The sequence below is a fragment of the Colwellia sp. MB3u-45 genome (genome assembly GCF_014077005.1).
Classification (GTDB): domain Bacteria; phylum Pseudomonadota; class Gammaproteobacteria; order Enterobacterales; family Alteromonadaceae; genus Cognaticolwellia.
The window spans coordinates 115,343-173,013 of sequence record NZ_JACGVC010000050.1; the positions used below are offsets into that span (position 1 = coordinate 115,343).

The following is a 57,671-nucleotide window of genomic DNA, read 5'->3' on the forward strand; positions in this document are numbered from 1 at the left end:
CCCGCCACGGTTAGTCACAATAGCAGAAGCACGTTTCATGATAGGCTCCCAATCTGGATCCGTCATATCGGTAACTAACACATCACCCGGTAAAATTTTATCCATTTCAGCCAGTGAAGATAAAACTTTAGCTTTACCACTGCCTATTTTATGACCAATTGAGCGACCTTCACAAATAATGTTGGCGCTAGATTGTAATTGAAATTGCTCCATCACATTAGCATTTTCACGGCTTTTAACTGTCTCTGGTCGCGCTTGTACAATGTACAACTTACCGTCTAAACCGTCTTTAGCCCATTCAATATCCATAGCACGGCCATAATGTTTTTCAATCACTACCGCTTGCTTCGCTAATTCTTCAACTTCTTGGTCTGTAAGAGAGAAAGTATCTGATTGCGCTTGATCAATATCAACAATTTCAACTTGTTTACCGTGTTCTGGATTATCAGCGTAAATCATTTTAATGGCTTTACTACCAATATTGCGCCGTACAACCGCAGGCTTACCTTTGGCTAATGTTGGTTTATGAACATAAAATTCATCAGGGTTAACCGCGCCCTGCACCACCATTTCGCCTAAACCGTAGCTTGACGTAATAAATACTACATCTTCAAAGCCTGATTCAGTATCAATAGAGAACATGACACCACTAGAAGAAATATCACTGCGCACCATACGTTGAATGCCAGCAGAAAGCGCAACACCACGATGGTCATAACCTTGGTGTACACGATAAGAAATAGCACGGTCATTAAAGAGAGAAGCAAATACGTGTTTAATCGCGATCATTACCGCGTCTAAACCGCGAACATTGAGGAAAGTTTCTTGTTGGCCGGCAAAAGAAGCGTCGGGCATATCTTCAGCGGTTGCTGATGAACGTACAGCAAATGAAGCGTCATCGGCAAAGCCACCGGCAAGTTTTGCATAAGCTTTTTCAATGTCTTGCTGCATATCAGGTAAAAATGGCGTCTCAATAACCCATTGACGAATTTTACCACCACACTCAGCTAAGGCATTAATATCACCAACATCTAAATCATCTAACAGCTGATAAATTTTGTCGTTCAGGCCGCTTTGTTCTAGAAATTCATTAAAAGCAAATGAGGTCGTTGCAAAACCACCCGGCACTTGCACACCAACATTTGAAAGATTAGAAATCATTTCACCCAATGATGCATTTTTACCGCCTACGCGATCTACATCATTCATGCCTAAATTTTCATACCAAAGCACATATTCTTGCACGACAACATCTCCAACAAATTAATAAAATTTAAGAAAGCAATTTTAAAATAGTCTAGTAACCCGTAGACAAAAAATAGCCTAAAAATAGCTTTCTTAACGCTTTTATCAAAGTATGTTTCATTAAATGGTTTATTTCACGCTGCAGACATTTTACACTGCTAACCTTGAAACTAAAGCACTATTTGCAAGTTTTCACTCGGGACGATGGCATTATCCCCTATTCATCACAGCATAATATATAGGATTAACTATGCGAGCAGCTTTTTATATTTCTGACGGTACAGCGATCACATCTGAAGTTTTTGGTCATGCATTATTGTCACTTTTTCCAATGGAATTTGAACACGACACCATTCCTTTTGTAGAAACTAAAGAAAAAGCACTTGAGGCTTGCAAGCGGATAAATAAAGCGGCAAAGCGAACTGGCATACCGCCATTGGTTTTTCATACCTTCGTTAATCCAGATATTAGAGAGATTATCGACGGCTGCGACGGCATTATTTATAATTTTCTCGAACACTTTATTGCGCCACTTGAACAACAGCTTGGTCTCAAGGCTAAACCCAAAGCCCACAGAACACATAGTATTCATGAAAATAGTTATGACTATCGCATCGAGGCGGTTAACTATTCTATGGCAAATGATGACGGTTCAAATGTCACTAACTATGAGCATGCTGACGTAATACTGGTGGGTGTTTCCCGCTCAGGTAAAACACCAACAGCGCTTTACTTAGCTCTGCAATACGGTATCAAAGCAGCAAACTATCCATTTACTGACGATGATATGGACGAACTTAAAATACCCGCTTTTTTAAAAATGCATAAAAAGAAACTCTTTGGTTTAACCATAGATGCAGAACGTTTAGTCGATATTCGCGATGGTAGAATGGCCAATACTAAATACTCTTCAGCACGGCAATGTCGCATGGAAGTAAGAGAAGTTGAAAAACTATATAAACAAGAAAAAATTCCGTTCCTAAATACCACTAAGCTTTCTATTGAAGAAATAACCGCAAAAATATTGTCGGAAACAGGTCTTCAGCGCTATAAATATTAGCTTAAGAGCATTTAGTTATATAATAATCTTAGAAAGCGGTTCACTTAACCAACTATTTTCGTTATGTTAGCGCGATATTATTATTGCGCTGCATAGCTATATGCAGGCTAACAAGTATTTGATAGCCCATGACCATAAAAACTGATGAATTTAGAACCACATTAATTGACAATTTAGTTTCTCCTGCTGAACTTGCTCAACAGATCCCACTTGACGATGAAACCGCAAATTTTATTATCAATAGCCGCAAGGATATTGAAGCCATTATCAAAGGTGATGATAAACGTTTACTGGTCATTATTGGCCCTTGTTCTATTCATGATACTGATGCGGCAATAGACTACGCTAAAAAATTAAAAGTCTTGCAAGAAAAATATGCTGATGAATTATTGATTGTTATGCGGGTGTATTTTGAAAAGCCACGCACAACAGTAGGTTGGAAAGGTTTAATCAGCGATCCCGATTTAGATAAATCATTCCAGGTCGCCAAAGGACTAAACCTAGCACGTAATTTACTACTGCAAATTAATAAATTAGGCTTAGCGGCCGGCACTGAATTTTTAGATATGGTTACCGGCCAATATATTTCCGATTTGATCAGCTGGGGCGCTATTGGCGCACGTACCACAGAGAGCCAAGTACATAGAGAATTAGCCTCTGCGCTTTCTTGCCCCGTTGGCTTTAAAAACGGCACCGATGGCAATATTCAAATTGCAGTTGACGCCATTAAAGCGGCCAGTGTTCCGCATGTACTTTATTCACCGAATAAAAGTGGTCAAATGTGTATTTATCAGACCCATGGCAACCCTTTTGCTCACGTTATTTTACGCGGCGGTAAAACACCTAACTATCAAGAAGAGTATATCAAGGCCACATGCGAAACATTGACTAAATCAGCATTAGCAGAAAAAGTGATGATCGATTGTAGTCATGGCAATAGCTATAAAGATCATAATAAACAAATGGATGTAGCACAGTCACTGGCTGAGCAAATACAAGCTGGCAATCAGTCAATATTTGGCGTGATGATTGAAAGCTTTTTAGTTGAAGGTAATCAAAAAGTTGTTGCCGAACAACCGCTTGTTTATGGACAAAGTATTACCGATAAGTGTATTAATCTAGATACCAGTGAAGAAATTCTCAGTGTTTTAGCAAATGCGATTAAAACAAGAATGTTATAGTGAGTATTTCACAAAATCTGTTACAGGGTCAGTTAAGTCTCTGACTTTGGCTGCTTGCTTATTCATAGTCTGCCTATCCTAAACCTTAGTTGGGTATTAATGATAGGCAGTTACGCAGATTTTTTTACAGAGTTCTTTCTAAGTGATTCAAGCCTTATATTTAAGTAAATACTACTTAAATATAAGGTAATTACATCGACAGCATGTTGTTTATTAATAACTCGCCACACTTTATGCGCTTATAAATAATTACCCTGTGCATCAAGTGCATTGATCCGCAATGTATCAGGATTTGAGTCAGTCGCATCAGGTATCCACTTACTCAAGCATTCTCTGTCTTCAACACAAGGATCTGTTAGTACTTCCAGAAAAGCCAACAATGCTTCGACCTCAACATCGGTTAAACTAATATCCTCAATACTGGTGATACCATTTTCTCTGTTGGTCACCAGCTTATCAATCGCAAATTGAGTATTAACCACCATATCAACCGCTTGAATATTCGGAGCTAATTGAGAGAAGTCATAGTTGTTCAATTCTTGTTGTGGATTTAAATGCGTGCGTATCGCTTGTTCAAGTGTTGCTGATCCTCCTGCATGTCCCCAAGGGCCTGTCGCAGTAACATTAAGTAGCGAAGGCGTTCTAAATGCATATTTGTCTTTTTCATCTCGCGTTTCACGGAATCGACCAAAGTCTTCCGTGCCAAAATCACCATCACCTTTACCTCGTCCTATCTGGGCCATACCGATGACATGAAAACTCTCATCTGTGAAAAAATCGCCTGAATGACAAGAACTACAGCTTGCACCACCATCTTGACGAGTATTAAAGAATAGCAATGCGCCACGTTTAGCGGTATCACTAATGGCAGAATCATCACCTTGCACATATTCTTTCCAGGGTGTTTCAACAAAAACCTGCGAACTTTCATACTCACCAATGGCATCAGTAATGTTATCAAACGTAATTAATTCTTCTGCTGTTCCGTCAGGAGTCGAAAAGGCTTTTTTAAATTCCGCTAACCAGTAATTAACAATTAACTTTCCACCTAAAGGATTACCATAATCTCCTAAACGTTGTTCTAAATTTTGTCTCACTTCAGTATTATTTGTCCCATCAAAAGTGGTGAAATTTTTCATTTCTTCTTTTGATGTCACCGGAAACCTAGCTTGAGCCACCACTAAATTTACACCCGCATTACTATCAACTTCACCAAAAGAAACATCTGGTGTGCGAATTCCTAAACCATCATTACCGCCCAATTTAGGCGTTTTTCCTAAGCTTTCAACTCGACCATCATGAAATAAAAAATTATCCCATAAAGCGATATTAAAGGTTGTTGGTGCGTTTCTAGGCACCGTGGGGCCGCCATCAAAATGTTCACCATTTGTACTATGAAATCGACCAGGACCTAACAAATCATCAACTTCAGCATCAACACCGATCGGTAAAACAAGATCATCACCACCGCCTAGCATAGGATGATGACAGGTAACACAGGCAGAATCGAGATCACCACCTAAACTTTTAGTAAAAAAGAGTTTCATACCTAACTGAGCTTTAGGTTCCTCGATATCAGGTAATGTTCTTCCTGTACTAGGGTCTCCTGTCAAGTTTTGTGTAACAATGATTGCTCTAATATCCGCATCTAGGGTCGATACAACTGGAACAGGAGGAGGAGGGATTAAAACCTTCTCAGGCTCTTTATCATTACAACCAGCTACAAGTATTGATAGCACAAGAAACAAGGAGTTGTTTTTTAGGCGTGTGTTTTTTGAAAAAAGATTTATTATTAAACGAAATTTATGTCTATGATTCATATTGAGTTCTCGACTTCTATTAAATATTATTATTATTTATTTAATTTAAATTGTAATTAACTAAAAATTAGTTAGTTACAAACCTATCGACGATTTTATAAACTACCACGAACATCAGGCGGTAAAATAGCCTGATGTTCGTGGGTATTGCTTTGCACATTAAAGTGACCCACCATTTGCATGGAAAAGTGATTCACCCTGGCAGTCATATTATTACCTTTTATTTCATTTTACTTCTAGTTGTTTCTAGTTATGTCTCATTGTTTTTTTGAACTGATTCTTTAAATGATTAACTATCATTAGCTGTTTCGATTATATGACAGTGTTGAGTTAGCCTATCGAGTAGTGCCCTTGTTCTTTTTACATCGCTAAACACTTTCAACCATTACGTAAAATTCAAGTTAGGTGTGGTGATAATGCTTGATTTTTCATAGAAAAAGCTCAGTAAATCGAACAATAATGCACCTTCTGCCTGACTAAAGGGTAGATAACCAAGTTCATCCAACACGATTACTCAGCATTAAAAGTGCGGCTTATAGGCATTGAATAGTTAGATAAAAGAGATGTACAAAAAACAAAAAGACAGGGCTATTTTTGATAATATGCCAGGAACCGGCCCAAAAATTGCTCCACGTTTATTAGTGGCTTCTGGTCATAATCGAGAGCGTTATAATGATGTTTCTGAGCTTCAAAAGTATACGGTTATTGCTTTTGTTATTGTTATTGAACGCAATGGCAGAGAAACGGACACATTGGCGATATACTTGCCTTACTTTTTTAAGACAAATCTTAGTTGAATGGGCCGGTGTTTCGATACGACATTCATTCTTGGCAAAGGCTTATTATGAGCAAAAAAAACTAAGGGTAAGCTGCATAATAGTATCATAAGGTCGTTGTATTTAAGTGGAGAAGGATAATCATTCGGTGCTGAAAAACCAACACGCTGTATGATGAATCAACATACTTGGCAGCACTAAAACGAAGAGGCTCACCGCCATTAACATTTGCAATAAATAATAGTTGATTTGTTACTAGCGGTCCACCTCAGGGGTGTTATGAGTAAATTACACCGTAATTTTGATCTGTTTAATTACCTTCGCAGGATTACCACCGATGACAATATTGCTACCAAAGCTCTTTGTAACTACAGCCCCTGAAGCAACAACTACGTTATCGCCTAAAGTCACTCCAGGATTAATTGTCGCTTGCCCCCCAATCCAGCAGTTATCTCCAATAGTAATTGGTTTGGCAAGCTCTAATCCGCTAATTCTCTCAATTGGGTCTAAGGGGTGGGTTGCAGTATAAATACCTACTTGTGGCGCAATCATACAATTGTCACCAATTCGAACTTCTGCTACATCCAAAATAACGCACGCAAAGTTAACGTGAAAATTTTCTCCAACGTGAATGTTAGAGCCGTAATCACAGTTAAATATTGACTCAATATGTATATTTTTACCTGTACTGCCGAATAGAGACTTTAATAATTTAGTTCTTACCTGTAAATCTGCTATGGAGGTTTGATTTAATTTTTCTGTCGTTAGGCGAGCATTTAATCTCATTTCAACAAGTTCTTTATTGCTAGGGTCATACAATTCCCCTGCTAGCATTTTTAATTTCTCTGACACTTGATCAATCTCCTTGAGTTGCATAACAGCTTATTAGTGGGCATTTCAGTTTAAAACAAAATACTCAAACAATTTTTTCCATGTGTAAGTTACTTTTTATCAATTATTTTAATACGTTACCAGTAATTATTTACCTTCTCAAACCAAAGCTCATTTGGAGAAAGTGAGCATTGGTATATGTGCGAGCTTACACAACTCGCTATGTAATATTTCTAATTGATTTATTTTTTGTAAAATAATCAATTAAGGGATCATTCTTTAATATTCGTGCCGCTTAAAAAATTACATAACGTGCCATCACCTTACGTTTTCATATAAAAATAATGGTAACTGTGTTGGATATACCGCTACCATTTTAGGTTAAATAAAATGGGAACCTTTTTTAGAACGAGTTCGAACTGAACTTCTAACCAGACGGTATAGCTTAAGAGCTGAGAAAGTTTATTTACATTGAATTAAGACTTTTATTCTTTTCAATGATAAAAAGCATTCAGAAGATATGGGGAATAATGAAATTAAAAGGTATCTGAGTAACCTTGCTGTAAATCGACAAGTCAGTGCCGCAACTCAGAACCAAGTATTATGTGCCAATATATTTTTGTATAGATATATCGTCAATCGAGATATTACTGACTTACGTTATTCTTTTACAAAGCTTGAGAAAGCCATGCCAACGTTACTAACACATGAAGAAGCAACAGCTATTATTAGCAAATCAACTTCAACACAAAAGCTAGTCGCATCTATATTATACGGGTGTGGCTTTGCTAAGAGGCAAATGATAGTTGGCTATAATGCGCGAAGAAAAGTCGACTATCATTTGTTCGTTTGAGCAAATTTATATACTTACATTTCGCGCAATCATTAAAACTTCATCATCAGAATAAAGGTTTTTAATTGTGGCCTCAATTTCAACGCCTAAAGTACTTTTATATAATTGCTGAGCGAAATTATCTGCACGTGTTGTTACTAAAATATGCTTGAGTGTTGAACCATTCAATAACAATTGCTTTTTAAGTAAAGTGAGTGATTTCATTATTAATTGACGACCATGCCCCTGACCTTGGGAAACAGGTAATATAGCTAATTGTTCAAGTTCAATAACCGCTTCAGGACGAAAACCACTTTTTTGTCCCCATGTTATATAACCAACAATTTTGCCATCCTTTTCCCCGACAAAACTTAAAACTCTAGGAAAAGCATTAAAGCTACATTGCATCCATTCAAATGAATGTTGTTGCCTGACGAAAGCTAGTTTATGAACATTAGCAACGCTTTCTAAATCATTTTTCCCCATGAATCTAATTTTCATACAAAGAGCCTAATTTGAATAAATATAGACACAATGACTTCCCACGAGGTGCTAGCCTCCAAACGTGGGTTAGTTATACAAACCAGAGCCATAATATATGTGTCAACAATATAAAACAGAGGCTAGCATGATTAAACATAGCATACTTTTTATCGGCTTAGACCCTCACAAGTCATTTACTCAGGAACAATCAGGAATGGTAGGTCTATGCCTACTGCAGGCTCAAACTTGCCGTTACTTACTCAAAAGCTTATGTCTCTTTCGAGGCAAAAGTAATCAACAGAAGATAATCTCATTGATTGGTAATATAGCATTACGGATGACGAGTAGACTTTGCATTCACTCTACTTGAAAAACCACCCATAAATGAGCATACCGAGAATATTCTCATTCACGACGAGATTAACCAACATTTTTCAACACGTTAATATGAAGTGCTATTTAGAGTAATTAATATACTTAATTAAAGGCTCTACTCAATTTTATATCTTACTGAGTAAATTAGAATTCGAAAAAATCAGACTTACTGTAAATCCTGTGCATAAAAAAGCCAGTAATCAAAATGATCACTGGCTTTTTTTATGCTGATTTTTTAAACTATTTTAAAGCTACCTTGCTTATTAATAGAAGTTAGCCTTAAATTCAACACCCCAAAAGCGAGGTTCATTAACAAAACCTGTTAAGTTGTTGAAATCGATAGCACCTGTAAGTTTCTCTTCATCAGTAATATTACGACCAAAAACAGCTACTTCGTATTCTGCGCCATCTGAGTACCATTCGTAACCAACACGAACACCACCTTCTAATAATGCATCACCGGTAAACTCTGTTGACTCGTATAAGAAGAAGTTAACTTCGCTACGGTAAGACCAATCAGTGTAAACATAAAGTTGACCTTCACCCATCTCTTTCGTCCAACGGGCCGCTAAGTTTGAAATCCACTCAGGCGATTGTGGTAATGAGTTACCATCAATCAAGGCTAAACCGTCACTATTTAATGGTGAAGTTACCGTACAACCACCGCCACAACCAGGTACAGCAACATTGCTATCTTGCAATTCTGTGTGGTTATAACTTAGGCTAGCTGTTAACGCTAGGTTGGGGGTAATAAAGTATTCTGAGTCAAGTTCAAAACCATAACCTACTGATTTATCTGCATTGAGTAAACTTGCTACGTTACCCGTACCACCAACAGCAGTTAGCTGCTGGTCGTTAACAACGTAGTAATATACTGAGCCATCAACGCGAGCGGTGTTTTCTAAAAATACTGATTTGAAACCTGTTTCTACAGAATCTACTGTTTCAGAATTTGCTGTCGTTGAATTTGCCGAGAATAATAAGCTACGACCTTGAATGCTTGGCGCACGGTAACCGCGAGCTAAACGTGCATAGACGTTAGTTTCATCATTTAGTGTGTAAGTAGCACTTAAGTCACCACTGACTTGTGAGTCTTGCACATTATTACTTTCAGAAAAACTTGGCGCACCAAATGGTGACTGAACTAGTTGACCATCCCAGTCACGTTTATCATCTGAATAGCGTAAACCACCGTTGATGTTTAACTGATCAGAAACTTCATAATCAAGTGATGCAAAAACTGCCCACGCTGAAGTTTTCATTTGTTGTGTCGCAATACCATCTTGAACACCGCCGCCTAAGGTATTAAAACTTAAATTATTAATCGTTAAGTCTTCATCAAATAAGAAATAACCGAATTGATAATCTAACTTACCTAAATCGTTACTCGCAATACGTATTTCTTGGGTCAGTTGCTTATGATCTGGCATTTTAGCGCCAGTTTCAGAAGGGAAAGGAATAAAACCAGGTCCCATATAATTATCTAAGAATGCAGCACCGTAACCACCATCAATATCGCCTACTGAAAACATTTCAGCTGACTCATAACCGGTGACAGATGTTAAGGTATGACTACCCATATTGTATTCAATTTTTAAGCTAGCGCCTTTCATATCAACCGTTTGGTTGTTACGAACAGCCGCATCTTGAAATACAGTTTCGCGGTCAAAATCATCAATTAAGTCATTAGTGCCAGGTTTAATGATATTGGCTCTGAAAACGCGTGAATCGGCTTGAGCATCACGATAATGATAGTTAAACAACGCAGAAAAGTCGTCATTTGGTTCCCATAATAGTTGCAAACGACCTGCAGTTTCAGCGTAACCGCCTAATTGATCTTCTTGCTCAAAACCGGGTGCTTTGTTGTCAATCCAATCATCACGGTCTTGTTGTAGTAATGCGATGCGTGCTGACAAAGTATCGGTTAAGCCACCACCAACAGCAACACGAAAATCAGTGCTACCAAAACTACCATATGAGCCAGAAATATTGGCATCAAAGTCTTGTGTTGGTTTTTTCGATTCTACTTTCACAATACCTGCTGGGGTATTACGACCAAATAATGTACCTTGAGGACCACGTAAAACTTCTACGCGTTCAATGTCGAACATTGGCATACCTTTAGTTAAGGCATTTTCTAATACAACGTCATCATAAATCAATGAAACGGGTTGTGATGCTAGCAAATCAAAATCTGTATTACCTAAGCCACGAATGTAAAAACGTGGGAACGTACGTCCAAAAGAAGACTCGATTAATAAGCTCGGCACTTTTGCAGACAGTGCTCTAACATCCATCCCTGAAGAACCTAATACTTCAAGTTTTTTAGCGGTAAGTGCTGATACTGAAATCGGCACATCTTTTATGTTTTCAGTACGCTTACGCGCGGTTACTTCAATAACTTCAACGCCGACAGCATCACTTTTATTAGCATTTTCTTGCGCTACAGCAGCGGTAGATGCGCCTGCACCACACGCAAAAATAGCCGCATTGACGCAAAGCGCGAGCGACGTTTTATTAAAAACATTCATTAAGTACTCTCCCAAGAACTGTTTATGTTTTGTGTAAAGATTTTATTAACCTGACATTCTATATTGAATGTCAGGTTATTAGTGTTGTTTCATAGCTCAAGATCAGACAAAAAGCTTGTACCATAAGGCATCTTATCTAATTTAAATAATTCTGCGATGGTTTGACCAATATCTGCAAAGGTACTACGTTCGCCAATATTAACAGATCGTATCTGTTTGTGGAATGCAATAACAGGTACATATTCACGTGTATGGTCATTACCATGCCAAGTTGGGTCACAACCATGATCTGCGGTTAAAAAAAGCACATCATTTTCATTCATAGCCGCAACCACTTCGGGTAAACGCTGATCAAAATTCTCTAATGCTAAAGCGTAACCTATCGGATCACGGCGATGGCCGTAGTCTTGGTCAAAATTGACTAAATTAGTAAATATCAGGCTATTGTCTTGTGCCGTATTGATATGTGAAATGGTCGCATCTAATAAAGCATCAATACCCGTGGCTTTAGTTTTTTCACTAATACCTTGGTGTGCATAAATATCGGCAATTTTACCCACACTGATGACATAGCCACCCGCTTGGGTAAAGGTGTCTAATACTGTGGGTGCTGGCGGTAAAATAGAATAGTCGCGTCGATTACCCGTTCGGGTAAAATTTTCAGGGCTGCTGCCAATAAAAGGTCTGGCGATAACACGGCCAACATTTCTATCAGCAAGTAACTCGCGCACTGTTTCACAATATTTATAGAGGTTATCCAAACCAAAGTGTTCTTCATGAGCCGCCACCTGAAACACGCTGTCAGCAGAGGTATAACAAATAGGCAAGCCAGTGTTAATGTGCGCTTGCCCAAGCTGGTTAATAATATCGGTACCTGATGCATGGCAATCGCCTAAAATACCCTTATAGCCAGTGGCTTGATTGATTTTTTCAATCAAATCTGCGGGGAAGGCGTTACCTTTTTTTGGAAAGTAGTCCCAATCAAATAATACTGGCACCCCCATCATTTCCCAATGGCCACTTGGCGTGTCTTTACCTGTACTAATCTCAGCCGCATAACCATACGCACCCTGCACAGGTGCTTGCTTTGCCACAGGGAAACTAGCTTTACCCGCTTCAAAAGCGGCTTGAACCAAGCCCATTTTTGCTAGATTAGGCAATTTAATTTCACGTTTTTCGTGCTGATAAAAATGTCGTGCTAGGTTAGCAAAAGTATTGGCACTGATATCGCCAAAGTCTGCCGCATCGGGCGCATGCCCAATACCAAAACCGTCGATTACTAAAACTATTGCTCTTGCCATTTTAATTTCCCGTTATTAGATCGTTGCATTTTAACAAATTCTTCAAATTTATCCTCGTTTATAGCGATAAATTTCATGACCAAATGGTCAGCATGTGGTACTTTACCAAGCAATAAATTATAGACAATAGATATTTTATAAATATTTAAGGCACAGAACACCCTTTTGCCTAAATTTTAATGAATTTCAATATAATTAGTTCATAATATGAATGCGTTGACTTATTCACAACAGCATCACAATAAATAATAACTTAACCCTTTTTTAATCACATTTTTAAGGCTCTCTGTTTTGCAAACCAATAAACCGACGATTATTGCGGTAACCGGTGCTTCGGCATCTGGTAAATCACTTTTTGCGCAAACTATTTACGATGAACTATTACCTGAGCTAGGGTCAAGTGGTATTGCTATTATCAAAGAAGATGCTTACTACAAGCATCAATCGCATCTCTCGATGGCTGAACGTATAAAAACAAATTATGATCACCCTAACGCTTTTGAACATAGTTTGTTGTCACAACATTTAAGTCAGTTAAGTGCCAATAAAAGCGTTGATATACCTACGTATTGTTATAAAACACATACCCGATTAGATGACACTCAACATTTAGCACCCACACCCATCATTTTAATTGAAGGTATTCTTTTATTTGCCGATCAAGAACTGAGAGACAAATTTGATATTAAAATATATATTGATACCCCGCTCGATATTTGTCTAGTGCGCAGAATAAAGCGAGATACCCTTGAACGTTCTCGCAGCATAGCGTCAATCACCGAACAATACTTAACCACAGTTCGACCTATGTACCACCAACATATACAGCCAAATAAAACCTTTGCCGATATTGTAGTGACGCGTGGTGGCAAAAATAGAATGGCAATAGAAATGCTAAAAGCAAAAATTCGTCAACTCATGCAAAGACGTCTTTAAATTTGCACGATTTGAACAAGCAATAAAATTAAAAATTGATGTCATTAAAATAAATATAATAACGATAACAAAACAATTTATGAGGTAATTATGGAATTAGGTGCACTTAGAGGCGTCATTGGCATTTTCGCGTTATTGGCAGTGGCGGTCTTTTTCTCTAAAGATCGCAGCGCAATTAATTGGCGAACCGTAGGTTTTGCCTTTGCATTACAGATATTACTCGGTGCATTTGTACTTTATGTGCCCTTTGGTAAAGATATTTTAGGCTCGATAACCAATGGCGTTCAACAGGTTATCAACAGTGCACAAGCCGGCATAAACTTCTTGTTTGGTGGTTTAGGTACCGATGCCATGTTTGATAACGGCGTTGGCTTTGTTTTTGCTATTCGTGTATTGCCGGTTATTATCTTTTTCTCATCGCTTATCGCCGTACTTTACTACCTTAATATTATGCAATGGGTAGTAAAAATTATCGGCGGTGGCTTACAAAAACTATTAAAAACCTCTAAACCTGAGTCATTATCTGCCACAGCTAATATATTTGTTGGCCAAACAGAAGCCCCCTTAGTTATCCGCCCTTATATCGCCAAAATGAGTCAATCAGAGCTTTTTGCCATTATGGTCGGTGGTTTAGCCTCGGTTGCAGGCTCTATATTGGCTGGCTATGCTGGCTTAGGCGTGAAGCTTGAATACTTAATTGCTGCCTCGTTTATGGCCGCACCTGGTGGCTTGCTAATGGCAAAACTACTCATGCCTGAAACAGAGGTCATTAACAATGATTACAGCGATGTAGAGTTGGCTGAAGCAGAAGCTAAACCAGTGAATGTTATTGATGCGGCGGCAACTGGCGCTGCTTCAGGTTTAAAGCTGGCGGTTAACGTTGGCGCCATGTTACTGGCTTTTATTGCCATTATTGCATTACTTAATGCCATGGTCTCAGGTTTTGGCAGCTTATTAGGCTTTGAAGGCGTAACAATTGAATGGCTACTGGGCTATATTTTTGCCCCTTTTGCCTACCTTATTGGCGTGCCATTCGACGAGATGTTGCAAGCAGGTAGCTTTATCGGCCAAAAAATTGTCGTTAATGAGTTCTTTGCCTACGTAAATTTTGTTGAAATTAAAGATACCCTTTCCCCAACAACTCAAGCGATTATTACCTTTGCTTTATGCGGCTTTGCTAACTTATCTTCCATTGCCATTTTATTGGGTGGTATTGGCTCAATGGCACCTAATCGTCGCCCTGACATTGCACGACTAGGTATGAAAGCCATGTTAGCAGCAACTATGGCTAACTTAATGAGCGCCGCTATTGCTGGGGTTTTTGTCAGTTTATAATCAACTAAAAGCTGTAAAGGTTTAGCTTTCAGTTTTAAGCTGTCAGCTCTCAGTTATTTGGGATTAGTTATTAGTGATTAGTGGGCAATTTGGGTTTTGAGGTGAAGATGAGTACTATTGAACAATACGCACAGTGTGCACTTAACATGATGGATTTAACCAGTTTAACTGACGTTGAAAGTGCCGATGATATTATTCAGCTTTGTCAAAAGGCTAAATCACCTTGTGGTAACACCGCCGCTATCTGTATCTTCCCGCGTTTTGTGCCCTTAGCGAAAAAAGCCTTAGCGGCACAAGGTACGCCTGAGATAAAAATTGCTACTGTGACTAACTTCCCACACGGTAACGACGATATTGATATTGCTGTCGCTGAAACTAAAGCCGCTGTTGCCTATGGCGCAGATGAAGTCGATGTTGTATTTCCTTACAAAGCCTTAATAAAGGGTAATGACAAGGTGGGCTTTGAACTCGTAAAAGCCTGCAAACAAGCTTGTGGCAATAACACAAAACTGAAAGTTATAATTGAAACCGGTGAGCTTAAAACTGACCAGCTTATTACTCAAGCCAGTGAAATTTGTATCGCTGCCGGCGCTGACTTTATTAAAACCTCAACCGGTAAAGTTGCAGTAAATGCCACACCTAGGGCAGCTGAATTGATGCTAAAGGTCATTAAAGCTAAAAATATTGAGGTAGGCTTTAAACCTGCTGGCGGCGTAAAAAACGCTGAAGATGCTGCGGTTTATCTTGATTTAGCGGCTAATATTTTAGGCGCAGACTGGGCGACTAATGCTCACTTTAGATTTGGCGCCAGTAGCCTATTAACCAACTTACTTAATACCTTAGGGTCGAGTAATAAAACGGCTGAGCCAACAAGCTATTAAGTACATTGCACCCAACAGGTTATATAGCCCCCAACAACCCTAATTAGGATATCAATATAGCGATGGCGCAATTATATTTTTATTATTCAACCATGAATGCCGGTAAGTCGACTCACTTATTACAGTCTTCGTATAATTATCGTGAACGTGGTTTAAACACATTGCTGTTCACCGCACAAATTGATGACAGATTTGCCAAAGGCAAAGTCTCATCTCGATTAGGTATCCATGCTGACGCCTTATTATTTGATGATAAATCAAACATCTTCGAGCAAGTAAAATGCCAAATAAGTAGTAGAAAAATTGCTTGTATATTAATTGATGAAGCCCAGTTTTTAACTACACAGCAAGTTAGGCAATTAACCGATATTGTCGATGAATTAAAAATTCCCGTTTTAGCTTATGGTATTCGTACCGACTTTCTCGGTGAAACCTTTGTTGGTAGTGCAGCACTGCTCGCCTGGGCTGATAAATTAGTAGAGTTAAAAACCATTTGTCATTGCGGTAAAAAAGCAAATTTTGTTATGCGCTGTGATGAACATGGCAATGCGGTTAAAGGTGGCAAACAAATAGAAGTGGGTGGTAATGAGCGTTATGAGTCTTTATGTCGCCGGCACTTTAAAGCCCTTGTTTGGCATTAACTAAGCAACTACCCTATTTACATTAAACATAACTCGTAAAAAGGAATGCCATGGCATTCCTTTTTTGTTGTGCTTATTTCAATAGCGCTAATTTATTAATACGACTCTATTCATACAAAGTTTATTAAAACTAAGCGGAAATGGTTTGATAAATAACCGGTTGTTGCTCAGCCTGCTTGCTATCAATCACTAAAGCCCCTTGATACTGTAGACTAGCTAGTAGTGCTGAGCTTTCATCTCTAGCATGCACTCGAGCCACCACATCACCACGGTTAACTAAAGTGCCAATGGGTAATACTCTGTCAAAACCAACACTATGGTCAATTTGCTGACCATTTGCTGTGCGTCCACCTTTTAAGCCCACCACAGCCAAGCCAATATCACGGGTTTGCATAGCATTAATATAACCGTGATCTAGTGCAATAACATCTTTAATACATGCGGCGCGTTGCATTGAACGCCAAGGATCTTCCAGAAAGTCACTTGGACCACCCAAGGCATGGATCATTTTACTGAATATTTCAGCTGCAGCGCCAGAGGTCAGTGCATGGTTAATTTTTACTAATGCGGCATCTTCATTATCCACAACTTTTGCGCTAACTAACATAGCTTTAGCTAATGCAACTACCACGCCATGCAAACGAGGTTCACGCAGCGAGCCAGTTAAATATTTAACCGTTTCGGCCATTTCCAAGGCATTACCCGCGGTTGCACCTAATACTTGGTTCATATCAGTGATAATAGCTTGTGTCGGTACACCGGCGCCATTAGCCACATTAACAATACTTTGTGCTAGCGCTTTGGCATCAGCAATATTTGACATCATAGCGCCGTTACCCACTTTGACGTCCATGACTAAAGTATCAAGCCCTGCTGCTAATTTTTTTGACAATATAGACGCAGTGATCAGGGGTATAGATTCCACCGTGGCAGTAATATCGCGTATGCCATATAAGCGTTTATCGGCAGGCGCTAAATTATCCGTTTGAGAGATAATCGCCATACCCAAATCTTTTACAATCGCTTTAAATTCAGCAATACTGGGTTGAACATTAAAGCCGGCAATACTTTCTAGTTTATCTGCTGTTCCGCCGGTGTGGCCCAAACCACGCCCTGCAATCATAGGAACATAAGCACCACAAGCGGCCACAATAGCCGCTAACATAAAGCTGACCTTGTCGCCAACACCACCGGTTGAATGTTTATCAACCACTGGGCCGTCTAATTCTGGCCACGACAACACATCACCTGAATTTTTCATCGCCATGGTAAAGTCGATAATTTCACGGGTTTGCATGCCCTTTTGAAAAATTGCCATGGCCATTGAACCGGCTTGAGCATCATTAAAATCTAAGGTAACTAAACCATCAACAAAGCTTTGAATTTGTGCTTGCGAGAGTGAACCACCATCACGTTTGGTACGAATTATTTCTTGCGGTAATAACATGAACTAAAATCCTTATTTTTCAAGTAAATCTTTGGGCGTAAAAGCATCAGGTAATAATTCATTAACTGTCCATTGCTTTTGATCATTGTTGTGATTAACCGCCATAACAAGTGCATCGGGCGCTAAAAATTCAACAATAACTTGTCGACAAGCACCACAAGGTGGCGTCAATTTTTCTTGATTAGTATAAATGACAATGGCTGAAAAGGCTTTTTCACCTGAAATAACCCCTTGGGCTAAACAATTACGTTCAGCACAAACGGTTAGGCCGTAAGAAGCATTCTCTACATTGCAGCCTTTAACTATTTTGCCGCTAGCGGTTAACGCTGCCGCACCAACATGAAAGTTACTATAGGGTGCATAGGCGTTTTCAAAGCCCGCTTTCGCGGCATTAACCAATCTTGATATTACATTATCTTCAATATTTGACATTATAAAAGCCTTTATCTGACCAAGTGGTCAACTTATGTTCTATCGTAGTAAATCAGTAGGAGAAATGCAACTGAAAAAAGCGTTAAATAAAATCTATTACAGCGTATTGTAATCAACTTATTTTTCGCACGTTATTTAACGGTAGATTAAAAGGTAAAAAAAAAGCCAACATTACTGCTGGCTTTGTTAGTAAGGTTTATGAATGATTAGAAGGTATATTTAACACCAATCTTCATAGACCATGTAGACTCACGATCTTGGAATCTAGCAGGTGACTCTCCTGCAGAAATATTTGCACTTTCGTACACGTATTGACCGCCATCATTAATGCTGTAATCAAGTAATTCTGTTGCAGATTGACCAAATGGTAATTGGTAAACGCGTGCAGCACCTTCATCAAAAATAGCTAATGCGTTTTTAATATCAACATAGAACAAACCTTTATGCCCAGTTAAGAAACCTGGAATTTCTTGTTCAAAGCGTAAATCCATCGTCGTTGTCCAAGGCGCTGTATAAGCATTCTTGTCAAGATAACCACCATCAGAGCTAATACCCGCTGTTGCTAACTCGGCCATAATTTCGTCGTAGCTTAAGCCATTATCAAAATCGACAGCACCGTCACTAGCACCCGTTGGAATATAAGGTAAGTTAGCGGTAGTAAGATCTAAGTTGCCTGACAAACCGTCACTGTCGTTATAACCTAACAAGTAACTAAATGGTCTACCTGATTTACGCTCCCAAAACATATGCATACCTGTGTTATAACCTTCAAACATTTCAGTATTATATGAAAGGTTGAACGTTAAACGATGCTTAACTTGGTAGGCTGATGTACCAATAGTAGGATTCTCAGGATCAACAACCGGGTTAAAGTTATATGCTGTATTTGATGAAGTACCAGTAGCATCTACACGATTACGAATAGTTGAATGAGTATATGAGAAGTTAGCTTTAAAACCGCTCTGCCAGTTCTTTGCAATGCTCAATGTTTCAATTATCGTATGACCACCAGACGTATTAGTCAATAACACATCACGAGCTTCTCTATCAGCATTAGCAAAAGTATAAATTGGGCGGCCTTCAACAGTTAGACCACCATTTCCTTTTGAGGTATCTAAAGTACGAGAAAGATCAGACCAAGCCATGTCTTTCTGGATATTTTTATAAAGTACTTCACCACTTATGCGCCAATCATCACCTAAACCTATGTCACTTAAATTAGCAACATAATCTGCAGCTAAGCTGTATTGCCATGTAGTAGGGATTTCGAAGTTTGGATCAATAGCATCAATATTAGAGTTTGGTCCACCTAACTCAGATTGAGCAATTTGGTCTTGCGCAGTTTGTGGTATGCCACTTGGATCAGCATCTTGCAAAAATGCTGCGCTGCTACTGCGATATAATGCGATTCTAGAACCGTCATTACTGAACGCATTTGAGATGAATACATTGGGACGGCCACCACTAAATAGACCAGCGCCACCACGGATAGTCAACTCATCAGTTGCGCTCCAAGTAAAGCCAAAACGTGGTAAAATGATGTCTAAGCCGTCAAGGTTTTCATTATTGGCATAAGCATAGCGATCGAAGAAGCTTTCATTAAAGTTTGGTGCATCATCATTCACCGTTGATTCATAACGTAAACCATAAGTTACGTTAAGTGAATCATTTACATCCCAACTATCTTCAATATAAAAAGCGTGATTTTCAAGCGCAAACTCAGCGGCTGCATCATCACGGTTTAAGCTCGGGTTATTTTGATATTCAAAAAATCCTGCATTGCCAGCTTCAAAGTCATCAATGCTATCAAAATACCAAGAACCTAAATAATGCTGCATGAAAAGGTTATAAACATCTACTTTTTCGTATTCCCAACCAAATGAAATCGCATGATCTTCATACAAATAATCACCACTGATACGAACTTGTAAGGTCTCATTGGTTAACTGGTTTGCGTGGCGACTGTCATCAGCGCCCAACATAATTTCGCCGCCATTAACGGTGTCAATTTTAACTTCACCAAATTCATAGCCACCTAGTGATACTTGACCGTTAATAGATTCTTTTTTCGATACCTTAACTTCTGTTGAAAATTCTTGAGTCCAGTTTGAAAATACTTGAGCAACATAAGTGTCAAACTCGTTAGAGCGATTATACCAATGAGAAGATAAATACAAGTCATCAGAGTTACCACTACCCTGATTACCGGCGCTATTACTAGAGCCATGCGCATAGGTAAAAGTCGCACGATGATCTTCATTAATATTCCAATCTAACTTCAATGAATATTTTTCATCTTCTAGTGGAATAGAGTTATCCCAACTACCGGCATCATAACCATATTTACTTTTAGCAATATTGACCACACGATCAACTTCTGCTTGCGACACTTGGCTAACTTTGTTGGCTACATTTGCATCTGACGGGCCTTTGTCTACCGAACTGGGTGATTCAAAAGTTTCGTATGACGCGAAGAAGAAGAGTTTGTCTTTAATAATTGGACCGCCGAAAGTTGCACCCCAAGTCTCTTCATCAAATTTTAAAGCAATTTTATCGCCATCATCTGTTTCAGGTGTTCCTGCCCAAGCATCTTTAGCTTGCTCAATAAACATAGAACCATGAAACTCGTTAGTACCCGATTTAGTTACTACGCTAACTTTACCACCTGAAAAACCACCTTCTTTAGCGGTAAATGGCGCAATAGCAACACTAATTTGAGCAATTGAATCAAAAGCAATAGGAGAACGCTCTGTAGGGTAACCGTTACCGGCTAAACCAAAGTCATCGTTAAGGTTCACACCGTCAACCGCTAAACTGTTATATTTAGGGTTACTACCTGCTAAAGATAAGCTATTGCCATCATTACTAACAACAGCCATTGGATTTTGTCGAACAATATCTTTTAAATCACGGTTAAATGCGGCTGATTTAGTTAAAGCATCACCACTAAAGACACTTGATGAGCCTTTTGACGGGTCAAAAAATGTTGAAGAACCTGTTACCGCAATACGCTCAATATTAGTATCTTCTAATACTTCACTGATTCGAAATACATCACCTAAAGTAATGTAAATACCTTTAAGTGTTTTATCTGCATAAATATCAGAGTCGATCGTGACGGTGTATGGACCACCAACACGTAAACCTTGTGCAGAAAAATTACCTGTGTCGTTAACTTTTAAAGTTTTACGAGTACCTGAAGGTTCGTGAACAATAGTAATAGTAGCATCAGTAACAACACTGCCATTGTTGGTTAGAATGTTACCGCGCATTGACGATGACGTATCATCAGCCATGGCCGATGTTGACAATCCAAACGCAAGTACAATTGCGCCAGTAATCCTTGAGAGACGATGATTTTTCATCATATTATTCCTTGGTATAAGTTAAATTTTTATTTGTTAAGTGTTTTATGTAAGTTTTACTGAGCTAATTTTAAGCTCTTTATTATTTTTTAGTGCTATCTCGGTGAAATTAAAACAGAGTTTTCTTACATTATCATTACAAAATTTTACAGGTCACCTGCTGAGAATTTACATTTTTTAACTTCACAAAACAGCAAAACAAAGCGAATGCGCTTAAAGCTATAAATAACAACAGCCTAACCTTGTTTTTAAAACATGACTAAAAATAGCTTATAACTATAGTCACATTAAAACAGATTAACTATAACAAAAAATGATAAAAACAAACCATTTGGTCAAGATAAAATAAAGTATGATTTTATCTAAGTTAATAAAGGCCTGTATTAACTTAGATAAATTAACCATAGGTAAATTTATCTAAGTCAACTATTTTTAAAAATATCAAAAAATGCTGATGAAAGAAGACCAAACTTATTAAACAGTGTCTTAACACTATATTTAAACTAAACTGGCCAGTTTTTAACTCCTCAGCATGAGTTTATTGATATATGTACCAGATTAACTCCGTAAAATTTTTAACAATTTTACCAGTGTTAATAGTAATTTTTATTGGCTGAGCATAAGCTAACAACTGTAATATTGACCTAATAAAATAGTGTTAATGACTATAAAAATATAAACAGAAAGGTTATTCGCGTGAACAACAATACCAGCAATGAAAAGCAAGGAAGTATTCGGGCCCGAAGTGAAGCTATTATTTTAGCGGCGGCCCAAAAAGAGTTTATTCTCCAAGGTTTTAAAGGTGCTACCGTTCAATCTATTGCCGATAGCGCGAATCTGCCTAAAGCAAACGTATTATATTATTTCAAAAATAAAGAAAATATTTATCATGCGGTATTACAGTTAACCTTAGATACCTGGGATCAAGGTATTGGTGAACTTGATATTAACGACGGTCCTGTTGTGGCGATTGAAAAATTTATTGCTTCGAAAGTAAAAATGTCTTTTGAACACCCTCAGGCATCAAAAATTTATGCCATGGAAATCATACAAGGGGCGTTGCATTTAAAAGAGTTTTCTCGCACTTATTTACGCCAATGGGTAAGAGAAAAAGCTAAAGTATTTCAAGTGTGGATAGATAGCGGTGAAATGAAAAATGTTGATCCGGTAAAACTTATTTTCTTAATTTGGTCTTCAACTCAACATTATGCTGATTTTGAACAACAAATATTAACCATTATGAATCGTGCCGATTACGAAGAAGACGATGTAACCCAAGTAACCGAGTTTTTAACTGATTTTATATTACGGGGTTGCGGCCTAAAATAGGAATTTATATGCGAGTATTAAGCTATTTACTGACAACTACCTTGTTAGTCTATTCAGGTATTGCTATGTCACAAACGTCAAATAGTTCAAGTCCAACCTCAAGCTTACGCATTGCTACTTTCAATGTCAGCATGGAAGCATTAAATTACTTACCTGCAAAATTAGGTAAAGAACAAAAGCCGACAGGAAATGAGTTAGCCGTAGCGTTAGTAGAAAATCATCAGCAAATTAAAAATATTGCTGAAATTATTCAACGCGTAAATCCTGATATTATTTTATTGAATGAATTTGACGGTAATGACCCTAAACATCAATCACTAAAACGCTTTTTAAGCAATTATCTAGCAAAAAGTCAGCAAGGTCACACGGCGGTTAACTACCCCTATTTTTATCAAGGCCCAGTTAATACGGGTGTTGCTTCTGGTGATGACTTAAATAACGACAACAAAGTAGGTGAATTACCCAATGATGCCTATGGTTATGGGCTTTTTTCAGGGCATTTCGCCATGGCATTGTTATCTAAATATCCTATTGTTGAAGAGAAAATCAGAACCTTTCAACTGTTTAAATGGCGCGATATGCCAAACGCCTTAATACCCGTAAATCCTGACTCAAAAACACCTTGGTATAATGAACAAGCCTGGAGTAATTTTAGATTATCATCTAAATCTCACTGGGATATACCACTGAACGTCAATGGTAATGAAGTTCACATTTTGGCAAGCCATCCTACCCCACCAGTATTTGATGGGCCAGAAGATAGAAACGGTAAACGAAACTTTGATGAAATACGTTTTTGGACTGATTACCTAACCCCGAGTGCTGCCAGTTATATTTATGACGACAATAAGCACTTTGGTGGTTTAGCTCAAGATAAAGCTTTTGTTATATTAGGTGATTTAAATGCCGATGCTATAGAGGGCAGTGCAATAAAGTCGGGCATTGATCGCTTAATCAATCATCCCCGTGTTATTGATGCCAAGCCAAGTAGCGAAGGTGGAAAGTTACAGCGAAATAATAATGCCAATGCAAAATATCACACGGCATTTTGGGGCATGCGAGCTGATTATGTTTTGCCTGCAAAAGCACAATTTAACGTACTTGGCTCAGGTATATTTTGGCCAAAAGAAAATGAAGCTGAGTTTCGTTTAATTAAAGACCGTGCTGCCTCGTCAGATCACCGACTTGTTTGGGTGGACCTAGCGTTTAAAAATCCAATTAATAAATAACTGTTCTATATCAACCGAGTTAAATTCGACAGAGTTAAATTCAACAGAGTTAAGCAGTTATATTTACCAATAATATTTAACGGAAATCAATATGAAAAAATTCATTCCAACCTTATTAACCAGCTTGATGATCTTGTCTTGTGGTCAGCTACAAGCATCTGATGATGCTAAAACAAGCACTATTGCAGACAGTAGCCCGAAAAATATCATTATGATTATTGGTGATGGTATGGGCCCAGCATATACCAGTGCCTATCGCTATTTTCATGACGACCCTAATACAGCTGAAATAGAACAAACAGTTTTTGACCGTCACTTTGTCGGTAATAGCAGTACCTATCCAGCTGCTGAGTCAGGTTACATTACCGACTCAGCCGCTAGCGCTACCGCATTATCAACCGGTATTAAAAGCTATAATGGCGCTATCGGCGTCAATGTTAACAAACAGCCCGTTGAAACCGTTTTGGAATATGCCAAACAAAGTGGCAAAAAAACCGGTGTTGTGCTTACCTTGCAAATTAATCACGCCACCCCTGCGGCTTATTTAGCTCATAATGTTCATCGCTATAATTACAATGCTATTGCCGACAGTTACATTGATGATGGCATCAAAGCCGACTTATATTTTGGTGGTGGCTGGAAATACTTTATTCGTGAAGATAGAAATATTGTTGATGAGTTTATAGAATCAGGTTTCCACTACATTGATAAATATAGTGAAATAAGCACTATCCCAGCAAATAAACCCGTACTAGGTTTATTTGCTAAAACTGGTTTACCTTGGGCCTTGGATGATACTAACAAGTACCGTTTATCCATGATGACACAAGCGGCAACAAAGCAATTAGAAAATGATAACGGCTTCTTCATGTTAATTGAAGGTAGCCGAATTGACTATGGCGGACACGCTCGAGATATTGCCGCCGCTATGCATGAAATGGACGATTTAGCCAAAACCTTAGAATACCTTGAAACTTATGTTAAAGAACATCCAGATACCTTAGTGGTGATCACAGCCGATCATAGTACTGGTGGCTTAAGTATTGGTAAAAAAACTGAACGCTCTAACGCTAATATCAACAGTAAATATTTATGGAAGCCAGAATTTTTACGTAGCATGACCATGTCACCAGAAACAATAGCAAAACGTTTTATGGATAAGGAATTATCTCTGACACAACTGGGTGAGTTGCTGTCATTTAAAATAACAGCTGCAGATATGGAAAATTTACAACAAGCTAAACTTGCTGATCACCAAGTTGTTAAGCAATTTAAATTATTAGCTGCTGATGTAAAAAAAGCTAAAAGAAAGCCTAGACCATACCAGTCTGTACTTAATGTTATCACCAAAATTATTGATATAAAAACCAACACAGGTTGGGGATCAATTAGTCCTTCAGGTACCCATACCGGTATCGATGTGCCTGTATTTGCCTTTGGCAAAGGCAGTGAAATGTTTTCAGGTTTTCAAGACAACACTGACATTGCCAAGAAAATTTTCACCCTATTAGGTAAAAAATAAAACTTCGTTATACCTACAGAAATAGTAAAACAAAGCAAAAGGCCGAGTAGTTTATAAATTATTTATAACTTGCTCGGCCTTTTGCTTTACTCTGTCCTGAAATGTGTTTTACCTGCAAGCGTATATTAGAACCTGTTGTGTAGACATGTCATAAAAAATGAGAATCGCGTCACGAGGTGAGAAAAATTAACATCATATGTGACTACGAATAATGTTTGAGACTACTAATCACTAAATTAGATTAACTGCTAATGATCACTTTTGCCACATAGAAGACCTAATTCACGCGTAAATTTATCTCCATAAATAGTCCGATCTGCTACTACAGGCCGCGTTCAGAATGAATTTATAACGCTAATTAATTGCGTGTAAAAATCGTTAGCTATTGGTTGTTCTTTAGGTCAACTGATCGCTAACAGATGACCTAGATGAGTTAATTTTAATTACTCCTTTTTCTTGCAAGCGCTACTCTCAATCTAATGTCTGCTACATGCTGGGATAGATGACATTAGCATATATTTCCTAAGGCGCTTTCGTCCACAATATTACTATTAGGCTAACATCCACTGTATCGGTTAAAATGCCCCTTATAGATGGTGACTGAGTCATCTATGGCGAAACAAAAAGGTAAAAAGAATTGGAAAATACACAGCATAATTGGACTACTTGTCAGGAATGTCAGGGACGCAGCCAAAAAAGGAGAAAGCTGCGCAAAAAAGTGAAACTCAGCTTTCAAAGAGCGTTAGCGCACTTTGAAGAAATGAATGCCCAAGGCACGCCCCCCGTTCAACCAAAAGGTCACCTCTATGATTGTTTGAACTGTAGCGGCTCTGGCTTAGTTCAATCAGCTAGTCATCCTACAGCCGATACAGAAAACTACCCACACGTTGCTATTATTGGTGGTGGCATAGGTGGAGTAGCTTTGGCGGTAGCATGTAAACACCGCGGTATTCCTTTTACACTTTATGAACGTGATAGCGGCTTTGGTGCTCGCTCTCAAGGTTATGGCCTCACGTTGCAACAAGCAAGTAAGGCAATCAAAGCATTAGGCATTTTATCACTAAAGCATGGCGTAATTTCTACAAGACATGTGGTACACACCACCGATGGCAAAGAGATTGGAGAATGGGGCATAAGAAAGTGGTTGCCGTCTGAGATCAAGACCTCTGTGAAACGCAGAAATATACATATCGCCCGCCAATCTTTACGCTTTGCTTTACTTGAGCAACTGGGTGGTCATGATGCTGTTAAGTGGGATCACCAATTAGTTGATTTTAAGGAAACTGAAGGTGCGGCCGTTGATCTGATCTTTAAAGTTAACACTAAAGGAAAGACCAAGAACGAGAGCAGCGCAGAAATAAAGCATGTTAAGGCCGATCTACTTGTGGGTGCCGATGGTATCCGCAGTTCGGTACGAAAATTATTGATTGGAGATGATATAAAACCACTACAATACCTAGGTTGTATTGTGATTTTAGGTATCTGTCCTTTGGCTGATCTCAACGGGCTTGAAAGCCCTTTGCTCGACTCGGCTACGGTATTTCAAACCGCCAATGGCCATGAACGAATCTACATCATGCCTTATGATTCAGAGTCGGTAATGTGGCAACTTAGCTTCCCTATAACAGAGGAGAACGCTAAAGCCTTGAGCGCTAAAGGTCCTCAAGCACTTAAAGAAGAAGCCTCTAAAAGATGTCAGTGGCATGATCCCATTCCTCAAATTTTATCAGCTACTAAGTCAGCGCTAGTTTCTGGTTACCCTGCTTATGACCGTGAGTTACTTAATGCAGAATTACTGGAAAAAGCAGGTAAAGTAACCTTGATCGGCGATGCAGCCCACCCGATGAGTCCATTTAAAGGGCAAGGGGCGAATCAAGCGCTGTTAGACGCGCTATCATTGGCTCGGGGCATATCCATAGGATGTAGACCTATGTCTCAATGGCGAGAAGCGGGTGTAAGAGCAAGTGTATTAACTGAGTTTGAAACAGAAATGTTGACCCGCAGTGCTTCTAAAGTGAAAGGCTCAGCAGAGGCGGCACAGTTCCTACATTCCGACGTTGTACTTCATGAAGGTGATGAACCAAGAGGACGATGTTTGCTCAGAGAAGAGGCATAATATCAAACAAGCGCCATATTAATACTTGTTCTTTATGGCTATGAGCGTGTTACTTTTTAAAGCTATCTGTTTTTAACCTCAAGCGGCGTTTTATCGCATAATGATCTGACCAAGTAAACTGCTCAATAGGCTCACGTGTGCAAATACTTGCATATTTTGATATCCACAGGTGAGCAATCGCCAAAGTAAACAAGATAGGCAAATATGACTTGTTTGGCGATGAATTGACAGATTGGCTATCTCGCTAAGTGCCCCGAAGCGTGATAGACCAAAGCGCTGCTTTAATGACTACTTAGGCTAACTGTAAATGTTCATTTATCGAATTTGAACGGCAGCTTTGAGCCTTGAGGCAGTCATTAGGATTGAAAACAGAGAAACCACTAAACGCTCATTTTTTTGGCCCATCAAAATAAGCATAATAATTTTCTGATGATTTGTGACGTTATGACTTTTTTTCTTACTCGTTTTGCCCCGAAAAATAATAAATTATTTCACATGTCAGCCTACACCATCTATCAAGCCAGATAATCCATTCTCGAAATTTTTGAAGAGCGACAGTTGTACTATTTAACTAAGCCTTTTGGCAACTAACGTCTGCGGTAAACAAGTTTAAAAACACTGGGTATCAAAGCATAAAGCTATGGCTAGTTCACAACTCATCTAACTATGACTAACCCAACATGATGCTAATAAATGTTTGAAGCGTTTATTTAAGGCGAACTATCGAGCCTGCCATTGTTAACAGTAAAATGAAGATATTTATGATCGACTATTTAATATATAAGAGATTTTTTATTTGCATTTTTAATGGTTAAAATTCAAAACTTTGGTGTTATAAGAATTATAAGGTGAATACCTACTAAGTAAATTTTATAGCTTGTATTTAGCCATTTTTTCTCATGAAAAAGTAGAACGCTTAATTAATCAAATGGCTATAACCATAGCTTATTCGCTTGTTTCATCGCTTATTATTCGCTGGATTGAAAAAAATTTATAGTATTCTTTGACTTATATTAGATATGCCGTTTATATTCTATTAAGCTCAATGACCGAAACTTAAGCTCAAAAAATATCCGGTCTATCTTTTTACATAATGAAGATTATTACTAAACTAAAAGGTGATTTACCATGCTTCAATCAGTTGGTTTGCGCGATTATATGATCACTAACCCAATCAAGGTCAAAGAGGATGATAATTTATTAGATACGATGAAAATCATCATAGATAATAAAGTCTCAGGGGTTTGTGTAATAAATGAAAAGAAAGTCCTCGTAGGCGTACTTTCCGAAATGGATTGTTTAGCCGCCATACTCGAAAGCACTTACAACAATATTGGTGTTGGTTTAGTGAGTGAATATATGACTAAAGAAAATATAGTTGTTGCTCACCCTAGTGATGACATTATCAATGTCGCTCAGGACATGCTACTAAAAAAACATCGTCGTCGACCTGTGATTGAAGATGGTAAGTTGGTTGGGCAGGTTTCTTGTCGGCAATTACTGACAGCGGTTAATAAATTTAATAAGTAAATTTCTTAACCTTATTAAAAGTACCAGATTTTTTATCACAGTACAGGCAAATAAGAGCAGTGACTTTATCTTCATTGATGGTTTTTTAGTCGCTTACACTGTTTTAGGCTTTATCAAACATAAGCCATGGTGCAGCATGCTTTAGCCATAATTGCTTATGTTTGATAAAGCCTATTTTTGATTGATGTAGCTATCTGATTAGCGACATTAGAAAGTGTTTATTTATCGCCTTGTTCACTGAATTTGACCGCTTTATCGGCGATTGAGTAGGTAAAGCCTTTGGATATTAAATGCCGTAGCGCTTTTTGCTTTAATTTCATATCGTCAATAGGCTCTTCGCCAAACTTTCTGATCTTTAATGAAAGCGCCTTAGCAAAATAATCATCCTCAGACGTTTCTAACGCCCCAACACAGTCATTAATGATCTTGGATGCAAATCCCTTTACATACAATTTTTCTTTGATTTTATTAGGGCCAATATTTTTTTCTGATAAACTTGTCGTTAAGCGTGTTGCATAACGAAAATCATTAATAATGTCATGTTCTATCAGATAATTAAGTGCTAGCTCATTAAATTGAGTATCATCTTTAAACAACATATTGGCTTTTTGAAGTAACGCTTTTGCAGAGTAATCTCCATACCTTTCAATCATCCAAATCATATAAGATTTGACCCGATCATAAGAAATCACTTGTGGCTTTGCCTCTTTTTTACTTGTTTTTTTATACATGTGGCTACTTTGTTACTTTCAAAATCGGGTTTATTATAAGTCAGTCTTGCTTATACCAATTTCATTAATTAGGTGGTCTACTTTATACGCAGGAAAAATGGCCAAATATAAGGTATTTATTTAATAACTAGTTGTTCTAATTATTAAATAAATAACGCAGTAGTTGGTTATTTTAACCAGTAAAAATCATCAGATAATTAGTGATATTGGTATTAAACGCTTAGGCATTAAATGTCCATCAAGGTTTGCACAAAAGGCCAATAAAATTGGCCTTTTGATGATAATTAATTTTGATTACTACATTGCCATGCATTTAAATAAGATGAGTTAACAATAATGCCATCAAAGCCTTGTTCTTTTATCTTAATCAAACTTTTGAAGGCTTGACGATAGTCTTGATAAGCACCTGTCATCAACGCCACCATTTGCCATTCAGATGAATAACATAAATGATAATAATCGCTTAATGACCTGTTTTCTGTAGCAAATCTGATAACAGAACGTTTATGTTTATATACGCCATACTGAATATAGACTTGGTTATTTTCTGTCTGTAATTGATGATTTAAATTAATATTATAATCACTTAGCCACTCGATCGGTAAAAGCTTAAAGTACCAATGTGGTTTTTCTGGCGTTAAAATATGCTCTGCAACTTTGATATTGTGCATATTAATATTTTTTTCAGCTGTGCTATCTGTTGCTTCTATATCGTTTGTTTTGTTTGTTTCATCTGTATTGCTTGCTAATGTTATAGCGAGGTTTTGCCCGTTTTCTTTAAATTCTGCACTATCATTAAGTGCTAGAACATTTGCTTGTCTGGTGATCTCGGCTTGCTTGTTATTCTCATCGTCAAACGCAGGCTTTACTGCTATTGCTTTTGGCGCTAGTTTCTCTGTGTTTATATTATTGACTACATTTATTGTTGGCTGTGTTGAGCTATTATAAATATTTGACAATTTTTCTAGCAAAGGGGCTACTTGCGGGCCTAAAAGTAATCCGGCCATTAAAGCAATGAAGAGTTTAAAGTTAATTGATTTGAAGTTAAATAAGGCGATTTTTGACTTAAGAGTGAGGTTTTCATCAAGATTAATAGGGTAAATTTTACTTTGATAATATTGGCTAATTTCCCCTGAGCTATATAATTTTTCTAATAAGGTATGGCCCCATAATTCAATGGTCAATAATGAGCTACCATAGCGTTGCCATGCCAGTAGCTGTCCTAACAAGTCATGTATATCACTTGCAATCAAATCAGCATTTTCAAATGCCCAAATAGTGATAACTTCTTTGTCTTTGTTCTCAATTAAATATTGCTTGGCATTTTCAAGGAATTGTTGGTTATTTTCTATTGAGGAAAACTGATCGATACCCGCCGTTACTAAGACACGAGTTAAATCATCGAGGTGCTCAATTTTTCCTGGTAAAAAAACAACTTGATGATGTTCAGGGATATTTTCAATATAGGTTTTTTTTAAACTCGCTAACAGCTTTTCAGATTTGCTGGTAATAACGCGGCAAACACCTGTTTCTATCACAGAATATAAAAGTTGAAATAAACCTTTTCTTACGGGTGAATCATTATTCATTCAACTCTCTTATATCAAGTACTATACATAGAACACGGATCACAACTTACTTTGCCATAATGCTGACTATAATTATGATTTCTCACATATTACAACAAGGCGAAGGATGAAAACAAGTAAACTGTTTTGATCATCCCTCACTCGTTGTGTTCGGGTATGTTTTAAAAGCAGTAAAGCATTAGGTGTTTGATATTTGGTCTTTGATTTTTATAACCCGTATCAGGATCTGTTAGACAATAATATCCGTTGAAAGTAGGGCTAAACTCTGGCTAAATGATAAGGTTCAAAAGTGCTTGCAGGCAAACACTTTATTGTATTTTATAAGTGCACGCCTGAAAAATGCTAATGTGTGCTGGTTTACCCTAAAAATTAAGGAAAAAGATAATTCAATGAAAAGTGCTTTATCTTGCGATAAGTTGTAGCGATGCAAAATAGGTCATGCTCATAGCCGCTAGAAAACGGCTTTGAATCAATTTATGATTAAATTCAAAGCCCGTTTAAAAGGCTTTATTTAACATTAGTCGTTAAACAAAATTTTCTACTAACGCTTAAGTTAAATCACTTGCTATTGTTAAGTTCACGACTGCAATACTAACTTGACAGATTAATGATACAAAATGCTCTTAGTTACCTTGTTGCTCAAGCACTTGATTAAAATGCGCAAAGCCCTGTGCTAAATCATCAATTAAATCATCAACATTTTCCAAACCCACATGCAAACGAATCAAGGGAAATTGATATGGCCAAGTGGTTGCCGTGCGCATATTATTAACCTTTGAAATACCTAAAACAAGACTTTCAAAACCACCCCACGAATAACCCATTTTAAAATGTTCCATGCTGTCTAAAAATGCCGTTAGTGCCGCTTGATTACCCTTGTTTAATACAAACGAAAACAAACCATTTGAGCCGGTAAAATCACGCTTGAATGCTTCATGACCCGGGCAAGATGGTAGCGCTGGATGCAAAATAGTTTCAACCTCTGGGCGCGTTGACAACCAATGCGCTATTTTAAGTGCACTGGCCTGATGCTGCTGTAAACGCACGCTTAATGTTCTAATACCACGCATGGCTAAGTATAAATCATCGGGAGAGGTACATTGCCCCATAATATAGCTGCTTTCACGCAGTTGTGGCCAATGCTCAGCGTTTGCTGTTGCGGTACCTAACATGACGTCTGAATGGCCAACAATATATTTTGTCGCTGCCTGTATTGAAACATCAACACCGTAATCAAAAGGTTGAAAATTTACCCCTGCTGACCAAGTGTTATCTAACATCACGATACAGTTGTGCCTATGAGCCACTTCAGCTATGGCTGGAACGTCTTGCACTTCCATGGTAACTGAGCCCGGTGATTCAAGAAACACCACACGGGTATTCGCTTTAATTAACGCTTCGATACCTGAACCAATCAGTGGATCATAATAAGTCGTTTCAATACCTAACTTAGCTAATATTTTATCGCAATAATCACGGGTGGGTTCATAGGTGCTATCAACCATTAAGATATGATCGCCCGTTTTAACAAACGCTAATAGGGCATTGGTGATTGCCGCCGTACCCGACGGATATATGGCACAACCTGCGCCACCTTCTAACTCGGTCATCGCATCACTAAAAGCGAACGATGTTGAAGTACCACGACGGCCATAAAACAACACCTGATTAGTTTTATTTGCTGTGGCATGCTTCATTTCTTTGACCGAGTTAAATACTACGGTAGACGCGCGCTCTACGGGTGGGTTAACGACACCGCGTGTCCATTGACTTTTGCGGCCGGCATTAATCAGTTTTGTTTCTTTTTTCATCTCTAGGTTACATTCCACGGTTGTATTTTTTGGATATCGCTCGATAAGGGACTTATCCTTTTGACATCAAGCAGCGCTGACCATTCACCAAGCGGCTAACTCATTTTTAACTTAAGCTTGCTAACGTTCACACTTTTCAAATTCATTATAGCTATCTAGCCATCTATAGGTATTTGTATCGCGAATTAAGTAAAGAAGCACGCTTTATTTTGTCATAACATAGTCGTGAACAGTATTAAGCAGATAAAATAGTATCATATGAGTAGTAGCCATTTGATTAATTAATACCAATCTCACTAATTATCTGATCATTTTTACTGGTTAAAATAACCAACTACTGCGTTATTTATTTAATAATTAGAACCACTAGTTATTAAAATAAATGCCTTATATTTGGTCATGTTTCCTGCATATAACGTAGACCACCTAATTAATGAAATTGGTATAATCAATTTTTTCTGAACTCAATTAAATACCAGCTATAACTTGTAGTTAGAAGTTAGGAGATAGGAGTTATTCACCTTATAAATTTACCCCTTAAGCACTTTAACCCTTAAGAGCAAAGCAAGCATTAACTGGGTATAACACTATCAGTTGCCACCAGTGTTAGTCAGTTAGCTCAATTGTCCGTTTTAGCGTTCAAACAAGCTCATTTGGCTATTGGTGATTTCATCAAAACTGGTATTAATAAAAGGTAAAATAGCATCAGCTACCGCCAGCAATTGTCGATCAATGTAAAATTGATAATCCAAAGCAGCGCTTTGACAGCCTTTAGCTTGTGGGCCATTGGTGGTCATGAGATATTCAATCCAACCTTTATTTTGATACTTAAGAGGTTTTCCCTGTTGCTGATAAATTTCATCGGCTAGCCTTGCTGCTCTGACATGTGGCGGCACATTTTTAACGTAAAGCTCAAGCTTTCTGCGCAAACGTTTACGATAATAAAGTAAGTCATCATGCTTACCCGCTAAGGTATCAGCCACCATTTGCTTGATGTAATCCGCAACCGGTTCGTTATTAAAAATTTTCAAATACAAAGTACGTTGAAATTGCTTGGCTAATTCGGTCCAATCGGTGCGAACACTCTCTAAACCTTTAAACACCAGTTGTTGTTGTTCACCCTTTTGTACTAAGCCTGCATAGCGTTTTTTTGTACCTATATCTTGGCCACGAATGGTTGGCATTAAGAATTGACTAAAGTGGGTTTCAAATTCAATATCAAGCTCGCTAACAATATTAAACTGTTCTTTAAGTAATTTTTGCCACTTTTGGTTAATGTAATCTTGTAAAATTTTACCAAGCGCCCTACTCTGCTCTGCGCTTTGGTGGTCACCGACATGGACAAATATTGAGTCGGTGTCGCCGTAAATAACTTGATAACCTTTTGCTTCAATCCATGATTTAGTGGTTTTTAGTATGCTATGGCTGCGTTTCGTAATTGAGCCAGATAACCGGGGATCAAAAAATCGGCAGCCGTTTGAGCCTAAAACACCATAAAATGAATTCATAATAATTTTTATCGCTTGTGACAAGGCGGCATTGTTATCTCTTTTGGCAATATCTCGCTCTTTCCAAAGCTCAGTGATGATATCGGGTAGAAAATGCTGTTCTCTTGAAAAATAAGCCCCGTCAAAACCCTCTATGGCTGTTTCTGGTGATTTTAAACCTTCAATCAAGCCCATAGGATCAATATTAAAACTGCGGATAATACTGGGATACAGGCTTTTAAAATCTAACACCAGCACATTTTTATAAAGCCCAGGGGTAGAGTCCATTACAAAGCCGCCCGGTGATTCAAAGCCTTGATCACCATCGCCCATATTAGGCGCAATATAGCCACTACGATGTAATTTAGGCAAATATAAGTTGGTAAAAGCGGCGACAGAGCCACCGATTCTATCAATGGCTAAACCCGTTAGCTGTGCCCTGAGCATGGCAAATTCTAATAATTGCGTATGCTGAAAAATTAACAGCACTAAGCGACAATCTTCTAAATTATAAATTGCTAGCGCTGTTTTATCATGATGAAAATTATTAGTTATTTCTTGAATTCGGTGATCAACATCGTCAACTTTTTTGCCAATACCTAGTAACGTATTCGCGACATTATCGAGTGAGAAACTGGGAAAGTTATAAGTAGCACTTTTCAGTAAGTCGATACCATCGAGCACTACACGGCCATTAATTTCAATAAATTGCTGTTCACTACTTTGATTTTTACGCCAATGGGGTGCTTTTTTATCTCGACCAATCGTAAATTTAAGGCCATATAAATCATAACGATTTTGTAATAAAGCAAAATCAAAATTAATCACGTTCCAACCCATAATAATATCAGGGTCGTGTTGAGTAAACCAAGCGAGCAAGCTCACTAATAATTCTTGTTCATTAGCTTGCCAAACAATATCAACATCACGGGTAGCTTGTTGCTCGCGGGCTATTTCTTCTGCATTGGCAATCATCAACACTTGCTGGCAATGCTCGCTATATAGCCCGATAGAATAGAGTTCACCCGACATTGAACATTCGATATCAAGCGATACGCTCGACAGTGCAATGTCAGTTTGTTGCGCTTTATCAATACGTTTACATTTAACCTGCTCAAAGCGCTGGTAAGCTTGATTATTGGCTGAAGTCAAATTTACTGCCTGACCAGCAAAGGTGAGATCGGCCGTAATAAAACGCTCCATTAAAAAACGATCATCTGGGCGAATGTCGTCTTCATAACACTTAATACCTTTTTGCTTTAGTACAGCGCGGGCTTGGTAAAAATCACGTAAGGTCAAAAAATACACGGCCGCCACCGCGGCTTGGTTAAATGCTTTTAGCGCAAGCGTTTTTATCTCGTCAAGGTTAATGCCTTGTTTAGCTAAAATGTCTTTAACATGAGTCACATCACTAACTTCAACAAAAAAAACCGCACGTTCGTTATCAATAATCAGCTGCACTGGCCCTTGTGGTGTTTTCAACCACAGGGTAATTTCAAGGTGATTGTTTCTGTCTGCCGCATTTCGGGTCAACAGAAAACCACGAGTGCTCGCTAACGATTGAACTACGTCAGGAAGGTTTTCAGGAGAAAGTTGCATTAATGGTTCTAATTACTCATGACAAACTGTTAATATATACAGCAGTGTAAATCATCTTTTGTCGATAGGAAACTACAGCCGCGATGTTAAGCGATAAAATTAAACAAGTTATTAGAACCTCCTATAAAAGCATAGGTGAAAACCTCACCAACTTTAACCCGCGCCAACAGCAAACCTTTTTAATTGCTGAAATTGCCAAAACACTGGCGGGTGATTACGACAAAGTACGTAAAATTATCACTATTGAGGCGGGCACAGGCACGGGGAAGTCTTTAGCTTATGCGCTTGGCGCTATTCCGTTAGCGTTAAATCGCAACAAAAAAGTCTGTATAGCGACCGCCACCGTGGCATTGCAAGAACAACTGGTTGATAAAGACCTGCCCTTTCTAAAAAAATACAGTGGTTTAGACTTTAACTTTACCTTAGCAAAAGGACGCCAACGTTATGTTTGTCGGCAAAAACTCGCGCAAGCGGTGGCGAATGACGACAGCCCGCAAGCCGGTTTTACCTTTGCAGAAAAACCCCAAGCGAGTGATATTCGAACCTTAAATAAGATGCACCAAGCGCTCAATGATAATAGTTGGCCCGGCGATATTGACGCTTGGCCAGAGTCAGTTAATCATCATATTTGGCAACAAATACAAGCCGATAAACATAGTTGCTTAAAGCATGTTTCAGAGCATAGTCATTGTCCATTTCATAAGGCCAGAGAGACCATGGACGCTGCTGATGTGTTAGTGGTTAATCATAGTTTACTCTTGGCTGATTTAGAACTGGGTGGCGGTAAGATATTACCGGCTCCTGAAGACACTTTTTACATTATTGATGAAGCGCATCACTTGCCAAAAGTAACACGCGATCACTCCAGTGCAAACCTGACGCTTAAGGGCGCGATTGACTGGCTGAGTAAATTGCCAGAAACTGGTGATAAAATTGCAAAATTGGTTAACTCAAATAGCGCAATTTCTCCCTCAATAAAAATGGCTGACGATTGCCAAGATATATTAGCTGACATGCAAAAAGTGCTGAGTTTTATTGATAATAATCGCAGCCTTTATTTTCACCAAGCGGTGAGAAATAGCAAACAGATGCAGATGCAAAACCAAGCACTGCAATTTCGTTTTGAAAACGGCGTTATTCCGCAATCATTAAAGGATTGGGCGGAAGATTTAACCCAGAGTTCTAAAAAATGTTTAACGCATTTAAACAAGCTTTATAACCTGCTGATGGAATCGGTGAAAGACGGTGATACGCAAATGTATTTAGCCGAACCCTTGTTGGCCGAATCTGGCTTTATGATCCAACGCTTGGAAAATTTTAATGCCTTATGGCAAATGTATGCCAAAACGGATAGCGACAAAGGTGCCCCTATGGCGCGTTGGCTGGAGCAAATTGAAGGCAAACGTACTGACTATTTAATGAGCGGCTCGCCAATCGAAGTGGGTTTCACCTTAGAAAATATGCTGTGGTCAAAATGTGAAGGCGCCGTGTTGTGCTCTGCCACTATTCTTGCTTTAAACTCGTTCGATCATTTTCGCCGACAAGCGGGTTTAAGAACAGATGATGGCAGCCAATACCAAAAAGTTGATTCACCCTTTGATTATCAAAACAACGCGCAGCTGATCGTGCCTAAAATGCAATATGAGCCGAGTGCGGATCAGTTTACTGACGAATTAATTGCCAAGTTGCCTGAACAAATCAAACGCGGCAAAGCGACGCTAGTGCTGTTTTCCTCGTATTGGCAAATGGACAAAGTGGTGACCGCCCTGCGAGAACAAACCAAACTCAGTATTTTGGTGCAAGGCGAACAGTCTCGACAAAAAATCATTGAAACTCATAAAGCCCTTTGTGACAAAAAAGAAGACAGTATTATTTTTGGTACGCAAAGTTTTTCTGAAGGCTTGGACTTACCCGGCGACTATCTCACTAATGTGATTATTACCAAGTTGCCGTTTTCGGTGCCATCATCGCCAGTAGAAGAGGCTCAAGCAGAATATATCACGGCTAAAGGCGGCAATCCGTTTATGTCTATCTCAGTACCTGAAACCTCGAAAAAGCTGATTCAAGCGACTGGACGACTACTGAGAAACGAAAAAGATTATGGTGTTATTATACTAATGGACCGGCGTGTGGTGAATAAACGTTACGGTAAAGACTTATTAAACTCTTTACCGCCATTTAAACGTATTATTGAGTGAAACGAGGCCTAGTTAAGAAACTATACCGGTTTAATTGGGTATAATTTCCAATAAATTAGCATTTAACTATTTACTACAACCAACGTTTTTTCTTAAATATCATCAGCAGCACCACTGAAACCACGGCCATTACCCCTAATAAAATAAAGTAACCATTAGCTGCTTTTAGTTCAGGTATATATTCAAAGTTCATCCCATAGATACCGGCAAGAAAGGTTAAAGGCACGAATAATGCCGTGATCACGGTTAATACCCGCATAGTGGCGTTAAGTTGATGCGAGGTTACAGACATATAGCCATTGATTAAATCACCGCAAATATCGTAATACATTTGCGAAAGGCTCAGCAAACGGTCTAAACGTTCGCGTAAATCATTAACCGTATGGATTTCTTTATCTGTGATTAGATCAGTATCTTCATCATCTACATAAGCTTTGAGCCTTTCTCCCATGGTGACATGGTAGTTAAAAGTACGTCTTATTTTTACCAGTTGTGAGCGGTATGAGGTAATTTGTTTCATCATCTTGTCATTACCACTTGATTGAAAGTCATCTTCAATTTTTTCTAGCTCAGCTTCAAAACTAAACATTTCCTTTAGATAATAACCACAACTGCTGTGGAAAAGCCTCAGTGCCAAATGCACAGGGCTGCGCTTAAGGTATTTTTCACTGCTTTCGGAAAATAACTCGTTAATCGCTAATGAGCTTTGTGGGTGACGGGTAATGAGTACACGTTTACCGATAAACATACTGATTTGCAAATGAGCAAATCTTAGACCATCGTCATTGGCAATAATGCCGCGGTACAGCATAAAAATATAATCGTTAAACAACTCAATTTTAGGTGGATGGCGCTCACGAAGCGCATCATTTATCGCTAAAGGATGGCAATTAAACTGCGTTAATAGCCGTTTCTCTTCTTCTAATTCAACGTTATCAAGATCAATCCACAGTGTAGTATCGTCATTTTCTTGCCATTGCTTGATTAATTCACTGCTACCAAAGACAGTTTTTTTAGTTGCTGATATCAACATACATTTTATCATTATATACTCTCAATATGCCCCGAGTTAAACGGGATGATTATTACCCCTGACCTTTGATTTTATTGTTATAAAGTCAAAAAAGCAGCAACAAGCCAAAGCTAGAAAAATAGTGAACTAAATTAGCATTAAAACTAACTTATTTCTCCTTGATTGTAATACACTTGTTTTTAAATACGAATCTAATTCACCGAATATAATTCACTAAAAGTAATAACATAAAAGTTAAGAGTAAATGACAAACAGTTACCCTCCCACACAAGGTCATATGCCTTTATTAAAACAACTTTAAGGATAAATAAATGTTAGAAAATCCCATTGATAAATTATCCTTAGTCATTGACGACATTCTCATTGCAGAGCATACGCAAGAAATTGTCCAGGTAATGCGCTCGGCCATTGAAACACTCGCGCCAGAACAATTTGCCCTGTTAATTGAAGCACTGCCACAAGATAAGCGTTTAAGTGTTTGGTCTACTTACCCTGAAACCATGCAAAGGTCTGCTTTTGTCGATATGGGACAAGGCACTCGAACCAGCTTAATTCAGGCGTTGAGCGACGAGGAATGTTTTGAGTTACTTGCCCAACTAGATGTTGATGAAGTAATTGAAATTGCAGAGGAAATACCAAGCCGCCTATTAAAATATGCGATAAAAAATTTAGATGACTCACAGCGAAAACTTTATCAACAGGCACAGCAATTTAGTGTTGATGAAGTCGGTCACTGGTTAGATTACAATTATGTTCGCATTTCAGAAAAACTTAAAGTCACTAGTGCGCAGCTACTTTTACAAAAAGGTCTATCGCCCTATACCGAAGACTTTTATGCGGTCAATAAAGAAGGTGTTTTAACCGGCACTGTCGCCATTAATGCGCTAATACAAAGTGACGGCGAAAGCACGTTAAAAACACTTTTTTCTGCTGAGATAACAAGACTTAATGCTAATGAAGAGTTAACAACTGCAGCGGAAACGGTCATATTATCAGGTAAAATGTCGCTACCCGTTGTGGATGAAAACGAACATTTTCTTGGCCGATTTACTGTCGAAACCGCCTATCAAGTAAAGCAAGAGTCGCAAACAGAGCAAATGACTACCGCCGCGGGTTTAAGTACCGACGAAGACTTATTCGCTAGTGTACGCACCAGCGCCAAAAACCGTGGCATTTGGCTTGGTATTAACTTACTGACCGCATTTTTGGCGTCTTGGTTTATTGGTTTTTTTGAAGCAACGCTACAACAAGTCGTAGCCTTGGCGGTATTAATGCCGGTAGTTGCCTCTATGGGTGGCGTATCCGGTAGTCAAACCTTAACGGTTATTGTTCGAGGCTTAGCCCTAGGGCAGATAACAGAACAAAATAGAAAGGTGCTGCTGCGAAAAGAGTTAAAAGTGGGCGGGGTCAATGGCATCATTTGGTCTATTGTTATCGGTGCAATTACCTATTTTTGGTTTGACAGCATCGAATTAAGTTTCGTTATTGCCTTAGCGATTTTATTAAATTTACTGACCGCGTCTGCATCCGGCGTTATGATCCCGGCATTATTAAACAAATTAAATATCGACCCAGCCTTATCTGGCGCGGTTATTTTAACCACAGTAACCGATATTGTTGGCTTTGTGGTGTTTTTGGGATTAGGTAGCTTACTGCTACTTTAGAAAAGTAAAAAAAGGAAAAAAGTAATGCCCGTAGAAACTATCACCTGGATTGCTATTGTGTTTTGTATTTCACAATCTGCCATTTTTTCTGGATTAAATTTAGCGTTTTTTTCACTCAGTAGGCTACAACTAGAAGTAGAAGCAAATAAAGGTAATAAAGCCGCCATAACGGTATTAACACTGAGAAACGATTCTAACTTTTTATTAGCGACTATTTTATGGGGCAATGTGGGGATTAATGTTTTGTTAACCATGTTGTCTGACTCGGTACTTGCGGGTGTTGGCGCCTTTTTGTTCTCAACCATAGTGATCACGGTGGTGGGTGAAATTACGCCTCAGGCTTACTTTTCTCGCAATGCGTTAAAAATGGGTAGCATGCTCGCGCCTATCATTCGCTTCTACCAGTTTCTGCTTTACCCCGTTACTCGCCCAAGTGCGCTAATACTTGACGCTTGGTTGGGCAAAGAAGGTATTACCTACTTAGCAGAAAGTGAATTAGGCAGTATTATTAAAGAGCACATTAGCGCTGAAGAAGCTGACTTGAACCATGTTGAGGGTATTGGCGCCCTGAATTTTTTTGCTTTAGATGAAATTAGAGTCACAGAAGAAGGTGAAGTTATTGACCCTAACTCTATTATCGCCTTGCCAACAAAGCTTGATTTACCCGTTCTGCCAGATACTTATTCTGGCCCCGACGATCCATTTTTAACTATGCTAAATCATTCTGGTTATAGTTGGGTGGTATTAACCAACCTCGAAGGTAAACCTTTACTTGTTATTGATGCTGATGGCTTCTTGCGTAGCGCACTGTTTCAGTCAGAAAACTTTGACCCTTACAATTTTTGTCATCGTCCGGTTGTTATCACTGATGAAACGACATCGTTAAATGAAGCCATTTTAAAAATGAAAGTAAGTACCTCTATTGATAAAAACTTCGACGGCGTTATTGAACACGATGTGCTGCTGGTATGGGGTGAAACTAAACGTATTATTACCGGTGCAGATATATTTGGCCGTTTACTTAAAGGTATGCTGCCCCCGATGCAAGATACCGATAATGCCACGGTAAAAAATAAAACTGAAAAAAGTAAGGCTAAGCCCAGTAAAGCCAAGGTCAGTAAAGCTAAACCAAGTAAAGACGAGAAATAAGCATCTAGCGCTGAATCATCCTTTTTCAGCGCCCGTTTCGGCTATTAGTTTCGGCTATAAATAGCATAGCCGAAACGCTTGGTATTAGTTCTGCTCATAGTCCTGATCAAAGTCCTGGTCAAAGTCATAAAAAACAGTGATCATTGAGGTTAAATAGCCGCTAGTTATTCTGGTTTTAGGGCTAGCACGTCTGATTTTAACAAGCTTAAAATTTTCTCGGCGGTATTACCTAACACTTTTGCTTTCAAACCTTTTCGACCAATAGTACCAATAACCACTAACCCTGCTTTTTGCCGTGCCGCAATACTGGGGATTACTTTTTCGGGTTCACCAGCCTTAATAAAAAAATTCGCGACAGGAATGTCATATTCCGCCGCTAACTTTTCAATTTTATGCTTTAGGGTTTTCCCTGCTTTAATTTCTAGTTCGTCTTTGTATTGTAAACCTAAGTCACGTAAAAATTTTGAAAATTGTAAGGTATAACAGACAAATAATTCTGCGTTGTTCGCTTTAGCAAATTCTTTCGCTGCAGTTAATATCTGATGATTTAGTGTTTGTTTACTTTTACGCTTAGTCTCTAAATCAATAGCGGCTAAGACATTTGGCGATTTACGCCATTTATGATCACTGACAATAAATATCGGCGCTGGGCACGCGCGTAATAATTGCCAATCGGTAGATGTGTATAAGAAAGTCTCAGTGCGATGGGCTGTTTTAACTACCATTGATAGCTGGTGTTGTTTTGCGTAGTCACTTATCCAATGGTCAATACGCTTTTCCCATACGACTTCATAACTGTAATCAATGTCGTCAGGCACTAAGGTCTTGAGTGATTTTTCTGCGTTATAGGTGACCGCATCGATTACCGCTTGTTTAATATTTTGTGGATCATCTTGAATATGACGTAAACTTTGATAACAAAAATAAACAATATGCAATGATTGGCTTTTAGTTTTAGCCAGTTCACAAGCTCGTTTTATAGCGACTTGTTTGCTGTCTGATAAATCGGCAACAACGAATATTTTACTCATAATATCTTCTTTTATTTATAGGTATAAATTAAAAGTAGCATACAAAAATTTATTTACTTTGATATAAAACAACTATCTAAAAATTAATGACGAGGAGTTATTGATCACGATAAATTTAACATCTGGGCAGATGATTTTAAGAGTTAAGCAGGTCATTATAGGCGAGTGTAATGCTTAACTTGCCCAGGTATTTAATCTTCAACTTTTGCTTTATGTTTTTTATTAAAATAAAGATATAAAAAGCCAGCGATAACAATATTTAAGATACAACGCAATACCTCAGCGAGTTGAATATTTGCGTCTGCTAAAGCATATATCAAGTCAACCGCAGAGCCAAACCCTAGTATGATCGCTATAATAATAAATATTTTTTCTAAAGACATTGAATTAGACATGGGTTTCTCGATAAACATAACGACATTAAGCGACATAAAATGATAGTGGCTTATTAAAACAGTTCTGCTCTTGCATTTCGCAATCAAACCGAACTAGCTAAAGGCTAATTATACAGGTTAATATGCAGATAATTAGTATATAGGTTAATAACTTACTTAACCTATATACTCGCTTTATTTAAGATAAAAACAACAGAGCCCACTGATTTAAGCGCTTATTTTTACAAAAAATACAAACAATGCAAACAATGCAAACAATAAAAATTACGCTACAACACCAGCTTGCAATAACGCGGCAACTTTCTCGTCATTATACTGTAAAAACTGCGTTAAAATCTGTTGGCTATGTTGGCCAATATTCGGCGCGGCGTGTTTATATTGTAATGGCGTATCCGATAAGTTAATAGGTGATGCCACGGTTTTAATTAGCCTACCGTCTTTATCCGGTACTTGTTTTACCATCTCGCGATGGTGTATTTGTGGGTGGTTAAATATTTGCTTTAAGGTATTTACCGGTCCACAAGGTACCGCGATTGCTTCTAATATCGTGACCCAATAATCAGTGCTTTGCTTAGCGATAATAAGCGCTAAAAGCGGCACAAGTTCATTACGGTTTTCGACCCTATGTTGATTAGTTTTAAATAAGGCATTGTTTGCTAATTCTGAGCACTGCGCGGCCTGACAAAATCGTTCAAACTGTTGATCATTGCCTATCGCTAATATCAAGCTGCCATCATTAGTCGCGAAGGTTTGATAGGGCACAATATTGGGGTGAGCATTGCCTAAACGCTTTGGATTTTCACCTGTGGCTAAATAGTTCATGCCTTGATTAGCCAGTGTTGCCACTTGTACGTCAAGTAAGGCAATATCTATGTGCTGGCCTTTGTTGGTATGGGCTTTAGCGAGTAATGCCGCAAGAATAGCATTCGCGCTATAAAGCCCGGTCATTACATCAATCACGGCCACGCCAACTTTCATCGGTTCGCCATCAGCAGCACCGGTTAAACTCATTAAGCCACCCTCACCTTGGATCATGGCATCGTAACCAGCTTTGTGTGCGTATGGGCCATGTTGACCAAAGCCTGTGATTGAACAATAAACTAATTTAGGGTTGAGTTTTTTTACTTGCTGATAACTCAAACCATATTTTTCAAGACCACCCACTTTATAGTTTTCAATTAAGACATCGGCTTTAGTGATCATGTCTTTTATCACTTGTTGACCTTGTCGCTGGGTTATATCAATAGCGATTGACTGTTTGTTGCGGTTTGCACTGTGGTAATAGGCAGCTTGGGCAGGTTCATTACCATGCGCTGGTTTAATAAATGGAGGACCCCAGTGACGGGTATCATCACCTTTTTTGGGTCTTTCCACCTTAATAACGTCAGCACCCATATCAGCGAGCATTTGTGATGCCCAAGGCCCGGCCAAAATTCGACTTAAATCAACAACTTTAATACCCTTTAACGCTTCAGACATATCCCAAACTACCCTTTACATTGTTGCCATAGCAATGATGATCTTCTATCTGCCAATGATAATTTATCATCAGCAGATAGAACAGCCTAACTTGAAATAAATAACTCAAATTCATTCACTTTAGTTAGTTATTTATTTAGCATGAGTTATTTCCAGTGAGTCTGATTTTTTATGCTTGATTAAGCAATGTACTCACCACTTTGACATTATTGTGCAGCGTTTTATGTACTGGACATTTATCTGCTATGGCTAAAAATCGCGCGTATTGAGCTGTTTCTAGCTCGCCAACAAAGCTAATTTTCCGCACTATGGCTTCAATACCCTGACTTTCACTTTCACATTCTTGGCAGTCTTGTTGGTAATCTCGACTGTGTGTTAGCTCTACTTTAATATGTTTAATGGCCAAATTTTTACGCTCGGCGTACATACGTAAAGTCATGGCGGTACAAGCGCCTAAGCCCGCTAGCAAATGCTCATAAGGATCAGGTCCCATGTTATTACCACCAACACTTTCTGGTTCATCAGCAAGCCAATAGTGGCTATTGGTGCTGACGTGTTGGGTAAATTTATGGTTTTTTTCTTCTACGATGACGTGCCCTTTAGCGATCTCATTTTTGTCATGCTTACTGCTAGCAGTTTCAGCAATATGTTCAGTAATATGGTTAGCATTGTCCGCGTAAGTAATATATCGCCCTGCCCACGCCGCGATTACATCAGCAGCATATTCAGCATCACGTTTATTGGTCAGTAAATGGTCGGCATCATCTAAACTAACAAAGCTCTTAGGATGTAAGGCGGCTTGGTATATTTTCTCCGCTTCGCTGATATTTACCGTGCTGTCAATTGGCGAGTGCATAACTAAAAGTGCTTTTTTTAGTTGACCAATATGACGGGTATCGTAGCGCTTTATATCATCTAAAAATTGTTTTTCTATGGTGAATACACGCCCAGCTAAATTAACCTCTGCTTTACCATTTTTTTCAATATCATCAAGCTGCAGGGCAAAATTCTTCGCGACATGCGCTGCATCTAATGGCGCGCCAATAGTGACCACTGCGCTAGCTTCTTCAACATATTGAGCAACGTTAAGCACAGCTGCACCGCCTAAACTATGACCAATAAGTAGTCGTGGTGCTTGATATTCTGTGCGAAGAAAATCTGCTGCCGCAATTAAATCTTCTATATTTGAAGAAAAATTACTATTAGCAAAATCACCATCACTATTACCTAAACCGGTAAAATCAAACCTTAATACCGCAATACCTTTTTGCACTAAAGCTCGGCTAATACGTGATGCCGCCGCGATGTCTTTGCCACAGGTAAAACAATGAGCAAATAAGGCATAAAACTTAACCTCAGATTCAGGACTTTCCAGTAAACCACTTAAGCGGTGTTCACCACTGATAAACTCGACTTTTTTACGCATAGCTATTCCTTGAGTTAATTGAGTTAATTGGGCTTGTGATCTTTCTGGGATTACAATATTTGACCGTTTAGCTTTAGGATAAAATTCTTTCATCATACCGCTACTTTATTTGTTAGGATACATGGCTTATTTTTTTGTATAAAATATATCAGTATTAATTAAATTTTTTAAGGAACAATATGACTATAGGTGTTGGCGGCTCTACCGCGAAAGTTGAACTTGAAAAGTTAGTCAATATGACTAGCAAAGTGCAAGCAATAACAGCGACTGAATTAAAACAGCGCATTGTGAAAGCGCAAAAAATTATGGCTGAAAATAATATTGAAGCCACCTATATCAATGCCGGAACAAATCTATATTACTTTACAGGTACCCGTTGGTACGCCAGCGAACGTATGGTTGGCGCTATTATTCCTCAACAGGGTGAGATTAAATATATCACGCCATTTTTTGAAGTGAATACGCTTGAGCAATATATGACCATTAAAGGCGAGATAAAAGGCTGGCAAGAACATGAAAGTCCTTATCTGCTATTTAAACAAACCTTGGCTGAGTGTGGCATTAACTCCGGCCAAGTAGCCATAGATGAGTCGACCGCTTTTTTTATTGCCGACGGTATTAAAAAAGCGGCACCAGAGTTTGAACTTGTTGATGCAAAATGTGTAACCGCGGGTTGTCGTGCAGAAAAATCAGACACTGAAATAGCCTTATTGCAACAGGCAAAAAATATGACTATCGAAGTGCATAAAGCGGTTGCTCGAATATTACATGTGGGGATTACTACCCAAGAAGTCACTCACTTTATTGACCAAGCGCACCGCAAAGTGGGCGCTACTGCCGGTTCCTATTTTTGTATTGTGCTATTTGGTGAAGATTCATCTTATCCACACGGCGTAAAATCACCAAAAACACTGGAAACAAATGACATAGTCTTGATTGATACTGGCTGTCAGGTTGAAGGATACAACGCTGACATTACCCGTACTTATGTATTTGGTGAGCCTAATCAACGTCAACGTGAGATGTGGCTTTTCGAAAAGCTAGCACAAAAAGCGGCCTTTGATGCCGCCAAAATTGGCGTAGCTTGCGGTGATGTAGATGTTGCCGCCAGAGCTTATTTAGCCAGCCAGAATTTAGGACCAGATTACGAAACTCCAGGCTGTCCACATAGAACAGGCCATGGTGTTGGCTTAGATATTCACGAATGGCCTTACCTAGTGCGCAGTGATAGAACGCCACTGGCTAAAGGTATGTGTTTCTCAAATGAGCCTATGCTGGTATTGCCGAATGAATTTGGCGTGCGTTTAGAAGATCATTTTTACATGACTGATGCTGGCGCAAAGTGGTTTACTGAGCCTTCTTATTCTATTGACGATCCGTTTGGCTATCAGCAAACTTAAGCAAAGCTACAACTAACAGACAAATACAAGGCGTTAACTTCAATACCAGTATCATCTAGTAAAAACTTAGTAAAGTTAGGGGTGAACGAGCGTTTATCCTTAACTTATCAAAACTAATACCGCTTATAGCCTTAAATAGTTTGGTGTATAGCTTAGCTTTGGATAGAATTGTTATCTTATCGTTTTTGATACGAGCTTATGTACGCATTTTAGAAGATATCCCGTTAGTTCTTTACTTGCTATTGGCTCAGTGTTGTCTTGTTATAAATACAGGTCTGAAGCTTAGGCAGAAGATAAACAATAATAATTTAACTTGGACGCTACTTGCGGCTTTTAATTAATAATTTTGGATGTAATATGTTTTATCTTATCTACAGTGAAGATGTTGAAAATAGTTTAGCTTTGCGTATGAGCGTGCGTGAAAATCATTTAGCGCGTTTACGTGTATTGCAAGATCAAGGCAAGCTACTTGTGGCTGGCCCTTGTCCTGCTATTGATAGTGAAAACCCTGGCGACGCAGGCTTTACCGGTTCACTTATTGTTGCACAGTTCGACAGTTTAGCTGAAGCTCAACAGTGGGCAGATCAAGACCCCTACATAGCAGCGGGTGTTTATAAAAAAGTGACCGTTAAACCTTACAAAAAAGTACTGCCGGCATAACTCTTAATATTAATCATGAATAACAACTGTTTTAGCAAATACCTTCTGCTTAGCTTGCTGGGGTTTTCTGCTGCGGCAATGGCTAAAAACACCATAGAAGTGTGTCAAGCCAATATGGAAACTGTTGCTCAAGTGTCACGTTGTTTGGATGGTATTAAAAAAAATAAAGATCGTGAGCTGCAAACTTGGGTAAATAATCAGACTTTTATCTTACAAGAATTGGCTAATAATAGCGGCCAGAGCACATCATTAAATATGTTTAAACGCTCACAGCGTAATTTTATCCGTTATCGTGAAGATAACTGTCGTTGGCAATATTTAGTGCTGACGCCTGATGCTGGCGCAGCTGTTGCCTATAAAAAATGTTATAATATTTTGACCCAGCACCGTATCGAAGAGTTAACACAACTCAATAAGTAAGTATTTTGACATTAATGACCCATTTTCAAAACACACAGCAGTAAAAATTAAGCCTATATATTGATTGCTTAGCTCATGGCTAAGCGATTTGTGTATTTTTTCTTTCAGCATGATTTTTATTGATTTATCTCAACTTACAAACTATTAATTGACATAACTTATGGAAATATTATCAAACCTATCCGTTTATTTAAGTAATCCCCGTACCTCTTTAAATAATAAACTATTAAAGATTTGCATGTCGATTAAGTCTACTGTTCCTGAATGTGATCGTGTGGGTATTTGGCTATTTCACAGTGACTATTCAGCAATGTTTTCATTAATGTGTGTTGATGAATTTGGCAAACAATCAAAAGGTGAACATTTACTTGAAAGTGATTATAAAAATTATTTTTCTCATATAGTAGAAAATGATTTTTTAGTGGCTTGTGATGCAAGAAATGACGAAGTCGCTAAGTGTTTTAACCATGGATATTTTGACGAACACAATGTTCATTCTTTATTGGATGTTACCTTTAATAAAGACTTTGTGCCATTAGGTATTATTTGCTGTGAACGTACAGGTAATAAAACAGAGTGGCAGCCACAAGATATAAAAACACTAAAAAGCATTGCCGTTAAGGCCTCTTTATTTATTAGTCATAATATCTCTGATATGTACGCTAGCAAACCTCAATAAACTAATCACATGAAGTGGTTAATGCTCTGTACATTTAAGATTAATTAAACTTTATTTTTGACGCTGATAACGGCTTAATATTGCATCAATAATTAGTGCTAATAGTAAAGCGATTAAGAGCAATTGTCCAGCTATAGCGGCAAAAATATCAGGCGCTTTCATAAGTGAAGCCATTAACGAGTCTTGATAATAAAAAAACCACTGATGATCGTTAGGAAATATAACAGTATGCAAATAATAAAAAATGGGTGTAAAACCCCATATCCCCAACATAGCGATAACCAAAAAAACAAAGCAGGCTAAAGCGATTAACTTCTGCTTTGTTGTCGGCATTGCTCTTATCGACTCTGTCGTTAATTGCTTAGCTTTACGGCTATAAAATATCAATAAGCTGAGCAAAAAAAGTAAATTACCCCACCACAGTTTAGTCATATTATCGAGTAAATTAGCCACATCTTGCAAATGCTGCACTTCACTTTTAGTTAATAATTTTTGTAATATCCCCTGATGATTTAAATAACTAATTTCTGTTAAACCATCACCGTGATGGTGGATAGACTGCACAATATCGGCAAACTTTTTTTCATGTAATTTCACATCATTAATGGGAAAGTCACGCTTACCTTGGGTGTTTTTTGGCACGCTTTTACTTATCAAGGTATTTATTTCTAATGTTTGGTACCAAACATTATATAAAAAGTTTGTCGCTTTACTCACTTGCCAACTGACACCTAAAGAAAAAACCAGTAATGCTAAGGCAAAAACACACCAAAATAATTGTCGAATCAATAAATGTTTCAACATGATTTTTTAAAATTCATATTCAATGGAAGCACGTAAGATATGGTCTTTGTCATCGCCATTTAAACCGGTTATAAAACCCAATTCCCATTTCAGTTGTTTTTGACCATCAAACCTTTGTATGCCCATAAAAGTGGGACCAATACCGGTATAGTCTTGGCCAATATAAATTTCAATGGCTGGTTGAACTTGTGGTAGCCACCGATAGCGGTATTGTAAACGAAACTCTGTTTCAAATTCATTTTTGATATCGCTACCACTTTCATAAATTAAAAACGCATTCAAGGCTAAGCTGTCGCGGCCAAATTCTTTTTCAAATAACAAACCGGTAGTGACTTCCCAAATATCCAATTCATGTACTTTTTCGACTTCAAGTGACAGACCCCAATCCGCCCAATATTCGCCTTGATCTGTCATCATCCAGCGCGTTTCAACTTCATAGGCAGACAAGCCAAAGTCACCATCTTTATCTCGCTCACCCACGATATAAAATTCAATCATAACATTGTCAGTTATTGACTTTCCGTAGGCTATTCGTTGCCCTAAACTGTTACCCGCGTCATTTTGATGTGACAACATACGCCATTCAAATTCTTGCTCGTTAGGTAGCACATAGGGATGATAGACCTTATCAACAACAACACCGTCAGCCAGCGCAACTTGACATGTCAGCGCTGAAAAAGCAGATAAAATCAACAGCAAAAAACTAAATCGTGTTAATTTCTTAAAGATTAGAAAGTTCATCACACCATCTCCTTATGACTCACTATAGTGCGTGTTGACTTTGAAAGCGTCGAGCAAACAAAAATCAAAGTAAAGGCAATCACAATGGCCGAAATATAAAGTAATAATTGCAGTAATGTTGGCGTGGCGTCGTAGCCAAAAAACACTGTAAACAACTGCCCTAGTTCGGAATTTTCCATTATTAAATAATTAGAGTCCCACAAAAGCCTATTCCCAGGTAAAACATCGATTTGGATCAGTAATTTTGTCGCTTTCATCAATAGTCCAACACTAAAAACTATCAATAGTGCTTCGCGAATGAGGCGACAATAACGCTCAATAAACGCCATTAAAAAATACAACAACACAGCGATACTCGCGCAAATACCCACACCGAGAGTAACGCCTGCCACCAAGGCATTAGAGGCATTATTTTGATGCCAAAAGCCTGTGATATAAATTAGAAAATTCGCACCGTTGAGTGTCATAACAATAACGGTTAAGGCCACTGAACAAAGCCGAACAAGAGTAAGTTTTCGGACGCTTAATGGCCTTTTTACGATTGCAATCTGGCTCAATAACAACAGCGATACAAAATAACAAACAATGTAAAGACAAGCATAAAGCCATTCTCGCCCGGTATCATCTAGTGTATGTGCAATTTCATCCATAGTATTTAATAAAATTAGGCTTAACATTACGCTAGTCAATAACGCGAGGTAATACCACCGCAACTTGATACCTTGTTGCTGGAGCATAGAGATCAAAATAATACTAATGACAAATATGGGTAAAGCATCTCTTAAAAAAAGAATAACGGTATTAATTAACATGTAAAACCTCCTTAAGCAGAAGGCTATTTGCTGCTAGCGGTGCAGTATAAACTAGCGCTAAAGTTTCTATATTAGTGTCAGCTACGCTCTTTTTAGGGACAACAATAATGGTGCCTTGAGCGCTGTTAGGATTAAACTCACCAAAAAATTTGTAACGACCTGGAGGTAAAGGTCCAATAAAAATCACTGATTTTTTTTGTGGGAAAATCACTTTCTCTCTATTAAGGTCAAAACTATCAAACTCTTCAGGGGTGGTATCTCGATTATAAATAACTAATTTTACTTTCGTGTTTGCTGGAATTTCTATTTCAGCCGGATAAAACAAATGATTTTTAAGTTCTACCTCGAATTCTGGCCGATTTGCCAAGCTAGCAAATGACAGTAGCGCGAAAAAGACAATAACGCTTTGCATAAGTTTGACAGAAAATAGGCTCATTAATAATCTCCCTTTGCTGGTGAGCTGGGTAATTTATTGCCATTAATAGTTGCACCGCTGTTACTATCTGCCATAGAAAAAACAACCTTTACACATAAGCCAAACAAAGCCTTTGAGCGACTTAAACTGATGTTTGCTTGATGCAATTCTACAATATGTTTAACAATCGACAAACCTAAGCCACAGCCAATAACTTTTGAATTATGGCTATCGCCGCCGACACGATAAAAGCGATCAAATACCCGTGAATATTCTTCCGGCGCAATACCCGGGCCGGAGTCTTCAACACGTAATATAAGCTTATTTTTTTCTTGCAGGCACGAGACTAAAATCTTGCCATTATCTGGGGTATATTTAGCAGCATTAGCAATCAAATTTTTCAATAGTATACCGATTGCAAACCTGTTGCCCAAAATGTTCAATGGCGCACTATTCAGTTCAATATCATGGCCTCTGCTGGCAATATAAGGATAGAGTTCACTAATACATTCTTGCAATAGCTCTTGTAAATTAAGCACCGCACTTTCAGCCAATATTTGTTCTGGATTAGTCCGGTTCAAGGTCAGTATTTGATCAACAACATGTGCCATACGCTCAACACTTTGCTCTAATTGCTGAAAGGGTAATACTGACAGCGCGGTTGAGTTTTGGTCACTGTCAACAAGGATGACATCATTAAAGCTTTGTTGAAGATTATAAACATTAATTTTCAATACACTTAATGGCGTTCTAAGTTCATGGGCAGCATCTGAGGCAAATTGCTTTTCACGTTCAAACGATAATGACAGTCGCAGAAATAATTCATTTAAGGTTTCAATCACTGGCGCAAGTTCTGTGCTTGAACTGACCGTTAACGGGCTAAGGTCATTTGCTTTTTTATTTTTCAGTGCTCGAGTTAAAAAAGTCAACGGTTTCAAGCCCTGCCGCACCGCCAATGAAATGATTAATGCGAGTAATGGCATGACTAAAATAATGGGGGTAACCGCAGATAAAATTATATCCTCAGCAAGGTCAAATCTTTGTTTTAATGGTTGCGCAATAATAACCCAAGCATTTGTTGCTGAGTTATCTGTTATTTTATCAGTATAAGTACGCCAGCGTTTGCCTAAGAAGTTTGCTTCTTTAAAACCGGTATTTAAGGTATTTATTAGCGTGTTTGGTGCATTATCACTACGTGTTACCACCTGGTTATCAAGCACTATTTGATAAGAGAAATTGCTGGTTGCTGGGTGCGTAATGACACCTTTAGGTAGCTTAACGGCCGTTATAACCTGAGCTAAAGAGACTAATTCATTATCAAAGACACTTTCTGCTTTGCGCATACTCGCTTTATAACCCTGAATAGCAGAAACAAAAATGACTAAGGTAATAATTGATAACAGCATTAGCACGAGATAACGACGAATAGGCATAAGAAACTTTTAAGCCTTATTTATGGTGTAGCCAACACCACGAACCGTTTGGATAAATTTTTCAGGTAATTTTTTGCGTAAATTGTGAATATGGACTTCTACCGCATTACTCATCACTTCTTCACCCCAATCGTAAAGGCGTGATTCAATTTGCTCTCGTGACTGAATTCGCCCAGCATTTTCCATTAATACTTTTAACACCATATATTCTTTTTTTGAACAGGACAGTTCTTTATCTTCGATAAACACTTTGTGGGCAGTCGTATCAAGCTTTACCAAGGCAATGGAGATTATTGCGCTATCAGCAGTGCCTAATCGGCGTTCAATCACCCGTAAGCGAGCAAGAAGCTCGTTAATGTCAAAAGGTTTAATTAAGTAATCATCGGCGCCAAAGTCTAGTCCTTGAACACGTTGCTCAATAGTGTCACGCGCGGTCAGCACAATAACTGGCGTAGTTTTCTTTTTAGCTCTAAGCTTTTTAAGTACTAATAAACCATCCATGTCAGGCAACCCTAAATCTAAAATTACCATGTCATGATCAGGAATAGTCAATGACGTTAAAGCGTCTTCGCCGTTATCAACGTGGTTAACCAAGAAGCCCTCATGTCGCAAAGACTGTTGTAATGCTTGTGCTAATGGCAGATCGTCTTCAACGAGTAAAATTCTCATATTGTTACTTTAGAACCTATTTAACTTATTTAACTTATTTCAAGCCAAACTATCGATAAAAATTTAGCTATTTACATATAACTAACCGTAATAGTTTTAGCACGTAAACTCAATAGCTTGGTTATACACTTCGAGATGAAATTAACGACGTAATTAGATATGTATTGGTTAATATCCTTGGTTATTGTCGTTAGCTCTGTAGACGTTTCATTTTAAATCAATTTGCACCAGTAACATAGCAGAATGCGGTGTTTATCTTTTCACCTTTAATGTTTAGAGCAATTATTCCTTAAAATTTACCCGTGTCGTAAGTTACGCAGCTATAGTGTAAATAGCGTTGAACAGTATAATTAATCTCTAACTATTAAGCTCTAGCTACGCTTACTTTACACATAAAAAATCAGCTTAACTTCTTTAAATTATCGATTTAAAAAAGCGACTCTTCTTATAACCTTGAGCAAATATCAGTAAAATAATGCTTGAAATAGCATCAAAACCGATATACTGTACATTCATACAGTATATCGAGGTAGGCACTATGATTAACACTAATAAAATAAATTTAAAAATAAATAACAACAGCTTAGCTATAGCCCCTAGTATTAATTTACCACCTCAAATTAATTTATCTTCTGCTTGGTGTAATATTATTAGTGTAAATAGCCTCGGAGATGTCTCTGAAAAGTACCAGGACATTTGTCAAAACCACCATGATGATAAAAAGTGGATTTTAATGATTAACCCAGAAAATTCCTCGCTAGAACAACTCTCTAACATGGGTAAAATTAACCCAGCAAAAATACTAAAAGTGAATGCAAATAAGGTCAATGTCAGTTTAGAGCATATCAAAAACACGTTATTAAAAGGCACATGTTCTGCGATGATTTTATCAAACGCCAACTATAATCAAGCCGAATTAAAAGAAATATCTCGCTGTGCTGCCTTAGGCAAAACTCAATGTATTTTATTACAAAAAACAAATTGTAAAGCGATAAACCAATTGCATTAAATTACTATATTTTGTCAAGGTTTTAAAACAAAAATAAAGCAATAAATTGTGCTTAATCCGACGACTTAATCTCAAGCGCAAAAAGCGTTGGGCTAAGTTAGATTAACTAAAAAATTAAAGCCATAAACTATGCAAAGCATAATAATTGTCATGATAAACTAAACATAATTGCCCTTTAAATAGTTTATCTACATGTTATGTCCATGCGGCTCAGAACAAACCTTTGCACTGTGTTGCCAACCTTTAATCATGGCAACAAAACCGGCTAACTCTCCAGAACAACTGATGCGGTCACGCTACTCTGCTTACGCAACACAACAGGCCGAGTATATTTACCTTACTTATGCCCAATCAAGCCAAGCTCAACAATCCATTGATGACATCGCACAATGGGCTGCAGAAACAAAATGGCTGAAACTCATTATTCACTATGCCAGTGATCACGAAAAAGATTTAGCTAACCGTCATAATGCTCAAGTAGAGTTTTCTGCTTTTTATCAAGTTCACAAACAAATCTGGCAAATGCGAGAACAATCTAATTTTGTGCTTGAAGATAGCGCATGGCGATATCTTGATGGTGAGGTGTCAGATAGCAAAGCATTAAATAAACCCAAAAAAAATGAGTTTTGTTTTTGTGGCAGTGAGAAAAAGTTTAAACATTGTTGTGCTAAGACTTTTTAGGCAACCGCTTCCATTAGCGGTGCTTTAACAATAGTAGTTTGCACTGCCGCTAACCAAGCCATAGCATTGAAGTCGGCTCTTGGTGGTGTTTGTGTTAATGATATGTCTTGATTTTTTTGCTGGCAATATAAACTGGTATTAGTCATAACCTGTTGGTTTATATGTTTTACATCATCACGAAACGCCAATGGTTTAGGATTAAGTATATTTGCTAATCTTAGGTCTTCTAACTGCTGTTTTTCAATCAAACTTGCCTGATTATAACTGCTGATATCAGCAACATCTTTTACTGCTAAAGGGGCTTCATCAGGTAATTGAAAATATTTTCGTAACTGTTCTGCTGAAGTGGTTTTTTCAGGTATTTGTGAAAGTGGTAATGTAAATTGGCTATGCGCTCTAACATCGTCGGTTAGCATGGCGAGTAACAGCGAAAAATCAGAACGACGAGCATGATGAACACTTTGGTTAAGCTGTTCGCCTAACTGAAGTTCATGAACAAGTATGTCGTTTGATAAAGCGTTTAGGGTCAAAATAATCTACTGTTTTGCTACCGATAATATTTGTATCGGCAGCAGCACAGATTACTTTAACGCTATGCGTAATTAATTATTAATTTTTATAGTAAATACAAAGTATTGACTGATTTTTATCCACTAAGCAGAAATTTGTTTAATGGGCCAACGCAGTATGAAGCTCGCGCCACCATTATTGCTATCAACAACAGATGCACTGCCACCATGCCACTCCATAATCCGACAAACGATGGCTAGACCTAAACCAAAACCTCCTGTTTGACGGTTACGAGATACATCACCACGGGAAAAAGCATCAAATATAGTACATTTGAAATCATCACAGACTCCCTCACCATTGTCGGAGACACTTATCTGGCAGTAATCTTCACTTTTTGTAATTGTGATGTCTATTTCACCGTTACCGTATTTTATGGCATTAGAAATATAATTATTCAACGCTCGACTAATAAAGTGTCGATCAACCTCAACTCGTTCATTTCCAAGCAGGTTAACAATGTTAAATTTTTGTTCAAATTGTTGGTAATTACTGACCTGTTTTTCGACAATATCCACCAATGATTCTTCGCTAAAATTTATTTCGGGTTTGTCATTATCGAAACTAGCGTAAATCAGCATCTCACTA

General features: G+C 38.2%; 47 protein-coding genes and 2 pseudogenes (2 of these 49 running past the window's edge). 22 read left to right on the top strand and 27 right to left on the bottom strand.

Annotated elements, in window-relative coordinates; all coding sequences use genetic code 11:
• Nucleotides 1–1,245: the 5' portion of a phosphoenolpyruvate synthase gene (gene ppsA / locus H4J41_RS14015; protein WP_182136804.1), read on the bottom strand. It extends 1,137 nt beyond the left edge of the window; the window shows 1,245 of its 2,382 coding nt (coding positions 1–1,245); it begins with the start codon at nt 1,243–1,245; the stop codon falls past the left edge of the window.
• A 250-nt stretch (nt 1,246–1,495) separates the two neighbouring features.
• Between ppsA and H4J41_RS14020 the strand changes: the two genes are divergently transcribed.
• Together H4J41_RS14020 and H4J41_RS14025 are read left to right on the top strand one after the other, a co-directional pair.
• Entirely contained in the window at nt 1,496–2,305 is an 810-nt protein-coding gene (locus H4J41_RS14020; protein WP_182136805.1) for a pyruvate, water dikinase regulatory protein, read from the top strand.
• Between the two features lie 128 nt (nt 2,306–2,433).
• Entirely contained in the window at nt 2,434–3,486 is a 1,053-nt protein-coding gene (locus H4J41_RS14025; protein ID WP_182136806.1) for a 3-deoxy-7-phosphoheptulonate synthase, read from the top strand.
• A 239-nt stretch (nt 3,487–3,725) separates the two neighbouring features.
• Here the strand turns inward: H4J41_RS14025 and H4J41_RS14030 are convergent, their stop codons facing one another.
• Together H4J41_RS14030 and H4J41_RS14035 are read right to left on the bottom strand one after the other, a co-directional pair.
• Nucleotides 3,726–5,306: a cytochrome-c peroxidase gene (locus H4J41_RS14030; protein ID WP_182136807.1), complete on the bottom strand. Its 1,581-nt coding sequence runs from the start codon at nt 5,304–5,306 to the stop codon at nt 3,726–3,728.
• A gap of 289 nt (nt 5,307–5,595) precedes the next feature.
• Nucleotides 5,596–5,820: pseudogene (locus H4J41_RS14035) on the bottom strand (ATP-binding protein); the annotation flags it as partial.
• Between the two features lie 49 nt (nt 5,821–5,869).
• On the opposite strand from H4J41_RS14035, the gene H4J41_RS14040 reads away from it, so the two are divergent.
• Complete coding sequence (locus H4J41_RS14040; RefSeq protein ID WP_182136808.1) at nt 5,870–6,103, top strand: hypothetical protein; 234 nt, start codon at nt 5,870–5,872, stop codon at nt 6,101–6,103.
• A gap of 267 nt (nt 6,104–6,370) precedes the next feature.
• Here H4J41_RS14040 and H4J41_RS14045 read toward each other — a convergent pair whose 3' ends face one another.
• The gene (locus H4J41_RS14045) at nt 6,371–6,934 is read right to left on the bottom strand and encodes a sugar O-acetyltransferase (RefSeq protein WP_310649809.1); all 564 of its coding nucleotides are present in this window, start codon (nt 6,932–6,934) and stop codon (nt 6,371–6,373) included.
• A gap of 466 nt (nt 6,935–7,400) precedes the next feature.
• Between H4J41_RS14045 and H4J41_RS17840 the strand changes: the two genes are divergently transcribed.
• Complete coding sequence (locus H4J41_RS17840) at nt 7,401–7,766, top strand: phage integrase N-terminal SAM-like domain-containing protein (protein WP_404851965.1); 366 nt, start codon at nt 7,401–7,403, stop codon at nt 7,764–7,766.
• Between the two features lie 6 nt (nt 7,767–7,772).
• Here the strand turns inward: H4J41_RS17840 and H4J41_RS14055 are convergent, their stop codons facing one another.
• From H4J41_RS14055 to H4J41_RS14065, 3 genes are all read right to left on the bottom strand, one after another.
• Nucleotides 7,773–8,246, bottom strand: a complete 474-nt coding sequence (locus H4J41_RS14055; RefSeq protein WP_220460898.1) for a GNAT family N-acetyltransferase — start codon at nt 8,244–8,246, stop codon at nt 7,773–7,775.
• Between the two features lie 620 nt (nt 8,247–8,866).
• Nucleotides 8,867–11,134: a TonB-dependent receptor gene (locus tag H4J41_RS14060; RefSeq protein WP_182136809.1), complete on the bottom strand. Its 2,268-nt coding sequence runs from the start codon at nt 11,132–11,134 to the stop codon at nt 8,867–8,869.
• An 89-nt stretch (nt 11,135–11,223) separates the two neighbouring features.
• A complete protein-coding gene (locus H4J41_RS14065) occupies nt 11,224–12,435 on the bottom strand; it encodes a phosphopentomutase (RefSeq protein WP_182136810.1) in 1,212 nt (403 codons plus the stop codon).
• Between the two features lie 291 nt (nt 12,436–12,726).
• On the opposite strand from H4J41_RS14065, the gene udk reads away from it, so the two are divergent.
• The 4 genes from udk (at nt 12,727) to H4J41_RS14085 (ending at nt 16,228) form a co-directional block, all read left to right on the top strand.
• Nucleotides 12,727–13,371: a uridine kinase gene (gene udk / locus H4J41_RS14070; RefSeq protein WP_182136811.1), complete on the top strand. Its 645-nt coding sequence runs from the start codon at nt 12,727–12,729 to the stop codon at nt 13,369–13,371.
• 90 nt (nt 13,372–13,461) lie between these two features.
• A complete protein-coding gene (locus H4J41_RS14075; RefSeq protein WP_182136812.1) occupies nt 13,462–14,706 on the top strand; it encodes a NupC/NupG family nucleoside CNT transporter in 1,245 nt (414 codons plus the stop codon).
• 107 nt (nt 14,707–14,813) lie between these two features.
• Entirely contained in the window at nt 14,814–15,587 is a 774-nt protein-coding gene (deoC, locus tag H4J41_RS14080; RefSeq protein ID WP_182136813.1) for a deoxyribose-phosphate aldolase, read from the top strand.
• A 62-nt stretch (nt 15,588–15,649) separates the two neighbouring features.
• Nucleotides 15,650–16,228, top strand: coding sequence for a thymidine kinase (locus H4J41_RS14085; RefSeq protein WP_182136814.1), 579 nt, complete (start codon nt 15,650–15,652; stop codon nt 16,226–16,228).
• A 130-nt stretch (nt 16,229–16,358) separates the two neighbouring features.
• Here H4J41_RS14085 and deoA read toward each other — a convergent pair whose 3' ends face one another.
• The 3 genes from deoA to H4J41_RS14100 all read right to left on the bottom strand — a co-directional run bounded on the left by deoA (nt 16,359) and on the right by H4J41_RS14100 (nt 21,475).
• On the bottom strand, nt 16,359–17,675 hold the full coding sequence (gene deoA, locus H4J41_RS14090; RefSeq protein ID WP_182136815.1) for a thymidine phosphorylase: 1,317 nt from the start codon (nt 17,673–17,675) through the stop codon (nt 16,359–16,361).
• 12 nt (nt 17,676–17,687) lie between these two features.
• Nucleotides 17,688–18,107, bottom strand: coding sequence for a cytidine deaminase (locus H4J41_RS14095; protein ID WP_182136816.1), 420 nt, complete (start codon nt 18,105–18,107; stop codon nt 17,688–17,690).
• Nucleotides 18,108–18,313: 206 nt separating this feature from the next.
• A complete protein-coding gene (locus tag H4J41_RS14100) occupies nt 18,314–21,475 on the bottom strand; it encodes a TonB-dependent receptor (RefSeq protein WP_182136817.1) in 3,162 nt (1,053 codons plus the stop codon).
• 693 nt (nt 21,476–22,168) lie between these two features.
• On the opposite strand from H4J41_RS14100, the gene H4J41_RS14105 reads away from it, so the two are divergent.
• The 5 genes from H4J41_RS14105 (at nt 22,169) to H4J41_RS14125 (ending at nt 29,198) form a co-directional block, all read left to right on the top strand.
• Nucleotides 22,169–22,801 (top strand): TetR/AcrR family transcriptional regulator, encoded by a 633-nt coding sequence (locus H4J41_RS14105; protein ID WP_182136818.1) that lies wholly within the window; start codon nt 22,169–22,171, stop codon nt 22,799–22,801.
• A gap of 65 nt (nt 22,802–22,866) precedes the next feature.
• A complete protein-coding gene (locus H4J41_RS14110) occupies nt 22,867–24,030 on the top strand; it encodes an endonuclease/exonuclease/phosphatase family protein (RefSeq protein ID WP_220460904.1) in 1,164 nt (387 codons plus the stop codon).
• A 91-nt stretch (nt 24,031–24,121) separates the two neighbouring features.
• Entirely contained in the window at nt 24,122–25,552 is a 1,431-nt protein-coding gene (locus H4J41_RS14115) for an alkaline phosphatase (RefSeq protein WP_182136820.1), read from the top strand.
• Nucleotides 25,553–26,189: 637 nt separating this feature from the next.
• Complete coding sequence (locus H4J41_RS14120; RefSeq protein WP_182136821.1) at nt 26,190–27,668, top strand: NAD(P)/FAD-dependent oxidoreductase; 1,479 nt, start codon at nt 26,190–26,192, stop codon at nt 27,666–27,668.
• Between the two features lie 1,128 nt (nt 27,669–28,796).
• Nucleotides 28,797–29,198, top strand: a complete 402-nt coding sequence (locus H4J41_RS14125; protein ID WP_220460897.1) for a CBS domain-containing protein — start codon at nt 28,797–28,799, stop codon at nt 29,196–29,198.
• A 218-nt stretch (nt 29,199–29,416) separates the two neighbouring features.
• Here H4J41_RS14125 and H4J41_RS14130 read toward each other — a convergent pair whose 3' ends face one another.
• The 4 genes from H4J41_RS14130 to H4J41_RS14145 form a co-directional block, all read right to left on the bottom strand.
• Nucleotides 29,417–29,929 carry a regulatory protein RecX gene (locus H4J41_RS14130; protein WP_182136822.1) on the bottom strand — a complete coding sequence of 171 codons (513 nt, stop codon included), beginning with the start codon at nt 29,927–29,929 and terminating at the stop codon, nt 29,417–29,419.
• 284 nt (nt 29,930–30,213) lie between these two features.
• A complete protein-coding gene (locus H4J41_RS14135; protein ID WP_182136823.1) occupies nt 30,214–31,518 on the bottom strand; it encodes a hypothetical protein in 1,305 nt (434 codons plus the stop codon).
• A 623-nt stretch (nt 31,519–32,141) separates the two neighbouring features.
• Nucleotides 32,142–33,329, bottom strand: coding sequence for a cystathionine beta-lyase (locus tag H4J41_RS14140; protein ID WP_182136824.1), 1,188 nt, complete (start codon nt 33,327–33,329; stop codon nt 32,142–32,144).
• A 632-nt stretch (nt 33,330–33,961) separates the two neighbouring features.
• Entirely contained in the window at nt 33,962–36,415 is a 2,454-nt protein-coding gene (locus tag H4J41_RS14145; protein WP_182136825.1) for a DNA polymerase II, read from the bottom strand.
• Nucleotides 36,416–36,498: 83 nt separating this feature from the next.
• On the opposite strand from H4J41_RS14145, the gene dinG reads away from it, so the two are divergent.
• Nucleotides 36,499–38,613, top strand: coding sequence for an ATP-dependent DNA helicase DinG (gene dinG, locus H4J41_RS14150; protein WP_182136826.1), 2,115 nt, complete (start codon nt 36,499–36,501; stop codon nt 38,611–38,613).
• Between the two features lie 73 nt (nt 38,614–38,686).
• Here dinG and H4J41_RS14155 read toward each other — a convergent pair whose 3' ends face one another.
• Complete coding sequence (locus tag H4J41_RS14155; RefSeq protein WP_182136900.1) at nt 38,687–39,646, bottom strand: magnesium transporter CorA family protein; 960 nt, start codon at nt 39,644–39,646, stop codon at nt 38,687–38,689.
• Nucleotides 39,647–39,957: 311 nt separating this feature from the next.
• Here H4J41_RS14155 and H4J41_RS14160 point away from each other — a divergent pair, with 311 nt between their 5' ends.
• Nucleotides 39,958–41,310 (top strand): magnesium transporter, encoded by a 1,353-nt coding sequence (locus H4J41_RS14160; RefSeq protein WP_182136827.1) that lies wholly within the window; start codon nt 39,958–39,960, stop codon nt 41,308–41,310.
• Between the two features lie 24 nt (nt 41,311–41,334).
• On the top strand, nt 41,335–42,459 hold the full coding sequence (locus H4J41_RS14165) for a DUF21 domain-containing protein (RefSeq protein WP_182136828.1): 1,125 nt from the start codon (nt 41,335–41,337) through the stop codon (nt 42,457–42,459).
• 164 nt (nt 42,460–42,623) lie between these two features.
• On the opposite strand, the gene H4J41_RS14170 is transcribed toward H4J41_RS14165, so the two are convergent.
• From H4J41_RS14170 to H4J41_RS14185, 4 genes are all read right to left on the bottom strand, one after another.
• Entirely contained in the window at nt 42,624–43,490 is an 867-nt protein-coding gene (locus H4J41_RS14170) for a universal stress protein (RefSeq protein WP_182136829.1), read from the bottom strand.
• A 191-nt stretch (nt 43,491–43,681) separates the two neighbouring features.
• Complete coding sequence (locus H4J41_RS14175; protein WP_182136830.1) at nt 43,682–43,885, bottom strand: hypothetical protein; 204 nt, start codon at nt 43,883–43,885, stop codon at nt 43,682–43,684.
• Nucleotides 43,886–44,149: 264 nt separating this feature from the next.
• Nucleotides 44,150–45,364 (bottom strand): CaiB/BaiF CoA-transferase family protein, encoded by a 1,215-nt coding sequence (locus tag H4J41_RS14180; protein ID WP_182136831.1) that lies wholly within the window; start codon nt 45,362–45,364, stop codon nt 44,150–44,152.
• 169 nt (nt 45,365–45,533) lie between these two features.
• The gene (locus H4J41_RS14185) at nt 45,534–46,790 is read right to left on the bottom strand and encodes a bifunctional alpha/beta hydrolase/OsmC family protein (protein ID WP_182136901.1); all 1,257 of its coding nucleotides are present in this window, start codon (nt 46,788–46,790) and stop codon (nt 45,534–45,536) included.
• 179 nt (nt 46,791–46,969) lie between these two features.
• Between H4J41_RS14185 and H4J41_RS14190 the strand changes: the two genes are divergently transcribed.
• The 4 genes from H4J41_RS14190 (at nt 46,970) to H4J41_RS14205 (ending at nt 49,949) form a co-directional block, all read left to right on the top strand.
• Nucleotides 46,970–48,190, top strand: coding sequence for a Xaa-Pro peptidase family protein (locus H4J41_RS14190; protein ID WP_182136832.1), 1,221 nt, complete (start codon nt 46,970–46,972; stop codon nt 48,188–48,190).
• Between the two features lie 357 nt (nt 48,191–48,547).
• The gene (locus H4J41_RS14195; protein ID WP_182136833.1) at nt 48,548–48,850 is read left to right on the top strand and encodes a YciI family protein; all 303 of its coding nucleotides are present in this window, start codon (nt 48,548–48,550) and stop codon (nt 48,848–48,850) included.
• Nucleotides 48,851–48,865: 15 nt separating this feature from the next.
• A complete protein-coding gene (locus H4J41_RS14200) occupies nt 48,866–49,270 on the top strand; it encodes a lysozyme inhibitor LprI family protein (RefSeq protein ID WP_182136834.1) in 405 nt (134 codons plus the stop codon).
• Nucleotides 49,271–49,508: 238 nt separating this feature from the next.
• Nucleotides 49,509–49,949, top strand: a complete 441-nt coding sequence (locus H4J41_RS14205) for a GAF domain-containing protein (protein WP_182136835.1) — start codon at nt 49,509–49,511, stop codon at nt 49,947–49,949.
• 51 nt (nt 49,950–50,000) lie between these two features.
• Here H4J41_RS14205 and H4J41_RS14210 read toward each other — a convergent pair whose 3' ends face one another.
• From H4J41_RS14210 to H4J41_RS14235, 6 genes and pseudogenes are all read right to left on the bottom strand, one after another.
• Entirely contained in the window at nt 50,001–50,753 is a 753-nt protein-coding gene (locus H4J41_RS14210; RefSeq protein WP_182136836.1) for a DUF1461 domain-containing protein, read from the bottom strand.
• Nucleotides 50,754–50,759: 6 nt separating this feature from the next.
• Nucleotides 50,760–51,494, bottom strand: a complete 735-nt coding sequence (locus H4J41_RS14215; protein WP_259364489.1) for a hypothetical protein — start codon at nt 51,492–51,494, stop codon at nt 50,760–50,762.
• Entirely contained in the window at nt 51,494–52,306 is an 813-nt protein-coding gene (locus H4J41_RS14220; protein ID WP_182136837.1) for a hypothetical protein, read from the bottom strand. Before H4J41_RS14220 ends, H4J41_RS14215 begins: the two co-directional genes overlap by 1 nt.
• Nucleotides 52,307–52,376: 70 nt before the next feature.
• A pseudogene (locus tag H4J41_RS14225) lies at nt 52,377–52,742 on the bottom strand (cupredoxin domain-containing protein); the annotation flags it as partial.
• Nucleotides 52,742–54,154, bottom strand: a complete 1,413-nt coding sequence (locus tag H4J41_RS14230; protein ID WP_182136839.1) for an ATP-binding protein — start codon at nt 54,152–54,154, stop codon at nt 52,742–52,744. The pseudogene H4J41_RS14225 and the gene H4J41_RS14230, both read right to left, overlap by 1 nt.
• Nucleotides 54,155–54,163: 9 nt before the next feature.
• Nucleotides 54,164–54,823, bottom strand: a complete 660-nt coding sequence (locus H4J41_RS14235) for a response regulator transcription factor (RefSeq protein WP_182136840.1) — start codon at nt 54,821–54,823, stop codon at nt 54,164–54,166.
• 538 nt (nt 54,824–55,361) lie between these two features.
• Between H4J41_RS14235 and H4J41_RS14240 the strand changes: the two genes are divergently transcribed.
• Together H4J41_RS14240 and H4J41_RS14245 are read left to right on the top strand one after the other, a co-directional pair.
• On the top strand, nt 55,362–55,832 hold the full coding sequence (locus H4J41_RS14240; protein WP_182136841.1) for a hypothetical protein: 471 nt from the start codon (nt 55,362–55,364) through the stop codon (nt 55,830–55,832).
• Nucleotides 55,833–56,024: 192 nt separating this feature from the next.
• The gene (locus H4J41_RS14245) at nt 56,025–56,513 is read left to right on the top strand and encodes a YchJ family protein (RefSeq protein ID WP_182136842.1); all 489 of its coding nucleotides are present in this window, start codon (nt 56,025–56,027) and stop codon (nt 56,511–56,513) included.
• Here the strand turns inward: H4J41_RS14245 and H4J41_RS14250 are convergent.
• Nucleotides 56,510–57,043, bottom strand: coding sequence for a VC2046/SO_2500 family protein (locus tag H4J41_RS14250; protein ID WP_220460896.1), 534 nt, complete (start codon nt 57,041–57,043; stop codon nt 56,510–56,512). The two genes, H4J41_RS14245 and H4J41_RS14250, sit on opposite strands and share 4 nt — an antisense overlap.
• A 123-nt stretch (nt 57,044–57,166) precedes the next feature.
• A protein-coding gene (locus tag H4J41_RS14255; RefSeq protein ID WP_182136843.1) for an ATP-binding protein crosses the window boundary here: on the bottom strand, nt 57,167–57,671 show its 3' end. It continues 788 nt past the right edge of the window; only the last 505 of its 1,293 coding nucleotides appear in the window; the start codon falls outside the window, past its right edge — the gene reads right to left on this strand; it ends in the stop codon at nt 57,167–57,169.

What these genes read in the sequence shown, in the direction of transcription:
- H4J41_RS14020 (WP_182136805.1), top strand. Translation starts at nt 1,496, where the DNA reads ATGCGAGCAGCTTTTTATATTTCTGACGGTACAGCGATCACATCTGAA.
- H4J41_RS14025 (WP_182136806.1), top strand. Translation starts at nt 2,434, where the DNA reads ATGACCATAAAAACTGATGAATTTAGAACCACATTAATTGACAATTTA.
- H4J41_RS14030 (WP_182136807.1), bottom strand. Translation starts at nt 5,306, where the DNA reads ATGAATCATAGACATAAATTTCGTTTAATAATAAATCTTTTTTCAAAA.
- H4J41_RS14040 (WP_182136808.1), top strand. Translation starts at nt 5,870, where the DNA reads ATGTACAAAAAACAAAAAGACAGGGCTATTTTTGATAATATGCCAGGA.
- H4J41_RS14055 (WP_220460898.1), bottom strand. Translation starts at nt 8,246, where the DNA reads ATGAAAATTAGATTCATGGGGAAAAATGATTTAGAAAGCGTTGCTAAT.
- H4J41_RS14060 (WP_182136809.1), bottom strand. Translation starts at nt 11,134, where the DNA reads ATGAATGTTTTTAATAAAACGTCGCTCGCGCTTTGCGTCAATGCGGCT.
- H4J41_RS14065 (WP_182136810.1), bottom strand. Translation starts at nt 12,435, where the DNA reads ATGGCAAGAGCAATAGTTTTAGTAATCGACGGTTTTGGTATTGGGCAT.
- H4J41_RS14075 (WP_182136812.1), top strand. Translation starts at nt 13,462, where the DNA reads ATGGAATTAGGTGCACTTAGAGGCGTCATTGGCATTTTCGCGTTATTG.
- deoC (WP_182136813.1), top strand. Translation starts at nt 14,814, where the DNA reads ATGAGTACTATTGAACAATACGCACAGTGTGCACTTAACATGATGGAT.
- H4J41_RS14085 (WP_182136814.1), top strand. Translation starts at nt 15,650, where the DNA reads ATGGCGCAATTATATTTTTATTATTCAACCATGAATGCCGGTAAGTCG.
- deoA (WP_182136815.1), bottom strand. Translation starts at nt 17,675, where the DNA reads ATGTTATTACCGCAAGAAATAATTCGTACCAAACGTGATGGTGGTTCA.
- H4J41_RS14095 (WP_182136816.1), bottom strand. Translation starts at nt 18,107, where the DNA reads ATGTCAAATATTGAAGATAATGTAATATCAAGATTGGTTAATGCCGCG.
- H4J41_RS14100 (WP_182136817.1), bottom strand. Translation starts at nt 21,475, where the DNA reads ATGATGAAAAATCATCGTCTCTCAAGGATTACTGGCGCAATTGTACTT.
- H4J41_RS14110 (WP_220460904.1), top strand. Translation starts at nt 22,867, where the DNA reads ATGTCACAAACGTCAAATAGTTCAAGTCCAACCTCAAGCTTACGCATT.
- H4J41_RS14115 (WP_182136820.1), top strand. Translation starts at nt 24,122, where the DNA reads ATGAAAAAATTCATTCCAACCTTATTAACCAGCTTGATGATCTTGTCT.
- H4J41_RS14125 (WP_220460897.1), top strand. Translation starts at nt 28,797, where the DNA reads ATGCTTCAATCAGTTGGTTTGCGCGATTATATGATCACTAACCCAATC.
- H4J41_RS14130 (WP_182136822.1), bottom strand. Translation starts at nt 29,929, where the DNA reads ATGTATAAAAAAACAAGTAAAAAAGAGGCAAAGCCACAAGTGATTTCT.
- H4J41_RS14135 (WP_182136823.1), bottom strand. Translation starts at nt 31,518, where the DNA reads ATGAATAATGATTCACCCGTAAGAAAAGGTTTATTTCAACTTTTATAT.
- H4J41_RS14140 (WP_182136824.1), bottom strand. Translation starts at nt 33,329, where the DNA reads ATGAAAAAAGAAACAAAACTGATTAATGCCGGCCGCAAAAGTCAATGG.
- H4J41_RS14145 (WP_182136825.1), bottom strand. Translation starts at nt 36,415, where the DNA reads ATGCAACTTTCTCCTGAAAACCTTCCTGACGTAGTTCAATCGTTAGCG.
- dinG (WP_182136826.1), top strand. Translation starts at nt 36,499, where the DNA reads ATGTTAAGCGATAAAATTAAACAAGTTATTAGAACCTCCTATAAAAGC.
- H4J41_RS14155 (WP_182136900.1), bottom strand. Translation starts at nt 39,646, where the DNA reads ATGTTGATATCAGCAACTAAAAAAACTGTCTTTGGTAGCAGTGAATTA.
- H4J41_RS14160 (WP_182136827.1), top strand. Translation starts at nt 39,958, where the DNA reads ATGTTAGAAAATCCCATTGATAAATTATCCTTAGTCATTGACGACATT.
- H4J41_RS14165 (WP_182136828.1), top strand. Translation starts at nt 41,335, where the DNA reads ATGCCCGTAGAAACTATCACCTGGATTGCTATTGTGTTTTGTATTTCA.
- H4J41_RS14170 (WP_182136829.1), bottom strand. Translation starts at nt 43,490, where the DNA reads ATGAGTAAAATATTCGTTGTTGCCGATTTATCAGACAGCAAACAAGTC.
- H4J41_RS14175 (WP_182136830.1), bottom strand. Translation starts at nt 43,885, where the DNA reads ATGTCTAATTCAATGTCTTTAGAAAAAATATTTATTATTATAGCGATC.
- H4J41_RS14180 (WP_182136831.1), bottom strand. Translation starts at nt 45,364, where the DNA reads ATGTCTGAAGCGTTAAAGGGTATTAAAGTTGTTGATTTAAGTCGAATT.
- H4J41_RS14185 (WP_182136901.1), bottom strand. Translation starts at nt 46,790, where the DNA reads ATGCGTAAAAAAGTCGAGTTTATCAGTGGTGAACACCGCTTAAGTGGT.
- H4J41_RS14190 (WP_182136832.1), top strand. Translation starts at nt 46,970, where the DNA reads ATGACTATAGGTGTTGGCGGCTCTACCGCGAAAGTTGAACTTGAAAAG.
- H4J41_RS14195 (WP_182136833.1), top strand. Translation starts at nt 48,548, where the DNA reads ATGTTTTATCTTATCTACAGTGAAGATGTTGAAAATAGTTTAGCTTTG.
- H4J41_RS14200 (WP_182136834.1), top strand. Translation starts at nt 48,866, where the DNA reads ATGAATAACAACTGTTTTAGCAAATACCTTCTGCTTAGCTTGCTGGGG.
- H4J41_RS14205 (WP_182136835.1), top strand. Translation starts at nt 49,509, where the DNA reads ATGTCGATTAAGTCTACTGTTCCTGAATGTGATCGTGTGGGTATTTGG.
- H4J41_RS14210 (WP_182136836.1), bottom strand. Translation starts at nt 50,753, where the DNA reads ATGTTGAAACATTTATTGATTCGACAATTATTTTGGTGTGTTTTTGCC.
- H4J41_RS14215 (WP_259364489.1), bottom strand. Translation starts at nt 51,494, where the DNA reads ATGAACTTTCTAATCTTTAAGAAATTAACACGATTTAGTTTTTTGCTG.
- H4J41_RS14220 (WP_182136837.1), bottom strand. Translation starts at nt 52,306, where the DNA reads ATGTTAATTAATACCGTTATTCTTTTTTTAAGAGATGCTTTACCCATA.
- H4J41_RS14230 (WP_182136839.1), bottom strand. Translation starts at nt 54,154, where the DNA reads ATGCCTATTCGTCGTTATCTCGTGCTAATGCTGTTATCAATTATTACC.
- H4J41_RS14235 (WP_182136840.1), bottom strand. Translation starts at nt 54,823, where the DNA reads ATGAGAATTTTACTCGTTGAAGACGATCTGCCATTAGCACAAGCATTA.
- H4J41_RS14240 (WP_182136841.1), top strand. Translation starts at nt 55,362, where the DNA reads ATGATTAACACTAATAAAATAAATTTAAAAATAAATAACAACAGCTTA.
- H4J41_RS14245 (WP_182136842.1), top strand. Translation starts at nt 56,025, where the DNA reads ATGTTATGTCCATGCGGCTCAGAACAAACCTTTGCACTGTGTTGCCAA.